The following is a 57,671-nucleotide window of genomic DNA, read 5'->3' as shown; positions in this document are numbered from 1 at the left end:
CTTCTTCTCGTGAGATTTAATGGATTGTTTGAGATCGTGAATGTTAATGAGCTGGATGTGAAATTGATTGTCGTAGTGTTCTACTTCCTGGAGTTGTTCTTTAGTAAGGGAGTTTTTACATGTTTCCTGGAGCGCCTTTTTGAAATCATTTAATTCGAGGCGATGATTTCTTAATATTTGCCGCCATTCGGCGCTTTCGGCGGACAACTGTGAGATGTCTGTCTGGACCATGGGATGAAGGGTTTATTGTTAAAAAATAGGTTTTTTCGCTTCACTATCCCCGGTGTAGGATGGTACATTAAATTTAAACCTCTTTAGGCTTAAAAAAATAAGATTTTTATCATCTTAAATGCTTACATTAATCAGACTTGAGGTCCCTATATTTGCTATCTTGTGATTTCCCCTAATACGATACAACAGATCCTTTCACGGATCGATATAATTGATGTAGTTGGGAACTTTGTCAAATTGAAGAGGCGAGGTTCAAATTATTTAGGTAACTGTCCTTTTCATCATGAAAAGACCCCATCCTTTACAGTATCCCCTTCAAAAGAGATATTTAAATGTTTTGGGTGCGGTAAAAGCGGTAACACCATTTCCTTTATAATGGAACATGAAAAGCTTTCTTATGTGGAAGCTTTAAAATGGCTTGCCAACCGGTATAATGTTGAGGTGGAAGAAACGGAGACTTCCCCTGAAAAAAAGCTCGCACAGCAAACTTCAGAAAGCCTTTTTATCATCAACCAGTTTGCACAACAATTTTATTCTCATCAGTTGTTCGAAACTGATGAGGGTAGAAATATCGGTCTTGAATATTTAAAGGAAAGAGGGTTTAATGAAGATACTATAAGGAAGTTTGGGATTGGGTATGCACCAGAGAAAAGAGATGTTTTTGTAAAAGAGGCATTGCACCAGCAATATAATCCTGAGCTTTTACAAAAAGCAGGGCTTGCAGTGGAGAGACAGGGGCAACTGGTAGATAATTACCGTGACCGAATTGTATTTCCAATTCACAATAATAGTGGTAAGGTTATAGGCTTTGGTGCCAGGCTTATCAAAAACAATGAAAAGGCACCTAAGTATATAAATACCCCTGAGAACGAATTATACGTAAAGAGTAAAATATTGTATGGTACTTATTTTGCCAGGCATGCTATTGATAAAGCTGATGAATGTTTACTCGTAGAAGGTTATACAGATGTAACTTCCCTGCACCAGGCAGGTATTGAAAATGTTGTTGCAAGTGGAGGTACTTCTCTTACACAGGACCAGTTAAGACTGATCAAAAAATATACAAGGAACCTTACAATCATTTATGATGGGGATGCAGCGGGTGTTAAAGCAGCCATGCGCGGGCTGGACATGGCCCTGGAGGAAAGTTTAAATGTAAAATTGGTGTTGATTCCGGATAAAGAAGATCCGGACAGTTATGTGAAAAAAGTTGGAGCTACTGCTTTCAGAAATTTTATACTTCACAATAAAAAAGATTTTATCCTTTTTCAAATAGAAGTTTCTCTAAAAGATGCTGGAACAGATGCTAATAAGAAAGCAGCTGTGGTAAATCAAATTGCGGAAACGCTTTCCAAAATAGACAAAACAGAAGATTTTACAAGGCAACAGGATTATATAAGGCAATCCTCAGAATTGTTACATGTAGATGAAACAGGATTTACTAACCTGGTAAACAAGTTTATTCGTAACCGTATTTCCATTACAGAGAATAAGATTCCTTTTGATGAGGCAAGGTCTATAGAAGAGAATGCAAGGCAGGCCGCTGAGAATAATTATAGTGATCAGACCTTTAACCTTCTGTTTAAAGATGATCTCCAGGAAAGAGAAATCGCCAGGATACTTTTAGAACATGGGTATAAGAAATGGGATGATTCACAGTTAATAGCACAGCATGTATTAACGGAGATACCAGAAGAAGATCTCATCGATAATGAAGTTATTGTGAAGTTTATACATACCTATAAGGATGTATTGGCAGACCAAATAAAGCCAGATAAGAATTATTTCTTATATCATCCGGACCCTGTTATAAGTACCCTGGCTGTTTCGTTAGCTTATTTTCCCTATGAGGAAAGCCCACACTGGAAGAGAGAATTAAGTCAATCAACGGGGTATCAAAAAAGTCTTTTTGAACAGGATTATAAAGATTTCATTAATTCCCTTCGTCCTGAGAATGAAGAAGACCTTATGAGCTTTTTAAATATGCAAAAGGATACTACAAATGAAGAAGTGGAAAGTGCGATCAATTATTTGAAACTGCGTAAGGTGAAAAGACTTCTGCTGGAAAATCAGCAGGACCTTGAAAAAGCCAGTTCCGGAGAGCAGCAAACTTTGTTCTTAACACACGTTCATTTGAAACAAATGGAGATAGAGCTTTCGCGCAAGTTAGGATCAGTTGTTATAAAATGATTGTAAATCCCTGCCTTGGTTACAAACAGCTTATTCTTATCCATTGAGGAATACCCCTAAATAGGAAATGGTAAATCTATTCAACACTTTTCCATTATTTTAATACATACACCCTTTAAAATAGCTGGCATTGATTTTTTATTATTTAGTAAGGATTTGGTATTTCTAAAATGAATGAAATGAAAGCTTTATATGCACTGGAGGGAGGTATTGCAGGAGCAACCGCAATGACCTTGATCCATGAAACTGTAAAAAATAAAGTCCCTAATGCACCCAGAATGGATCTGTTGGGAATGAATGCACTTGCCAAAGGTTTAAAAGTGATTGGTGCAAGGACCCCTAACGAAAGAAGCCTGTATGCATGGACATTGGCGGGTGATATCATCAGTAATAGTTTGTTTTATAGCTTCGCCGGAATAGGGCAAAAAGAAAATGCCCTGACCAGGGGAGCCGCTTTAGGGTTAGCTGCTGGTCTTGGGGCAGTATTATTACCTAAACCAATGGGTTTAAATGACCGCCCCAGTAATAAATCCCTTGAAACAAAGATCATGACTGTTGGATTATATGTAGTGGGTGGTTTAGTTGCAGCAGGGGTGATGAATTTGTTAGCCAGGAAAAAGCATAAAAAGAATGAAGATTGGGAGCGCCGTCTTGTAACATCTTCAATGGCTTAACTTTTCAGGTAAAAGACCCTTATTGCTTATTTGGCATCCAATTCAATTGAAGACTGATAAAAAAGCTTCTTCGGGGTGCAGCATTATAGTATCTGCCACCAGCTACATTAATATCATTTCCAAGACTATATTCCTGGTCCAGTAAATTTTCTATCCCACCCGAAATAGAATATTTATACCAGCGATTTAGTTTGCCGTGGTAACCCAGGTTTAAGCTCAATAGGTAGTATTCTTTACCGAATTCACTATTGGCATCATTCAATGCGATCTTATCGCTATAATAACCTGCGATATTTCCAAAAATTCCTTTATTGAAATTCACATCAAGTCCAGCTGAAATACTATGTGGAGGAACTCCTGGTAATAACTTACCCGAAAAATCAGTATTTACCTGCTTAAAGCTTTTATACTTGAAATTGTGATAGGTATGACTTACCCACAGTAAACTATTATTGATAAATGATAGGTTGGATAATAAAGGATAACTTAAGTAAGTTTCAATTCCTTTCTGATCTGTCTTTCCTGCATTTACATAATAATCCCCTCCATAAGCATCTTTTCGCTGCACAATAGTATTCTCAAGGGAAAAATAAAATGCATTTATATCAATATATAACCCAGAAGTAGTATTTGCCTTAAACCCTAACTCGTAATTGGTTCCTTGTTCTGCCTGTAAGGTGAGGTTTAATGCACTACCTGAGGGGCTTAGCTCAGCTGTGGTTGGAGGCGAAAACCCTTTTGACATCGAAGTATAGATCATTATATCCTTCAATTTTCTTGAAATGGAAAGTCTGGGCATTAGACTGTAATTAAGATATCTTTTTAAAACTCCTGCTGTAATGGGTTGAAATCTTTGCAGTTCAAGTGAAGACTTGTTTAAGCTGGCTCCGGCTGAAAAAATCCAATTGGCAGAATTTAAAGATGCCTGGGAGAAAAAGAACCAGGATCTGTTAGAGAGATCGTCATGCGTTTGCAAAGAATCTGCACTCCCTTCTTTGTTTTTATATACATCAATAGTTGCTAGTTCCTGTTGCCACTCAGTTCCGGTATTCCACTTTAATGTGGAGTTTTTAAATGGATGTTCATATTGAAAACTGGAACGTACCCCAGCATGTGGTTCTGCATTCTTTCCGTAATTACGGAAAGTTGGATTTTTTAATTCTGTAAACATTCCATAGGCTGTTGTTTTATTTTGCCATTCGCTGGCGAATTTTTGGGAAAAGGAGAGTCCTGCTATAAATTCCTTTTGCCTTATTGAGGCATGACTTTGAATTGCTCCTGGAAAGCTACCAGTACCAGGTCTTGCTGCGGAGGGGTCTTTAGTATATTCGGCAAGGTTTAATCCTCCTGGAGTTTCGTAAAATAAATTACTAAGTAAGAAAGTGGTTTTTAAAAGTTGATTCTGGTTGGGCTTGTAAATGCCATTCCAGCTGATAATTTCCTTATGTAGGCTTGAATGTACCCGGTAGCCAGTGGATTTCTGAACCTGTAGATTTACTACGTTTTCCCATTTCCCATTAGAAGTTCTAAGATTTGTATGAAAGAGAGATGATCCATAGCTACCTAAAGTAAGGCCTAAGGCAATTCCTGGCTGTGTTGAGTCACTTGTTTCGCGAATCAATAATACTCCGCCTGTTCCAGCTCCATAGATACTACTTCCCGGACCTTTTATTATTTCAAGGTTATTAAAGTTATAATATCCTAATTGGTTCAGATAGGTTTGTCCTCCCGGGTCTGTAATAGGGATATCATTATAGTACACTTTTACATTTCGAACACCGAAGGGAGAACGTAGGGAACTTCCCCTGATATTAAACCTGTAACTTCCAGGAGATCTTTCCTCCATGTGTACTCCAGGAGTAGAATTTACTGCCATAACTATGGAATAGGGACTATATCTTTTCAAAGCCCTTTCTCCAATATAGTTGATCGCAACCGGAACGTTTTTTAACCGGTTGTTGTGTTCAAATGCATGGATTATTACTTCTGGAAGGGTATTTTCTTTAGTGGTATCATATTGTTGTGACTGAGCTACCAATGAGTTTATAAATAGAAAAGAAAACAGGATAATGGAAATCTTCATAAGCAATGAAAGTAAGGTTTAGTGGCATAATTACTGCTCCATAAAGATTCATCAATATTTGGAAATAAAAAATTTGTATTGCAAGGACAAGGGGAAAGCCTATTAATTAAACATCCATGGGAATAGGGGCAAGCGATTAAATAAACCAACGTTTTTCAAGAGTTGAAGTAGGTGATGAACCAAATTCCGGAAAAGAAACGGAATTAAAAAGTATGCATTGGATACTTTGCAGGAAAAAGTTTTCAAACCATAATACCCTTAAGCACTAAGGTGAAATTGATTTCAATAACCTAATTTCATAGAGCTGTTCTTTAATACAGAACGGTTTTATTTTTATAAAAATATTATTCTTGAAGTTTGTTGGCATCGCAGATACTCATTCCCGTCATAGAGGTATTATTCTGCCTAAAGGCGATGTGCTCATTCATGGGGGTGATATAAGTTACCGGGGCGAAAAGCTGGAAGTTGAGGATTTTCTTTCCTGGTTTGCCAAACAGGATTTCGAGTTTAAGATCTTTATTGCAGGCAATCATGATTTTCTTTTTGAGAAAATAAAAACAAAGGAATTGGAACGATTGCTTCCAGATGGAGTCATTTATTTAAATGACAGTGGAATAGATATCAGGGGTATTCATATATGGGGTTCGCCTATTACTCCAAAATTTTTCAACTGGGCATTCAACAGGACAAGGGGAGAAGCTATTAAAAAACATTGGAAACTGATCCCGGCTGACACTGATATTTTAATTACTCACGGTCCGCCATATGGAATTTTAGACCAGGTGGCGAATGAAAGCCATGTTGGTTGTGTGGACTTGTTGCAGACCGTAAAAGTTATCAAGCCTAAGGTGCATTTTTTTGGTCATATCCATGAATCATTCGGCATCAGAAATACAGTAGATACAAAATTCATTAATGCCTGCCAGATGAATGAAATATATCAACTTGTAAATAAACCTGTTGTTTTCGAATTATAAACCCAAAACTTCCCGTAGCCTGGGATACCCGGTTTTACTAACAGGAACTCTTTGACCAGATCTCAGGATAGCCAGGTGGTTATCTTTTTCGTATGGGTCGATCCGGGTAATCTCCTGAACATTGATAATATAGGAACGATGGATACGCACAAACACTGTGGGAGGTAAAGTATTTTCAAAATGGCCCATTGTTTTATTTTTCAGGAAAGCCCCCTCACGTGTATGTATCTTTACATAATCATCAGAAGCTTCGAAGTAAAGGATATCTCTGAAGGGAATAATTTTGATTTTTCCAGCAGTTTTTACTACTACGCGGTCTGTCTGTGAAGGACTGCTATTTGCTGAATTAAGAAGCTGCGTTGTTGCCTCCTTTTGTTTCTGCATATTTGTTTGATCAAGAAATTTATTAAGCGCCTTTTTAAATCTCTCTCTACTAAACGGTTTCAATAAATAATCAATAGCATGTGTTTCAAATGCTTTAATGGCATATTCATCAAAAGCGGTAGTAAAAATAACTGCAGGTGCAGGGTCTACTAATTCAAGCATTTCAAATCCATTTATTTTTGGCATTTGTATATCAAGAAACACCAGATCGGGTTGCAACTGCATAATCGCTTTTACCCCTTCAAATCCATCATTGCATTCCGCAATCAGTTCAACTTGTGGATATTCACTCAAATACTCTTTGATTATAGACCTGGCCAAAGGTTCATCATCTATAATTATTACCCTGATCATGTTGCGGAATTTTTATAGTAGTGTTAAACATGTTATTGTCAATACTTGTTTGTAAGAGGTCCTGTCTTGCAAATAAAAGAAAAAGTCGTCTCTGAATGGAATGAAGACCAAATCCTGTTCCTTTAAAATTACTGGTTTGAGGATCAAAGGGATTGCTGATGATTATACAAAGAGTATCATCTTCCAGAAAGGCATTTACTGTAATGGTAACTGAATCGGTAGTGTCGTACAAACCAAATTTTATGGCGTTTTCTACAATTGGCTGCAAAAGCATAGCAGGTAGATAACTGAGTTTTTGGGTGTTGTTCTCAATGATAGTGAAAAGCCGGTTGCCAAATCTCAACTTTTCTATTTCCAGGTATAATTGTAAATGATCAAATTCTTCTTCCAAACTTGCCCACTGTTGTTCGTCTTTTTTCAATGTTCCCCTAAGGAAATCTGATAATTGTTGTATCATAGTACGAGCCTGCTGTGGATCTGTACCAATAAGTGCATTGATGGAATTCAAGCTATTGAAGAGGAAATGAGGCTGTAACTGCTGCCTGAGTTTAAATAATTCTGCTTCTTTTGAAAGTTTTTGAGCTTCAGACTTTCTATTTTCTGCTTCCTGCTGATCCTGTGTGGTGTACCACAGCACGCTGATCAAAGACATACATCCAATGATTAAAAAACCAATTGCTGCTCTTATAAATATAGAATCTGACAAAAATGAAATATATCCTGGGATATTACCGAGTAAAAAGGACAGGATATATTTGGACAGGAACAACCATAAAATTGATAAGGTTAAGACAATGGCGAGTATATATCCATATTTATTTTTTTCCGGAATATAGAATTGAAGCATTATGGTCACCAATAAGGAAGATGCCGCCAGGAGCATATTGAAAAGAATGCTATCGGAGACTGAAATTTGCCAGCTAAATCCGAAACTTGTTATTATCATAGCATGGCACAAGGCCCATATGCACCATAAAGTTCCAAAAAGGATGCGGAAACGGATTGTTTTGGTGAGCGCAGTCACTTAAAAAGAATTCAGAATTTGATGTGATTGTCCATTTTTAATTGAGTCGGCTTTCATATTTACTAAGTTGGTGTAAGCCAGTGCATCTTCCACTTCATTAATCCTTGAATAGATCTCGGCACCGTCAATTATCTTGTTAAGATAGAACAACTCTGAAATGTTAATGAATTTCCAGTGCACCAATTCACTCTTTTGATTATCGAAACTTACTTCTTCACTCACACCTGTGGCATATGCCTTTTCATATGCCTCTGTTTCATCCTGTGCAGTTATTAGCCGTAGTTGCTCATCAAACTGTGGTGTATGGTTTCCCTCGCCAATTACAACCTGGTAAACTAATTTAACTATGTACCATTTCATTTTGTAAATAATTTGATGAAATGAATCAAAAGCTTCTTATCTCAATACCTCCAAACATACAGGTGCCGTCGAGTATCAGGACTTTATTTGCATCCATATTAACCCCAACTACCTGGCGCTTATCGTCTACACCTCCAAAGATGGCAGTTACATCGCTTTGCACATCCCACGAAGAAGGAACAATGAGTTTTGTCCCACCGAAAATATTGGTTGTGTCAATTACCACGCGGCCATTAAAATCTGCCTGGGATAAATTGATCTCGGAGCCACCCATAAAGGTGACAATATCCCCACCCTTAAAGTTCTTACTCAGAATATTTTTTTTTACCCCTCCAAAAATTGCAGTAATGTCTATAAAATCTCTCCGATCTGTTGCCATTGACTCATTACTAACAGATGGGGTGTTTTCTTCAATGACATGTGAACTTCTCCATGCATCCCTGTGTTCATATTTCCATTTACGCCAATGACTTCTCTTAGGTCTTAAGATAAATATCAACCCAACAGCTATTATTATGAAAGGGGCAATGAAACGGTCAAGATTAAGTGATGGATTTATATCATCAGCCAGGGAGAATATACCAAACAACAACAGAATGATCCAAAAGCCGCCTTTAAAGTTATGACGCAGACCTGAGAACAGTCCAATGGCGATAAGTATCATTGGCCAGCTAAAAAACCACGAAGGAAATACAATTATATTTAATGCATTTATTAACAGCAGTCCTCCAATTATCACCAGCATCAATCCCGCTAATATCCTGTTCTCGCTTCTTCTTTTACCCCATTTTCTTTCTATCTCAGATTTAAATTCTTCGTTCATTTTCTAATTTTTAAACAAAATAAATGGTTGTAAAAGCTGTAGGCAAGCGCTAACAGGTAGCTTGATGGTTAATTGCCGGTAAAATCAGTAAATCTGCCGGTAGAATTCCCCAGGGTAATAAATTACCGGAGTAAACCAACTCCACTATTTTTGCTATTAACACTAAGCCAATGTTTGAGTTATTATTTCAAAAATTTGATGAAAAAGTAAATTTGACTGAAGAAGAAAAAGAATTAAGTAAAACCTTCTTTGCCCCTAAAAAGCTTCGTAAGAAACAATATCTATTACAGGAAGGTGATCCCTGCAGGTCTATCGCCTTTGTGGAAAAAGGGATGCTTAGGCTTTATGCCATTGATGAAAAGGGTGCAGAACATGTGGTTCAATTTGCCTTTGAAGGCTGGTGGATAGCTGACCAATATAGTTTTTTAACCGGCGAACCTTCAATATATACCATTGACGCCCTTGAGGATTGTGAATTGCTGTTATTAACCAAACAGGCAGAAGATCAGCTAATGGAAAAAATACCCAAAATGGAAAAGTATTTCAGGATCTTATTGCAAAATAACCTTATAGCAACGCAGCGCAGGCTTATGAGTTCATTGAGTCATTCCGCAGAAGAAAAATACCTGGAACTTGTCACATCTTGTCCTACCATTCCTCAGAGAGTACCCCAGCATATGATGGCCAGCTACCTTGGGATTACACCGGAAACCCTGAGCAGAATAAGAAAGCAAATGTCTCTAAAAAGGTAATAGTTTAATTAAGCCTTATTAAATCTTGCAGAAGACGATTTCTTTACCATCCACCAATTTAAAACTTTACTACTAAAGCGCTTGATTTACATCAATGTCTTTTCTTAGCTTATCTCAATGGTATTGAAAATACCATGTAATAGCTTTGTGCAACAGATCAAATTGATACAGTACCAGGATGAACGTTAAGAGGCTAAAAGGTAGAGCTATTTAAGAATAGCGATATAGTTGTAAGCTTAGTATTTATAATGAATCAGGCTGGTTGTCTCAAGGGTAAGATTTTTGTAATGATAAATAAACTTATGTCCTTACATTAATGTTCAAACTTTAATTTATTTTTATATAACCGTTAAAATAATAGCTATGGCAATTTCATGGAAGATAGATCCAGCACACTCAGAGATTCAATTCAAAGTAAAGCACCTGATGATAACTACTGTTACAGGCTATTTTAGAAATTTTGATTTGGAAGTTGAAACCCAGACAGAAGATTTTTCATCTGCATCCCGTATTGAATTTACTGCAGAAATTGATTCAATAGATACAAATAATGCTCAAAGAGATGCTCACCTTAAATCAGCTGACTTTTTTGATAGCGAGAATAATAAGCAGATCAAATTTGTTGGGAAGGAATTCAATGCCGATGGTGATAAGGCAAATTTAAAAGGTGACCTTACTATAAGAGGTACAACGAAACCTATTACTCTAAATGTGGAATATGGAGGAATTGTGGTTGACCCTTATGGACAGACCAAAGCTGGCTTTACTGTAAACGGGAAAATAAGCAGAAAAGAATATGGGTTAACATGGAGTGCTGTAACTGAAGCGGGGCAGGTAGTAGTAAGTGATGAAATAAGGTTATTGGCTGAGATCCAATTGATTAAACAAGCCTAAGCCTAATATTCTTACCGGATAAAACGTAATATGGAAACATGTTGCGTTTTTTTATGTCTTAAAGTAAAAGAAAAGGGCCTTGTTAAAACAAAGCCCGTCCATTAATTATCACCAAAAAGAACTACTTATGAGATAAGTGTCTTGTCAAAAATGGTTAAAAAGAATTAAGAATGATTAAGATAGAGATTAGAACTATATTAGAATTTATCGTTTCATTATATTGAGTTTTCTTTCACTTTATTTATAAGTATAATTCTTTCTAATTCTTAGTGTTATGAGTGTCAGATAAAAAATGCCCCGCTCAATCGCGGGGCTGAAAACCAACCAGTACACATAAAAAACACAATACTTAACTTACTTACTTCCCTCAGTTGAATTATTTTTTTCCAGTATAGCTATATATCGTTTAGCATCTGCATTATCAGGATCTACTTCAAGAACTTTTTCAAAATAATCTACAGCCTCATTATAATCTTTTTGCGTATTTGCTTCATATGCTGCCAGGTATGCATAAGCTTCTACCATCCATTTTTTGTAGTTTGAGTTGGTAGTATCGGATTGCAAAACTTCAATTAGTTTTTTGTAAACTGGTATTGCCAATCCTTCTTTCATGTCTTTATCTAAAGATGCATTGCTTCTGGCTTGCCAGTAGTAACCAAAGCTTTGTTCAGGATATTTTGCGACATACATTCCGAAAACTGAATCAGCCATTTGAAAATCCTGAGCTAAATAATTAGCTAAACCCCAGTTGAAGAGATCGACATTTGTAGCCTTATCATTACCTGTGTAATATTTTTCCATCCATTTTGCTTCTGAAGCATAATCTTTATTTCCTTTAGCTATACCTGCCAGTTTTTTATAATAATTGAAAAGTGCTGTAGAATCTTTCATTAGACCAGCTGCTTTTTGTATAAAAACTATTGCTGAGTCCTTTTTATCGGTTGTATTAGCGTATAATCCAGCCATTAATTCAAAATCCTTTGCTATAAGGTTACTATCTTCTTCCTTTTCAAAGTATTGCTTCATATAATCTAAAGCTTTGCTGGAATCCTTAGTTTCTACATAACTATAGGCTAATAATTTATAGATACGTGGCTCCAGATCAGTACCATGTTTTGCAATTAAATCATTTGCTTTTTGAATAGCTTTATCATATTCTTTATTTAGGTAAAGCAGGTCCGTAAGGTCATATTGAGTTCTGATTGAAGGATCGGATTTTGTTAAATACTGATTATATAGTTGAAAGGCTTTAGGGACGTCATGATAAAAATTATAAACGTAAAGCTGGTATAATGCAGGTGCATACTCGGGGTCTGCAGCCAGCGCTTTATTAAAGTATTCCAGGTATAATTCTGGATTCTTTTGTGTGAGAAATATTTCGCCTATCTTATAATCTGCGGCTGCATAATTTTCATCTTCATCTAATGCTTCCTTATAGGCTTTATATGCCTCAGTGCCATTATTTAATTTACGATAAGCATCACCTAGCAGAACTTTCCACGCGGGGTTATGCTTATCTCTTTTAATAGCCTTTGTTAATAGTGAAATGGCATAATTGGCATCCCCGGTTTTATATTCAATATAGGATTGTGCTATAGAACCCAAAACTGTTTCATCCTTTTCTTTCGTTTCTTTTAGCGCTGCATTAAATAGCTGAGAAGCTTCAGTTTTTTTATCCTGGAATAACAAAGCAGAACCTAAGGCTACCTGGTATAAGGGTTCTTCCCGAATGGTGGATGGAGCTTTTAATAGGGTATCATAAGCCTTAATGGGCATTGCTTCAGCCAGGTATGACATGGTTAAACCAAGCCAGGCTTCCGGCTTTTCAGGTTGTTGATTTAGTATAGAATGATATTCATTTTCTGCACTATTATATCTTTCATGATAATACAGATGATGCGCAGTTTCCAGGGATTGAGCTTTTAATGCAATACTTCCCAGAATAAATGGGCTAAATAATAAAATTATTTTCTTCATGTGCTGAATTTTATGTGTTTAATAATTGGTACGGTTTAATGCAAGCACCTGGACTTTTGATCCTGGTTCCAGAATATCTGATATATGCCGGTTCATCCATCCCCCCCTGGTTTCAGAAGTTGTATCAAGCAATAATACATCTGCATTTATTTTTTCTGCAAAGAGCATCAATGCCTTTGCCTTATTGCTTCCATGGAGAACAGAATATTCTACCTGGCAATGAATGGAATCCTTTAACCATTGATAGACCTTCAAAAGCGCACTGGCAGAAAAATCTGCAGGTATATTATTTTCATCCGAAAAAGTGACCAGATAGACCTTTAAACTTGTTTTCCTGGACAATGCAGTGATAGCATCCATTTTATACCTTGGCACCTCGGTGGTGATCGGTACAACTAATGTCCTTATCTTATTATGTAATGAACCTGGCTTTACAGTTAAAACAGCACTACCTGTAACCTCACACAATTCATTAGGAAGTACTGTATTTAAAAATGGTAACCAAAAATGATTGGATTTCTTTCCAATAACTACCAGGTCTGCTTTCAATTGCATAGTTTTTTTTTCTATACACATCTGAATTGAGGAATGATGCTCTAAACTAATGTCAACTTTTAAAGTAGGAATTGAATCTTCCATACATTTTTTCCAGTCTGAGAGCATTTGTTCTGCTGGCAATGTATACCCATCCTGGTAATTTCTTTTTACAACAGTTATAATATTTGATTTCATTTGGTGGTTTACATGCAAAAGATGAATGGTACCTGTTTGCCTATCCACTACTTCCAGCGCTTTTTTGATAGCCACTTCTGTATTTATTGAAAAATCTACCGGGACTAATATGGTTTTAAATGACTGACACATAATAAACTGTTAACTTGAGTAAATCTAAGCCTGTCGTATTAATGCTGAATTAATCATGCATTAAAATGCTATTAGAAGCTGAAATTCTGTAACTGTTATTCGTAAATTGCCGTTAACACATGGATGAAAGAAAAATACTGATAGTAGAAGATGAGCAAAAAATTGCTGACACATTAAAGCTCGGCCTGAGTGAGAATGGCTATTATGTGGAAGTTGCATACGATGGACAGATCGGCTTGAAACTGTTTGAACAACATGAGTTCAATCTGATTATTCTAGACATTAACCTTCCCGGATTGAACGGTTACCAACTATGTAAGATTATACGTTCACGTAGCCCCCATATTCCTATAATTATGCTAACTGCTTTAAGTGCTCTGCAGGACAAAATAGAAGGATATGATGCAGGAGCGGATGATTATATTGTTAAGCCTTTTGAGTTCAAGGAATTAATAATGAAGATCCGCGTATTGTTGAAGCGAACAATGGACCAACATATCCCGGTAGGAAATGTTTTACATGCATCGGATCTTGAAATGAACCTTGATAGTAAAGAGGTTAAAAGAAATGGAGAGTTGATCAACTTAACAGCTAAGGAATTTCAGTTGCTCGAATATTTAATACGCAATAAAAACCGTGTAGTTTCAAGGGCCGATATTGCAATAAATGTATGGGATATTGACTTTGATACAAATACAAATGTTATAGATGTGTATATTAATTACGTAAGAAATAAGATAGATAAACGTTTTGAAAAGAAATTAATACAGACACAGGTGGGGATGGGTTATATTTTAAAAGAAAATGGCTGACAATGCCTGTACGATCCCGGATCACTTTGTTATTTTCTTTGCTTGCCTTTTTTATTTTGAGCATTGTTTGTGCCAGTGTGTATTATTTTTCTTACGAACTCAGGATAGAAACTATAATATCCCGCCTTTCCAATAGGGCAGTAACTACTGCAAGACTTCTAAGTCAAAAGGAAATATTTGATGAACAATTGGTAAAAAGAATTGATTCCTCTACCACGCTATCTTTAAAAAATAAAGTAGTTAAGGTTTTTGACACTAATAATAAATTGATCTATAATTATATAGATCAAACCGGGGACCAGATTCCTGTAAATGAAAATATTCTGGCCAGGGCCAGGAAAAGTGGTAGTTATTATTTTGTAGAAGGGAACAAAGAAATAGTAGCTTATTATTATAATCATGTGCCTTCCCAATTTGTAGTGGTAACAGCAGCGGAGGATGCAGATGGAAAAGAAAATCTAAAAGGATTGTTGCGCATTCTCCTTTTAAGCTTTCTCGTGGGAAATATTATTATTCTTGTAACCGGATATATTTTTTCGGGCAGGTTATTACGTCCCATTAAACGGATTAATAAGGATATTGCTGATATTTCTGCACAAAATCTTACAAGAAGATTGCCCCAGGGTGCAGCAAATGATGAATGGCAACAATTGACTCAGACAATAAATGATTTGCTTAACCGTCTTCAGGATAGTTTTGATTTGCAACGAAGATTTATATCAAATGCTTCACATGAACTTTCCACTCCATTGACATCTATTTCAAGCCAGTTGGAGGTGGCATTGCAAAGAGATAGATCCCCTGAAGATTATCACCAGGTAATGGAATCAACTTACCAGGATGTACAGCATATGGTAAAATTGACACAAACGTTACTGGAATTTGCAAAAGCATCAGGCAATTCAGGTGGACTTGAGATCAGCCTTGTGCGTATTGATGAGATCATACTTGATATGCCTGCCGAAATTAGTAAACTAGACCTGAAATATACTATCCTGCTTCAATTTAAAGATCTGCCTGAAGATGAAGAGAAATTATTTGTTTTTGGCAATGAGGCATTATTGCGTACTGCTATAAGGAACATTGTTTTGAATGCTTGCAAATATTCCAATGATAATAGGGCGTCCATTTACCTCATGACCCAGGAAGACAATTTGGTGATATCCATACAAAACAATGGTAAAGGAATACCTAAAGAAGAATTGTCAAGCATATTTGATCCTTTCTATAGAGTAGAGGAAAATAAAACCACAAGGGGTTTTGGATTAGGGCTCTCTCTTGCTCATCGTATTATAAAATTACACAAAGGAAATATAAAAGTTCAATCAGTAGAGAACATGGAAACAATATTTACTATTGTACTTCCGGCAGCGCATTCTCTTAATTCTTTTAATTCCTGATAAGTTGCTTATTATGATATGGCTGGCAATACGGGCAGGTGGCTAAATCCCTGCAATAACGATACAACCATCTGCGGCTTCAGCACATTATATTGGGCATAAGAAGCGTTAGGGCCAACCTTAATGGTAAAGCAATTTTTCTTGTTGACAAGCATCTTGAACATATCTTCATCAGTTTTGTCATCTCCAACTGCAAAAATGAAATCATAATGATCTTTGGAAAGTACTTTTTTAATTGCGGTACCCTTATCAATTCCTCTGTTCCTCACTTCAATAATTTTGTCTCCCTGCATAACCTGTAGGTGGCGATTATGTATATGTTCATTTAGTTCACATATTAATTCTGAGGCTCTTAATTTCCCCTGTTCGGAATGAGCATTTCGGTAATGCCATACAATGGAAAATTCTTTTTCTTCAATAAATGTATGCGGGCAACGTCGAACAAACCTGTCCATAATGGTAAGTATGCGCTCTTTCCATTCACTATGGGTTTGAACTTCCGTTAACCAAAAGTCGTTTTTCCATTTGCACCTTGCTCCATGTTCTGCTATCAGGTTTAATGGGAGTGATCCAAAATGTTTGTCGAGCCAGGTGCTGCTCCGTCCACTGATGATAAACAAGTCATTTTGTGGCTGGGTGGCCAGGCGGGTAAGCAGGTCAATTAATTCGGCACCAGGTACTGCATTCTCCGGTGAACTATTAAAGGATACAAGGGTGCCATCATAATCCAAAAACAGTAATCTTTTGTGAGCACTTCTGTAGCAATCCATCAGGTTACGCTTTGAGTATTCGTCCAGAAATATTTCCTGGAATGTTTGTTGGCGCTGTTTGATATTGTTTAATCCCAGCATAAAATCACTTGCCCATGTTTGTACATCATAATTTTCTAATCTTTTTTGCATGGATGTGATCCTTTCATATTGTTCGGCTTCTTCCATTTCCAGTCCTGCCTTTATCTGTTCGGCCATTTCCATTGTATCATTTGGATTGATCATTAAAGCTTCAGAGAGTTCCCTTGCGGCTCCTGCCATTTCGCTTATGATCAATACACCTTTTTTATCTTTACGGCTCGCAATAAATTCTTTTGAAACAAGGTTCATTCCATCCCGCAAAGGAGTGATCAATGCCAGGTGACAACTTGTATACAAAGCCATCATTTCATGAAATTCCAAAGTGTTGTATTGATAGATCACTGGTTGCCAGTGAATATTTCCGATATGACTGTTTATTCGGCTAATCATTTCATCGATCAGTTTTTTCCTTTCCACGTATTTTGGAATGGTATCTCGGGAAGGAACAACTACGATAATAAATACTACCTTATTATGATATTGCGGGTTTTCTTTTAAAAAGTATTCGTATGCACGCAACCTGTTTTGCACCCCTTTGGTATAATCCAGGCGATCTACAGAAAAAATGATCTTTCTTTCCTTTTCCTGGTCTAATAAAACATTACGTAATGCAATTACTTTTTCATCATTATATGAATTATTAAAGAGCGCATAATCAATACTTATTGGGAATACATCAACTTTTATTAACCGGTCATTATTCCGGATAACATTGCGGTCATTATCTATGCCCAGTACCATTTGAATGCTTTGGAGGAAGTGTGAAGCGTAGTCAATGGTATGGAAACCTATAAGGTCTGCTCCCAGCATGCCTTTTAATATACCTTCCTGCCATTTGCGTGGCAATAGCCGGAAGATTTCGAAAGAAGGGAAAGGTATGTGTAAAAATATACCAATGGTTATTTCTGGTACCAGTTCCCTCATCATTTGAGCAAGAGGCAATAAATGATAATCATGGATCCATATGGTATCTCCCGCCGAGCAATTCCGGTAAAGTATTTCTGCAAACTGTTGGTTAACTTTTATATAATGTGAGTATTCATCCATGCTATACTCTGCATAGCTTGGAAAATAGTGAAACAAGGGCCAGATAACTGAATTGGAAAACCCATTATAATATTTTTCATAGTCAGCATCTGCAATATGTACGGGTATATAGGTAAAGGTCGCCTGGTGGATTTTATGTGATACTTCCTTCCAGGTTGCTGAGTTACATCCTGGAACTCCAACCCAAAAAAAATCAGAAAACTCATTTCCTGCATGCTGCAGGTAACTGTTAACAGCTGTAACCAATCCACCAGAAGATTGAGCTATTTCTGCTTCTTCTTTATGGGTAGTTATGGTAACGGGCAGCCTGTTGGCAACAATATACAGTCGTTTGGACCTGGTAACTTTCATTTTTTCCTCCCGTATTTTAAGTATGGAAGATATTCACTTGACTATAGGACAGTATTAAAAAGAAATTAATTTATAATTAGATTTCGAAGAATATTTATTAAAACCCTGGTGCCTCTTAACTTGCATCCATGAAGTTGAAATGGCTGGTCAGGCTGCGTAGCGGAGGAAAATACCTTTTTGATCTATTTGCAACAGATCGCATTAAAAGAAATATTTTACAGGCCCTTCCATTTTGGGCTGCATCGCTCATCACCGGGTTAGTCGCTGTTGGTTATACCAAACTATTTGGTTATTCTGAAAACTTATTACACAGCATCCTGCACTGGAAGCAATGGATGATATTCATTATAACCCCCTTTTGTTTTTTCCTTGCCTGGTATGTAGTTCAAATCTTTGCTCCAAATGCAAAGGGTAGTGGTATACCCCAGGTGATGGCAGCAATAGAACTGTCTTCTCCAAGACATAATGATAAGATAAAGCACCTTTTAAGCTTTCCTATATTATTTACCAAGATTGGTTCCAGTCTTCTCATGGTATTGGGTGGGGGAGCAATCGGTAGAGAGGGCCCTACAATCCAGGTAGCAGGCTCAGTTTTTCGCATCATTCAGAATTGGATACCAGTTTCATGGCCAAGGTTGTCTAAGCAAAGCTTCCTGCTTACGGGTGCGGCTGCGGGTCTGGCCGCCGCCTTCAATACCCCATTGGGGGGAGTGGTCTTTGCAATGGAGGAATTAGCTAAAGTCCATGTCCGTTTTTTCCGCACCGCTCTATTTTCTGCTGTGATTATATCCGGACTTACTGCCCAGGGTTTCTTAGGACCCTATTTATATCTTGGATATCCAGATGTAAAAAACCTCCAGTTATGGATATTAATTGGTGTGGCGGCAACAGCCATTCTAGCAGGTATGGCCGGAAGTTTAATGTGTAAATTAACTTTAAGAATGATGCGATGGAAAGCTAACTTCAATAAGGCGCAATCACTTGCATTCGTAATTCTGGCAGGTCTCTTTATTGCTTCCATTGCTTATTTTTTAAATGAACAGGTGCTAGGTTCCGGAAAAAACCTGATGAACGAGGTCCTGTTTACTCCGGATAAAAATGCTTCATGGCATACGGTACTATTAAGGATCCTGGGTCCTATAATTTGTTTCAATACAGGGGCCGCGGGTGGTATATTTGCACCTTCGCTTGCTGCCGGCGCATCAATTGGAGCTTTTCTTTCCCATGTTTTTCATTATTTCGATGCCAATGCCAATATCCTTATTCTATGTGGTATGGTAGGTTTTTTAACCGGTGTTACCCGAACGCCCTTTACTTCTGCAATATTGGTACTTGAAATGACAGACAGGCATAGTGTCATATTTCACCTGATGTTAGCTGCACTTATTTCCCATATAGCTGCCCTTATTATTGATAAGCATTCCTTTTATGATCAACTGAAAAAAGGATATATAGAAGAGGAAATGAAAGCAGAACAAAGCCAAAAATCTGTTGAAATGGAATAGCTTTCCGGGAGCTTGCTGGTCTCCGGCCATCTTTATTTGATAAATTTTATTTTTACTTTAAGTCGTTGTGTCTATTTAGGTTAAGTGCCATAGCATTTTTTTAACGTTTAACCAAAGAATTGAATACGGTAAAACATTACCTTAGCCCGCTATGACTGTAGAACAAATTGAAACGTTTTTGGCTAAAGAAACCATTCCACAAGGGAAAATTATTCGTTTTGAGTTGAAGAAAAGAAACCCTGTCAGAGGATTGATCGTTCAGGGACGTGATTATAATGATTTGAAAGCCAAGAATTTCTGGCGTATCGTTACCCAAACCAACCTGGCAGCTTATCAAAAAACGCAGGATATCAACCTGGCAAAGATCTTTGCAGGATCTGACTTTGCAAAGCTTTCCCTGGTAACCAATAAGCCTGAAGATTCCTAAGACTTTAATGCTCTTTCATTTACATCTTGCAATGGTGTTCTACCACCATTACAAGATTTTTTTTGCTATGTCCTCAAGGATCCTGACTGCATGCTCACGTGAATTTTCAATAAAGAGGCGGTGTGTATTCATGCCGCCACATATTACCCCAGCCAGGTAGATATTCTTTTGATTGGTTTCATGAGTGTCCTCCTTGTAAGTAGGTTTACAACTCTCATCATTGCATAATTCAATACCAATTTTTCTTAAAAAAGGCAGATCAGGTTGGTAACCTGTAAGAGCTAATACCCAATCATTTTCCAACTTTATTATCCCTTCCGGCGTTTCAATTTCCACTTCTTTTTCTCTAATGGCAAGAATCCTGGAATTGTAATAGGCTTTTATGGATCCCTCTTTTATACGGTTCTCAATATCCGGCCTTACCCAGTATTTAACCCTCTGACCAACCTCAGGCCCCCTAATCACCATGGTGACCTCAGCACCTTTGCGCCAGGTTTCTAAAGCTGCATCCACAGCTGAATTCTGAGCACCTACTACTATGACCTTTTGAAACGCATAATAATGAGGGTCCTTATAGTAATGTTTTACTTTAGGAAGGTTTTCACCCGGCACATTCAGAAGATAGGGTATGTCATAAAAACCGGTTGAAATAATGATATAGCTAGCATTATATTTGGTTTTGTTTGTCTCCAATTCATAATAAAGCTCTTCATTACCCGTGGGTATTTTATTAATATTTATAACCTCTTCAAATAGATGTATGTTGATATGGTTGTCCGATGCTACCCTTCTGTAATATTCTAAAGCCTCGTTCCTTGTAGGCTTAGGATTATTAGAAACAAAGGGCACACCACCAATTTCCAGTCTTTCCGATGTAGAGAAAAAAGTCATATTCACCGGGTAATTGTATAAAGAATTGACCAGTGTACCCTTTTCAACTATCAAATAATCAATATTCCGTTTTTTAGCTTCCAGTGCACAAGCGATACCAATTGGGCCTCCACCTATGATGATCAATGTATAGGACTGGTTATTATTCAATGAGTAGATTTTGATAATGATTTAATTATTTACATGTCGGACTTTGCTTCCTTTCCTGACCTGGATTGGCGATCCCTCAGCCAGGAAAACAGATGCCGGTGGATGAGTCATTGCTTCTGCAAACTCCTTACCATACAATAACTCTGTATTGCATTTTATACTATAAGATATGACTGGGTAGACCCTCCACTTTGGATGCTGTACTTCGTATATACCTGTGCATTGGTCATTGATTTGTGTATATCCCCAGTAGTGCTCGGTAATGAATTCTTCTGCAGAACCTTTAGTTATATCAATAGCATCTTTTTGCGATACTACTCTTATATGGTTCCATCCCTCGTTCGTTTTCCATTCGTATCCCACATCAAAAGAATCAGGCGTAAGGTTCCAATTATGCTTCATTGGAAGGGTAACATAATTCTCTCCATAAATAGAATTTGCTATAAAGCTGATCATCCTTTTGGGAACAATTTCCTTTAAAAAAACAACACCTCTTTTCCAGGTATGTTCTTCTTTATACCGTACATAAAAACGAAGGTTTACTTCTTCAAAAGTATTATGAAAGGGGAAGGAAACACCCATGACCCTTGTGTTATGAAAAAGAAAACCTACAAGGCTTACATAATAGCTGCCATCATAATCTTCAAGTTCTGTTTTGCAGGGAAGATGTTTTTTTAAAATGTTAGGATCAATAATGTAATTAGCCATTATCAAATTTCTCCACTCTGCTGATAAAAAATTACTGGCCATTCTCAAAGATAAACCCCAACTTATTGAATTATCACTACGGCCAGCTCTTTTAAACATGCATTATCTTTGCCGCGCTTAAACATGCTATATGAATAAAGAAGTTTATATCGTCTCCGCAGTACGTACGCCCATTGGAAGCTTTGGTGGGGTTCTAAAAGATTTGCCTGCCCCGCGGCTTGGCGCTGTTGCCATTAAAGCCGCAATTGAAAAAGCAGGCATTAAGCCAGAACAGGTAAACGAGGTATTAATGGGATGTGTGATCCAGGCCAACCTTGGTCAAGCACCAGCCCGCCAGGCTGCCCGTTATGCCGGTCTTCCTGATAATGTGGTTTGCACAACCGTCAATAAAGTTTGCGCAAGTGGAATGAAAGCTATTGCACAAGGCGCACAAAGCATTCTCCTGGGCGATGCGGATATTGTTGTTGCAGGTGGAATGGAAAATATGAGTTCCGTTCCTTTCTATGTAGAAAATTTAAGATGGGGTAATAAATATGGAAACACCAGCATGATAGATGGTCTGGCCAAGGACGGCCTGACAGACTGTTATAGTAACACTGCCATGGGAAATGCAGCAGACCTTTGCGCTTCAGAAAATGAGATCAGCAGGGAAGAACAGGATGCCTTTGCAACAGAAAGTTATAAAAGAAGCCAGGCTGCATGGGATAATGGTAAATTCAGTGAAGAAGTAGTTCCGGTTGAAATTCCTTCTCGTAAAGGCGACCCGGTTGTTGTAACTAAAGATGAAGAGCCCTGGAATGTGAAATTTGATAAAATAGCTACTCTTAAACCAGCCTTTGGTAAAGAAGGAACAGTGACTGCTGCTAACGCATCTACCATGAATGATGGGGCCGCCGCTGTAGTGTTAATGAGCAGTGAAAAGGCAAAAGAGTTAGGTATTAAACCATTGGCTGTTATCAGGGGTTATGCCGATGCAGAACAGGAGCCAGTATGGTTCACCACAACGCCAAGCATCGCAGTCCCCGCTGCAGTTAAGAAAGCAGGACTCAGTATGAAGGATATTGATTATGTTGAGCTCAATGAAGCTTTCAGTGTGGTTGGTATTGTCAATACCCGTAAAATGAATCTTGACCCAGCTCGTGTGAATGTAAATGGTGGCGCAGTATCCATCGGTCACCCTTTAGGTTGCAGCGGAGCCCGGATCATTGTAACACTTATCAATGTGTTGAAACAAAATAAAGGAAAGTATGGTGCAGCAGGTATTTGCAACGGTGGAGGCGGGGCCTCTGCTATGGTTTTAGAAAATGTTGCAAGCTAAAATATAAAGAAACAAAATAGCAGCCGTCTCACAATTCAATGAGACGGCTTTTTTATGTTCCATCAACTGAGGTTGTTTTGGATATTACAACTTAGAATGCTGTACTCTCTTCTCTTTCCTTATTCCGCTATACCAGGTGTATACCTTGATGCTGCTAACAATATAGTAACTCTAGTATCCCAGTAATTCATCCGTTCTCTCCCCATTGTATATTCGTTCTCAAACGTGGATAGAACGGGTATACTATGGGACACCAGCGGCTAAACTTCGGTTTTATATAGCTGTAAATAGGAGGTAGATCAGGTGTGGCTTATCCTTAGATATCTGAGAACATAAGTTTTATTTCTGTATAAAGTATATGCAAAGGGAAAATGAAGTTATTGTTTGTCATATGGAAATTTATAATTGAATACCCTTTAATTAAGATTGTTTATACTTAATTCTTAAGATCACCATGGTAACATTGACTAAAACTGAAAAGCAATTAGTGGCTATAATGGGCAGGTCCTCTCTTTTTATGCCATAAACGATCCATAGAATTAAACCGGCCAGCAATACCAGTAACATAAGCAGTGAAACATCTTCGGCTTTCTTTTCCTTAAATGTTTTGATTACCTGTGGAAGTAAGGAGCATGCGGTCAGAATGCCTGCTGCTAAACCAATGATCTGTGTGGAATCCATATTGTTACATTGCAAATTGTTCGCCAGCTTAAAAAGAGAAATAATTATGTTTACTTTTTATCTCAATAAGTTAAAATGAGGCTTATAAGCATACTAATGTCAGGAATAATTCTATGCTCCTGTTCAAGGAGTTGGACAAAAGTTGATGAACAACAGTTTACAGGAGGATGTTTGAAAGGCGCTTTTAATGATATGGATAGTTTGAAAGCAAGGAGTTATTGTGATTGTATGTTGCAGCAGGTCAAAAAACGTTATCCAGACCCTTCCGACCTGAAATATATAAAAGCCGATACTGCTATGTATTCTATTGGAAAGCGATGCAGGGAATAATGGGAGAGATGCAAGCTTAAAACAGAACCAATGTTGTTGATGTTAAACTCACCTTAGGTACTCAAAATACTATGTTTCATTCATTTTAGGTTTTGTCCATTCACTCTGCTAATTTTGCCCCGCTTTTAATTAATTTATTCTACAATGAGACAAATTCCTTTTCGTGAAGCCCTTCGTGAAGCTATGAGTGAAGAAATGCGCAGGGATGACAGGGTGTTTTTAATGGGTGAAGAAGTAGCAGAATACAATGGAGCCTATAAGGTAAGCCAGGGTATGCTTGCAGAATTCGGTCCTAGGCGCGTATTGGATACTCCAATAGCAGAACTGGGTTTTACAGCTGTAGGAGTAGGTGCTGCTCAAAATGGTCTTCGTCCCATAGTTGAATTCATGACCTGGAACTTTGCAGTACTAGCTCTTGATCAGATCCTTAATACAGCCTCTAAAATGCTGGCAATGAGCGGAGGGCAAATTACCTGCCCAATAGTATTCAGAGGACCTAATGGCTCTGCAGGCCAGTTGGGTGCCCAACACTCCACTGCTTTTGAATCACTATATGCCAACATACCGGGTTTGAAAGTGGTTTCGGTAAGTAATGGTTATGATGGAAAAGGTTTATTAAAACAAGCCATACGTTATGAAGAAGATCCAGTAATATTTATGGAAAGCGAAGTGATGTATGGTGAGAAAAGTGAGATACCTGAAGAAGAATATTATATTCCATTAGGTAAAGCCGATGTGAAAAAGCAAGGCAATGATGTAACTATTGTTTCTTTCAATAAAATGATGAAGGTAGCCCTGGGTGCGGCTGCTGAATTGGAAAAAGAAGGTATCAGCGCTGAAGTTATTGACCTTCGTACCATTCGTCCCCTTGACTGGATGACCATATTGGAAAGCGTAAAGAAAACCAACAGGTTGGTTATTGTTGAAGAACAATGGCCATTTGCTTCTATTTCTTCCGAAATTACCTACCGTATACAAAAAGAAGGGTTTGACTATCTGGATGCACCCATTCGCAGGATCACTGCCGCTGACGCACCTTTACACTATGCACCTAACCTGGTTGCAGCTGCTTTACCGGATGTGCCCCGCACTGTGAAACTGGTAAAGGAAGTGATGTATTTAAAAAAATAAGAACCCAACAGGCAAATTTCTATACCGAACTGTTGCAGAGTTTAAGCTCGTTTTAGGCATAAACTCTGTAACTAATTCATTTTCATGTGCTTTATTTAAAAATAAATATTTTAAAATAAGTTTTGAAATATCATTTTTACCCCACATCTTTGTCTCGGTTTTTCATAGGATATTGGATTTTACACGAGGCTGGATTTCTATCCGGCCTTTTTCTTTTCCTCTTGTCACTCTCCCCATTATTGTCCTGATTTCATTTACTTTGCCAACTTAATAAAATCTATGGCCACGATTCTCATTATTGATGATGAAAAAGCAATCCGGAAGACGCTTACAGAAATACTTTCATTTGAGGGTTATAAGATTGAAGAAGCTGCTGATGGTGAAGAAGGGTTGAAGAAGTTCAAAGAAAAGGCATTTGATGCAGTGCTATGTGATATTAAAATGCCAAAGATTGATGGAATTGACTTTTTGCAGAAGGCAGTTGAGATCAATGCAGATGTTCCCATTATTATGATCTCTGGTCATGGCAATATTGAAACAGCAGTAGAGGCCGTAAAAAAGGGTGCTTATGATTTTATTCAAAAGCCACCGGATCTTAACAGGTTGCTTATTACCATCCGTAATGCCATGGAGCGCAATACACTGGTCAATGAAACGAAAACCCTTAAGCGCAAAGCTTTCAAGGTCCAGGAAATGATCGGTGAATCTGAACCCATCAAAAAAATCAAGGATACTATTGAAAAGGTCGCTCCAACAGAAGCAAGGGTTTTGATCACAGGTGAGAATGGTGTAGGAAAGGAGTTAGTTGCCCGTTGGCTGCATGAAAAAAGCAACAGGGCTGGCAATGCCCTGGTTGAAGTGAACTGTGCTGCCATACCAAGCGAGCTGATTGAGAGCGAATTGTTTGGTCATGAGAAAGGTTCATTTACTTCAGCTATCAAGCAAAGAATAGGAAAATTTGAACAAGCTAATGGAGGAACATTATTCCTGGATGAAATAGGTGATATGAGCCTGAGTGCCCAGGCAAAGGTGCTTAGGGCTTTACAGGAAGGAAAGATCACAAGGGTGGGTGCTGATAAAGATATTACAGTAGATGTGCGTGTTGTGGCTGCAACAAATAAGGACCTGTTGAAAGAAGTGGAGGCTAAGCATTTTCGTTTGGATCTTTACCATCGTTTAAGTGTAATTGTCATACATGTTCCTTCACTCAACGAACGAAGGGATGATATTCCATTACTTATTGAGACATTCCTTGACGATATCTGCGATGATTACGGGGTTTCAAGGAAAATGATGTCTGATGAAGCTATGAAATTGCTTCAGGAATATAATTGGACAGGCAATATCCGGGAATTGCGTAATGTAGTTGAAAGGCTTGTTATTCTTTCTGGAAAAAGTATAACAAAGGAGGATGTAAGAAATTATGTTCTTCCAAAATAATATGAACTAATTCCATTCAATAATTAAGTATAACAGGTACGATTTTTTGGATATCATTTGGCCTTTTTGATGAAATCATAGATTTGTTCTTCTGTTTTTAATAAGGTAAGGTTTACAAAAGATCTTTGAACCTTTTGGATGGCCTCACCGGAAGCAACTATCTTTTTATCACTAAATGTTGTACATACCGATTCCAAATAATCATTAATGTCAAGACCGGTGAAGTTAGTTAGCGTATGAATATATACATAATGTATTCCTATTCGGTTTACGACCTCAGCCGCATCAATTATTTGAATGTTTGGACCAAGATAAATAGTGGCACACCCTGACTTTTTGAGAAGGTAGTTTATAAATAATAAAGGAAGTTCATGAAATTCTTCCTTAGGACTCATTAATACAATAGAAGGTAATGTGTTACTTATTTCTAGTTTTTCTGTTTCTACAATGATTTTATTCTGTATGATATAACTTGTAAAATGCTCCTGTGCCGGGATTACATTATTTGTACACCATAATAAACCAATTTTTACAAGAAAAGGATAACAAAGATCAACTACACATTTTTCAAACCCGATCTTTTCGGTTACCTGGTTCAACACCTCAACAAATCTTTTTTCATTAAAGTCTATAGCAGCTTCAATCAATTGATTGATAAATACCTGGTAATTCATTTGTCCAACTGTAGCCTGGTTCACCAGGTGTGATATCTGGTCTGGCGAAAAGGTGGCAATCTTTGAAACTTTCATACCACTATGGTATAAAAAAGATATACGTAGCAAATACTTTAAATCCTCATTGTCATAAATCCTGTGCTGGCTTTCTTTCCGTTTTGGTGTAAATAGATCATAACGTTGCTCCCATATACGTAAAGTATGAGCTTTAATTCCGGTTAAATTTTCTATATCTCTAATGGTAAATTCCTGCATATGAATAAAAACTGAATTGCCAATCACACACTTTAGCAAAAACTTTGCTTACATTGTCAGCCGCAACATTTTTTAAATAATACATTTGTTTGGCTTAAAAGTAAGAGAATGCCTGCTTATCATCTTTTTATTGTTTATTTAATTTCTGTACTTCTAGTATTTCTACCCTCATTCGGAGCTGCTGGTATGTTTCGAAAGGCAGGTGTAGCCTCCTGGAAGGCATATATTCCCTTTTATAATACCTGGGTCATGCAGGATCTGGCCCGGAGGCCAAAACATTGGGTATTCTGGCAATTCATTCCAGTAGTGGGGTGGTTTATTACACCAGGCATATACATTGAGTTTGTAAAACTGTTTGGCAGGTTTGGATTTTGGGAGCATGCACTTGCAGCATTATTTGCTCCATTTTATTTTCCTTACCTGGGTTATAATGACAAAGTTCATTATATAGGTCCGGAAGGTGCTAAGAGATATGTTAAGCCAGGATGGAGGGAATGGGTGGATGCAGCTATTTTTGCTATTGTAGCGGCTACACTTATCCGGACTTTTATCTTTGAGGCATATACTATTCCTTCGGGATCTATGGAAAAGACATTGTTGATCAATGATTTTCTATTTGTAAGTAAATTCAGCTATGGTCCAAGAATACCAAACACACCTTTATCTATTCCATTTGTTCACAACTATATCCCGGGAACCAGCCGTAAATCATACAGTGAATTAATTGAGCTTCCCTACATACGCTGGTGGCCTTCACCTGTACAAAGAGGTGACGTGGTAGTGTTTAATTTCCCTGCTGGAGATACAGTTATCAACTTGCCGGATTTTCAATCTGCAAGGCCTTATTATGATGTAATACGCAGCCAGGAGTTCAATGGTAATCCAGCTGCAGGTAGAAACTTTATTTTATCAAACCAGGATCAATACCCGATAGCAGTACATCCTCCTGATAAAACAGACAATTACATCAAAAGATGCGTTGGCGTGTCAGGTGATTTAATAGAAGTAAAGAATAATGTTGTATATACCAACGGAAAAGAAGAACCTAATCCACCCATGTCTATGATCAATTATACAGTGATCACCAATGGACAAACCCTTGATGCGGAGACTATGAAGGAGCAATATAATGCGGACATAGAAAAAGGTGAGTTCATGCAAGGGGATCAGCCAAATGTTTATTATATGACCCTGACAGAAAAAGCAAAGAACGATCTTATAAAAAGTGGAGTAGCCAGGCAGGTTGTGCCTACAGTAAACTTTCAGGCAGGAGGGGGCGCTGTTTTTCCTTATGATATCAGGCACAACTGGACCAGAGACAATTACGGGCCGATATGGATTCCTAAAAAAGGCGCTAATCTTCAGCTAACTAATGATAATTATAGTTTGTACGAACGTGCCATACGGGTTTATGAGCATAATGATTTTGAAATGAAGGACGGTAAGTTTTTACTCAATGGAAAGGAAGTTACTTCTTATACATTTAAAATGAATTATTACTGGATGATGGGAGATAACCGTCAGGGTTCACAGGATTCAAGGTATTGGGGATTTGTTCCTGAGGACCGTGTTGTGGGCAAGGCCTGGCTGATCTGGTTTAGCTGGGACGGAGGTCCTCGCTGGAGCAGGTTGTTCAAGACAGTAAAATAAACTACCTTTAATTGCCTTTCAGGAAAACTGAAGGGCATTTTTGTCTCTAATTGAATAGTATGAAGGAAAAAAAATTTGAGTTTAATTACACGGTTTACGAGAGCATTGAAGAATTACCCGATGAACAACAATGGTTATTGAATGAAGCAAGAGAGGTGACGGAGCAGGCTTATGCACCTTATTCAAAATTCCAGGTAGGAGCTGTTGCAAAGATGGCCAATGGGGAGATCATTGCAGGAAGTAACCAGGAAAATGCTTCTTTCCCAGTCGGGCTTTGTGCAGAAAGGGTTTTACTGGCATCTATTTCATCTGTCTTTCCCAAGATACCGATTGAAACCATTGCCATCAGCTATAAGAGTGAACATCAAAAGAGCGATCATCCAATTTCTCCCTGCGGCATTTGTCGGCAGTCATTGCAGGAATTCGAAAGCAGGGTAGATCATCCTGTTCAACTCATTTTAGGTGGTATGACTGGCCCTGTTTATGTAATTGATAGTGCCAGCAGGCTATTGCCGTTGGCGTTTACCAGCGAAGAACTTAGATAGAACAGTTAGGCAACCCGGGGAATGCTATTATGAATAATTCATAATAGCATTTTCATTTAAAATAATTGCTGAACACCGGAATAAAATTTTGCTTCATGATCAAGCAACCATTTTTTTCTCCATAAACCACCAGCATAACCCGTAAGTGACCTGTCGCTACCAATTACACGGTGGCAGGGTATGATGATCGCTATATTGTTCCTTCCATTGGCAGCAGCTACAGCCCTTATTGCTTTGATATCACCATATTGTTTAGCCAATTCATTATAGCTGATTGTTTTCCCATATGGTATGTTATAAAGTAGATTCCAAACCTTTTTCTGAAATTCAGTACCATTCTGATTCATTGGAATAGTAAAGGTTCTGAGTTTTCCTTCAAAAAAAGCTTTCAATTGCAAAGTGGTTTCTTGCAGGATAGGGTGAAGATTAATAGGTGAGTTTTCATCAACCTTTATGAAAGAAACGGAAAGCAAATGTTCGGATGAACATTCAAGCTTAATGCAGCCCAATGGTGAATTAAAAAAGGAAGTAAACAATTCCATTAGCCGATCTTTAAGCCATTAGAGACTTTACAATGTGGCTGAAGCAGAACCACTTCATTATTTTCGTTATAAATGCCGAGGACAAGGCATTCGCTTGTAAAATTTGCTATTTGTTTAGGTGGAAAGTTTAATACAGCAATTACTTGTTGGCCTTTAAGTTCATCTATAGTATAAAGTTGGGTTATTTGTGCAGAAGACTGCCTGGTTCCCAATGGACCGAAATCAATGGTCAATTGGTAAGCCGGTTTTTTTGCTTTTGGAAAAGACTCGGCATGGATGATGGTTCCAGTTCTTATGTCTATTTTTTCAAAATCCTCCCAGGTAATTGAATTCATAGATTATTCATCGAGTAATTTGACAATAACTTGCATTTCTTCTTTCTTGTAATATTCTTTTTCATTGTCAAAGCATTTCGAGGCTTCCTCAAGTAAATGTTGAATAACCATTTTGTTGTTTAAAGGCTTGAAATAGGAATCAACAAGCGGCACGGAAATCCTTTTAAAATAATTTTCAATGTCCTTATGGGTAAAAACCATTCCACTTGTGGGATCTATGAAGAACTCTACTTTGTCCAGTTGATTACTGGATAACTCATTGTTGTAGCCTTGTTTGAAATAAGCCAATACAAACTGACGTGGAACACCAATAGCTTTAACAGGTATATCTAACAGGTCGCAAAGGATTAAGTATAGGATGCCATTACTTAACTGGTTACCTTTTTTTGATTCAAGTATTTTGTTAAGCAGGAATTCGTTGATATCAGAATAAGCTATTTCAGTTCCTTTTAAGCTATGATAGCTGTAGAGAATGCCTGTTATAATTCGAACTTGCTCCAGGGGAGTAAGGTAATTGTTCAATTCCAGCCAAATATTCCGTCTTATCTTTTCCACTTCAAGCAGCACAGGGCTGGTAATTAATTCTGGAAATTGAAACTTTGCGACGAGCAGTGAACCTACTAACAGGTCATGATGGCCCGCAAGGTTCCACTGCCTGAAATCCTCAACGAGATCGGTATAATGCAAGCGATGGATAATCAATTCGATCCTTTCCTGGATTTGTTGATCTGGAGTAAGTTCCCAGAGGTTTTCCAGATTCGGAATTATTGTTCTGCCAAAACCAACAATCCTATTTGATACTGCACCAAAAACTTCCTCGTCCGGGTCATCGATCAGGTTCAATAAAGCTGATATTTCTTTTGTTGGTTCCATTCTTCACTATATCGTAATTATATACTGTTTATTTTTTGGGACTTTTTTTGGTGGCTGTTTTTTTACCTGGCGATTTTTTAGGAGCTGCTTTTTTACTCGCTGTTTTCTTAGCAGCTGCTTTTTTAGTAAACGCACCTGGCACCTGGAGTTCTATCATTTTCTTTACGTCTTCTAAAGAAATAGTAGACAACTCTTCTGCTGATAATTTTTCACCATTAGTAGCCTTACCCAGTTTCAGCATTTTTTTACCAAACCTTATAAAAGGACCCCAGCGACCGTTTTCAATTGAAATTTTTTCAGAGGGCCATTGTTGAATAAATCGATTTGCTTCTTTCTCTACCTTTTTTTGGATTAATTCATCAAGGTCTTTTTGTGATAATGAATCAAAATTGTATGCCCTTGGAACATTTATGAAAAGATTATTCCATTTTATAAAAGGACCGAACCGCCCTTTACCCTTCGTAACCGGCAGGCCTTCAAATTGTCCTATAGGAGCGTCTGCCACCTGCTTATCGCCTATGAGTTCTTTAGCTTTTTCCAGGTCCACATCTAAAGGTTCCAGGCCTTTTGGAAGTGAAATAAACTGTTCTCCATATTTAATATAAGGACCAAATCTTCCTGTGTTAACTGACACTTCCTGACCTTCATATTCGCCAAGTGTCAAAGGCAATCGGAAAAGGTCCATGGCATCTTCAAGTGAGATCGTTTCAATGCTCTGACCCTGTTTCAACTTTGCGAAACGAGGTTTCTCTTCGCTTTCACTTACGCCTATCTGCACCATTGGTCCATAACGTCCCATTCTGGCAACTACTGGTTTACCAGTGCCAGGTTCAATTCCCAACTCTCTTTCACCTCTGATGCGTTCCGCCGTTTCTATTGTATTTTCTACATCCTTTTTGAATGGATTGTAAAAGTCATTGATCATTTTACTCCACACAACCTTCCCTTGTGCCACATGATCAAATTCTTCTTCGATTCGTGCAGTAAAACTATAATCCATGATATCATCAAAGTACTGCTTTAAAAAGTCTGTAACAACTAAACCAAGATCTGTTGGAAACAGCTTTGCTTTTTCTGCCCCTGTGTTTTCTGTTTCCGTTTTTTTGGTAATAGTGTCATTATTTAAAGTAAAAACACTGTATGATCTTTGTATTCCTTCCTTGTCTCTCTTTTCAACATATCCTCTTTTCTGAATAGTAGAAATGGTAGGAGCATATGTAGAAGGTCGGCCAATGCCCAGTTCTTCAAGTTTCTTAACCAGGGAAGCTTCCGTGTAACGAGGCAAAGCCCTGGTAAAGCGTTCAATGGCCTTCATTTCTTTAAAGCTTAATTCCTGTCCCACTTTTAAGGGTGGTAACATGCCTTCCTGGCCGGCTTCATCGCCATCAAGATCTTCGTCATCAAGATCTTCCCGGTAAACTTTTATAAAACCATCAAATTTTAATACTTCACCCTGTGCGGTTAATTCGGCTTTATTGGTAGATATGCCGATCTTAGCTATTGTTTTTTCCAATTCTGCATCAGCCATCTGGCTTGCCATGGTCCTTTTCCATATCAATTCATATAAGCGCCTGGTTTCGGCATCGCTTACAGAAGTATTTGACATATAAGTAGGCCTAATGGCTTCGTGTGCTTCCTGGGCAGATTCATTTTTATTCTTATACCGGCGGGCTTTATGATATTTAGAACCATAAGATGATGTAATTGTCTTCTCAATATCCTCCATGGCCGTTTCACTCAGGTTAACTGAGTCAGTACGCATATAAGTTATCTGGCCGCTCTCATAAAGCTTTTGGGCAAGTAACATAGTACGGCTAACCCCATAACCTAATTTCCGGCTGGCCTCCTGCTGTAAGGTAGATGTGGTAAATGGAGCTGCTGGTGAGCGACGGGTTGGTTTTACCTGGATGTCATTCACTTTATAGTTCGCCTTAAGGCAAGATTTCAGGAATTGTTCGGCATCTGCTGCTTTTGAAAACCTGGTGCCTTCTGCTTTAAATGATACTTGTTTACCTGTAATATCCAGCGCAGTGAAGGTTGCTTCCACCTTAAAGCTGCTTTGAGGCGTAAAAGCATTTATTTCTCTCTCCCTCTCAGCTATTAATCTTACTGCTACACTTTGAACCCTGCCTGCACTAAGATTATTTTTCATGCTGATCTTGCGCCAAAGCACGGGGCTTAGTTCAAAACCTACTATTCTATCCAGTACCCTTCTTGCTTGTTGGGCATTCACCAAATTCATATCCACGGTTCTTGGATTTCCAACTGCCTTTTGAATGGCTGGTTTCGTTATCTCATGGAAAACGATGCGTTTTGTAGTTGCGGGATTAAGGCCCAATACTTCGCATAAATGCCAGCTAATTGCTTCCCCTTCACGGTCCTCATCCGTTGCCAGCCACACTTCGCCACTTTTCTTCGCAAGTTGTTTCAGATCGTTAACCACTTTTCTTTTCTCTTCAGGAACTATATACCTGGGGCGAAAGTTGTTTTTCACATCTATACCCATATCATCTTTTTCAAGGTCACGGATGTGACCATAGCAACTCTTGACCTCGAAGTTGCTACCCAAAATCTTTTCAATCGTCTTAGCTTTTGCAGGAGACTCAACTATCAACAAATTCTTCGCCATATGAGCGTATTTCTGTTCAATTTTAATCCCAAAGTTTGGGGGTTGCGAACATGCAAGTATAATGCAAAGAACATTAATTATAGAAAAACCGCCTTTAAAGGGTTAAAAGCGGTGCCGGTTATTTCAATTGTAGAGCTATATTTTTGCTAATTAAACCCGCCCAGATTTTATATTCCTTGGCCGACAGGTGAAGTCCATCATTAGCCATAAGAGAATCATCTTCGCCTGCTTTTCTGGATTCATTGGTAATATCTATAAATCCTGTTTTGTATTGTACAGACAATGCTTTTCCAATATTATTGAACACATCTATTTCCTTTGCGATCTTTTCTTTGTTCATTTCTTTTGAAAAAGGCATAATACTATAATCTGGAATGGAAATCATTAATACATGAGCTGGCTTTCCATTAGAAAAAGCAATAGACTTTTTTAATAATTCTTCCAATTCCATTTTATATAACATCACATCACGTCCCCTATACTGATTATTTACGCCAATTAATAAAGTGACATAATCATAACGGGGTAATAACTGACATTTTTTAATACCTTCCTCCAACTCGTCTGTCGTCCAGCCGGTTTTGGCAATTATTTCTGGGGCGCAAAAATTGAAGCCTAATTGGCGTAATTGGTAAACTGTTTGATAAGGATAACTTTCATGAAGAGGTAATCCCTCTGCAATTGTATAAGAATCTCCTAAAGCCAGGTAAGTATAGTTTGAATGCATTCAGCTTTCCTTTAATGATTAATCCGGGAGCTTAAAAAATTTTTATAAGAACTCTAATATAGCCTTCACTGAATTATTATCCCTGTAAATTCTTCTATGTCCCAAACCCTCGGAAATGATAAATTGGAAATTCGGATAGTTTTTATCCATTAAAGGTTTAACATCAGACATTGGAGTCATTTCATCATGCTTATCCTGCAAAAACAATACCTGCGATTTGATATGCTGAGAAGCTCTTAATATGGAATACCATTCAGGACCATTTCCACCAAGACCTGTGAGATAATTATCAAATTCTTTTCTTACACCTTCATCCAGATTTAATAATTTAAAAAAATGATCTGCTGCTGTTTTTGTTTCCATGGCAGGAGCAATGAGAACAACCTTTATATTTTCATTATGAGGAAGGTTTTCAAGAAATAAGCTAACGGCCAGTCCGCCGAAAGAATGTGACAGGAATGCATCTATAGGGCCATAGTCAGCATAAATTTTCTGTATCATGTTTTTATACATCAGTACATTGACCTCTTTACCTGTACTTTTTCCATGTGCAGGTGCGTCAAAAGCTAAAACTTCATATCCCTTTTTAATTAGAGGGGTAACATACCTATCAAAATTGACGACACTGGATTCAAATCCATGAAGGATCAATATTTTTTTTGAAGCGGGATGATTCCATCGGTATCCCCTTATTATATCATTTTCCAGTCTAAATTCAAGTTTTTCAGACTTTTCAAATGAAGCAGGAAGGGGTTTGGTATTTTTATGCTGGGGTGTACAAAAAAGATGAAAGGCTGCCTTAGCTGCCTTTCTCCTTGAAACTGCGGAAAGAAGAGCAAATTTTGTTCTGACATACTTAATAAGGTAACGTTTCTGTAATGCCATTATAAGGAAAAGGTTTAAACTTCGAAGATCGAAATTAAAAGACAAATGCACATAATGAACCAGGGATTTGGTAATTTGATCAAACTGATGAGAAGTTTTTCCTTTGCAATAACTTCGGAAATTAAGTTTTGAATTGAAAATGAATATTGTAATTATCGGCACAGGGAATACAGCTTCTGTATTGGGTCGTAAATTAAAAGCTGCAGGACACTGCATAGTCCAGGTTTACGGCCGAAATTCAAAAGATGCCAGTGAGTTGGCATACGAACTGGCAACTGAATCTACTAACTATTGGAATGTAGTCAATAAGGAGGCTGACATTTATTTACTTGCTGTTTCGGATATAGCTATTGGTGAAATTGTCAGGGAGCTTCACTTTCCCGGAAAGATCATAGTACATACTGCTGCTTCGGTTTCAAAATTTATTCTTGACAAATCTTCTGAGCATTATGGGGTATTTTACCCTCTTCAAAGCCTTAGAAAGGAGATCCAGGCATTGCCGGATATACCTATGATCATTGATGCAAGCGATCCAACTACTCTTGGTCAATTGAAAATGTTAGCCATGACCATCAGTGATAGTGTGACTATAGCTGATGATGAACAACGAAAGAAAATTCATCTTGCAGCCGTGTTTTGCAACAATTTTGTCAATCATTTATATACGCTGGCAGAGAACTATTGTAATAAGGAAGGAATTGAATTCAAACTTCTAATGCCATTGATAAAAGAAACGGCTGGAAGGGTGGAGTTTGTCAGCCCGGGAATTTCACAAACAGGTCCTGCAGTCAGGAATGACCATGCTACAATGGAAGAACACCTGAAGATGCTTGATGCTTACCCGGAAATGAAAAAATTGTATGTTTTATTAAGTCAAAGCATTTATTTTGAAAAGGTGTCTTAGTCAGGTGTTGTCTGGTTAAAACTATCAGTACCTGTAACTCCCATATTCTATTCAGAGGTTTATAAGTATTATTTATATCTTTCATTTTTCTATTATGCCAAACACTTCAGATAAAGGCAATGTACCTGGCAATCTTACTGCTTCCGATGATAATGTACTGTCTCATTTTCATAACATTAATACATTTGTTTTTGATGTTGACGGAGTACTTACAGATGGTAGTGTACTTCTGTTGGAGAATGGATTACAAGCCAGACAAATGAATATAAAGGATGGCCTTGGCCTTCAGATGGCGATAAAAAATGGTTATAAAGTAGTGATAATTTCTGGTGCAGCATCTACGCCAGTGATTAACAGGTTTCGATACCTGGGAATTGATGAGATCCATTTAGGAGTTTCTGACAAATTATATTTCCTGGAATTATTTATTGAACAAAACGGTTTGCAATGGGATAAGATTCTGTATATGGGGGACGACCTCCCTGATGTTGAGGTATTGCAAAAGGTCGGTCTTTCCTGTTGCCCTGCCGATGCCGCAGTGGAGGTGAAGCAGGTAAGTAAATATATCTCACCTATAAATGGAGGTTACGGTTGCGTAAGGGATGTTATAGAGAAGGTTTTAAAATTAAATAACCATTGGAAGTATTACCCAAATATTTCCTCAAGATAATCTGGATGATAGCTGCTTTTTTAAAATTGATACGCTGGCCTAACCTTGTCTTTATTATATTGACACAGTTGCTTTTTTATTATTGTGTTTACATTCCTTTATTTGGCTTGAATGAATACGTAAAGCTGGTTTGGCTCATCATAGCTTCAATTTTTATTGCTGCTGCTGGATATATCATCAATGACTATTTCGACCTCAATATAGACCAGGTTAACAAGCCTGAAAGAAATGTTTTTGTAAGGTCTGTTAACAGGCGCTGGGCCATAATCTGGCATTTTATTTTTAGCCTGATAGGAATTGGAGCAACCCTTGCCGCCGTGGGATTACATAAATGGTACCTGGTGCTGGCTAATATAATCGTGGTTTTACTACTTTGGTTTTATTCAACTTCTTTTAAACGACAGGTATTAATCGGTAACCTTGTTATTTCCCTTTTGACTGCATGGACAGTACTCATTGTATTTTTTGCTTTCACTAATCCCCAACATGCTTTCGTTGCCGATCCGGCATCAGTAAAGTTTTTCCGGATCGCATTTCTTTATGGAGGTTTTGCCTTTGTAATTTCATTGGTAAGGGAGGCAATAAAAGATATGGAGGACATCGATGGAGATGCCAGGTATGGGTGCAAAACGCTTCCTATAGTTTTTGGGTTAAAAACCACTAAAATATATACTCTTGTATGGATGGTAGTTCTAACGGCAGCATTGCTTATACTACAATTGTATATTTTGCAATTCGGATGGTGGATAGCTGTATTGTATAGTATATTACTTGTGGTTTTACCTTTATTCTTTACCACTTCCAAACTTATTAAAGCCTCCAGCTTACCCGATTTCAGTTATTTAAGCAGGCTTACTAAATTGATCATGTTTACCGGTATTCTTTCAATGATCTTTTTCCGTATTTATTTTTAATCATGGCTAATATTGTCCTGGCATCTCAATCACCAAGAAGAAAACAATTACTGGAGTGGGCGGAGGTTGATTTTGAAATTATAGTTGAGCCCACTGATGAAACTTATCCCGACAACCTGGATCCCGGCAATGTTGCCATTTATATTGCAACTCAAAAAGCTGCGGCTGTTAAATACAAGGCGCCAGACAAAATAATTATTGCAGCAGATACAATTGTGGTATTAAATAATGAGATCATAGGGAAACCTAAAGACAGGCAAGACGCTGTAAAGATCTTAAGTAAACTTAGTGGTAGTCATCACCAGGTGATCACCGGGGTTACAATATGGAATAAATCAACTGAAGTTTCCTTTTCAGACCTTACAGATGTCGAATTTCATTATTTAACACAATCGCAAATTGAGTTTTACGTGGATAAGTACAAGCCTTATGATAAAGCCGGGGCCTATGCAATCCAGGAATGGATCGGTGTCGTGGGGATAAAGACCATTAGAGGAGATTTTTATAACGTTATGGGTTTACCTGTAAGCAGGGTAGTCCAAGCCCTTGAAAAAATGAAATAAGCAGGTAAGTTATATTGTTATTCTTTTAAATATTATTTAAGTTAGCAATGCTTAAATCTTTTAAATGGATAAATATATCCAGGCTCCCCTTGCCTATAAAAGTATTGAACGGTTGAATGAAAAATTGCTGCAATATCTCTGGCAATTCCAATATTACAATAAGGCAGATCTTACGTCTGCCCACGGAGAACCCATTGAAATAGTATACCCTGGCAGCCTCAATAACAACCAGGGTCCTGATTTTTTAGAAGCACAGGTAAGAATCGGTGGAACTTTAATGGTTGGCTCTGTGGAGATTCATTTACGTACGTCGCAATGGATCGAACATGGCCACCAGGACGATGCCAACTACAATAATGTGATTCTTCATGTTGTTTTTGAAAATGACAAGGAGGAAGACCTGAAGTTTCCATTACCTATTCTTGAATTGCAATCAAGGATTCCCCATTTAATGATCGAACGTTATGCCACACTGATGGATACAAAAGCGTTCATTGCCTGTTATAACAAGATTGGCGCTATCAAAGATATTACCTGGGCTTCCTGGAAGGAACGATTACTGGCAGAAAGACTAACAAGAAAATCAGCCATCGTATTTGATTTTTTATTAGGGAATACAGATCATTGGGAAGAGATCTTTTGGTGGATGTTAGCCCGGAATTTTGGGTTAAAAGTGAATATGGAAGCATTCGAAGCCATGGCCCGTTCCATACCATTAAGGATACTGGCACGCCATAAGAGCCAGATACACCAGGTTGAAGCACTTTTGATGGGACAGGCAGGTTTATTAAATGAAAGTTTTACCGAAGATTATCCCCTGCTATTGCAAAGGGAATATAAGTTTCTGCAAAAGAAGTATGCTTTGAAACCAATACAGGTGCCGGTATATTTTCATAGGATGCGACCTGGCAATTTCCCAACTGTGCGCCTGGCCCAGCTAGCCATGTTGATACATAACTCAGTTCATTTGTTTTCTACAATTCTTGAAAAGAAAAATGTAAAAGATATAAATGGTTTGTTCGAGATTACCGCAAATGATTATTGGCATTACCATTACAGGTTTGACGAACCATCAACCTATAAAAGAAAAGTTATCGGGAAAACAATGGTTGATAACATTGTAATTAACACAATTGTGCCTGTGGTCTTTGCATATGGGCTTCACCACAGGGAAGAACAATATAAGCTAAAAGCATTAGACTGGTTGGAGCATACACCAGCAGAAGAAAACAATATCACTAAAGGATTTACTGCCCTGGGGCTCCCCAATCAAACAGCTTATGAATCGCAGGCATACATTGAATTAAAAACTCAATACTGCGATCCAAGGCATTGTTTAAAATGTTCTATAGGGAATGCCATCCTTAAAAGCTGATTACATTACCCCGCGACATTTTTTGTAACGGCCACTAGCAGCCTCTGAGGGAGTTACAGAACGGGCACAAGACACTAATAAAATAGCAATAAGACAAAAGATGATTAACTGGAATTTCATAGGAGTAATTTGAACAAAGCTAACAGAGGGTTTTGTGAAATCTAAATAAAACCCTCTGTTTTTCTACCTGGTAAAAATACTTTTTAAGAAATCAATTTCTTTCCCATGTTGATAGTTCCATTATGAACGAATCTTAACTCCACGACCCCCAATTAATATTCACTTCAAGGTCTGGGTGAATGCTTTTTTGCACCGGGCAATTTATGCCTGTGTTCTTTAGTATCATTTTAGTTTTATCATCTACTTCTTTCAAATTTTCCGGGAAATGAAATAACAGGTTAATAGCAGCAACTCTTCTGGGGTCAGGCTTCATTACCTTTTCCACTTCCACTGTAACTTTATCCAGGTCAAAGCCCATTGATCTTGCTTTGATACCCATAACTGTTATCATACAAGTACCCAAAGAGGTTGCCATAAGATCTGTTGGTGAGAAGCGTTCACCTTTTCCCTGGTTATCCACCGGGGCATCTGTTTCAAAATTAGAACCTGAACGCAAGTGAGTACATGTAGTTCTTAATTCGCCTGTATAAACAACAGTTGACGTCATACTTTTTTGCCTAAATTTACGTTGTACAACTTAACATATTTTATCTCAGTGAAAAAAGTACTTCTATTTATAGTTCTATTGACAAGTGGTGTTACAGTTTTGGCACAGGACTCAACTAGCCGGGAAAATAATGATCAATCCACTAAAGATGAAAAACGCCAACGTACAAATACTTTAATGAAGCAGGAGGAGGAAGGGAACCTTAACTATGTAAAGCAGAATGGATTTGGAATCCAGCTTCGCACAAATGGTTATGGAATTTTCTTTGAAGTTGGTCGAAGGAAAACTCCACGTGTTACCAGTACTTATAGTATAGAACTTACTGAAATTAAACACCCAAAAGAGGAAAAAACAGGGGGTAATTTTTTTTCCAACCCTTTTATTTATGGTAAGATCAACAATTTTTACCAGCTTAACCTGGGACTTGGTAAACAATACATTTTTGGACAAAAGGGCAATAAAAATGGGGTAGCTGTTATAGGTTTGGCACAGGGTGGACTTTCCCTTGGTTTATTGAAACCTTATTATATTACTACTAACACCAGTGGCTCTGATGAAACCATAAAATACAGTCCAGAGGATAGCCTGGTATTTCTCACTTACAACAATCAAAATTCTGGCGCAGGTTTTACTAAGGGGTGGGGAGAGTTGAAATTAAAGCCCGGGGCATATATAAAGACTGCTTTGCGATTTGATTTCGGGCGCTTCAATGAGTCGGTTAGTGCAATAGAAATAGGTATGAGCCTGAATGCTTATGCTGACAAGATATCTATTATGGCACCTGTGACACTTGATGGTAAAGCGGCGGGTGCCCAGCGTTTCTTCTACCAGGGTCATATAGCCTTTGTTTTCGGACGCAGGAAGTAACTATAAAGGCCTTCAGAGATATTTAAGATTATTTTCCACAAATTATTAGGAAATTTGCCCTTTTATGGGCCAGGCCCTTGTGTTAACTCTGAATTGATTTGAAATGATCGAACTTCCCATAGCTCCTCAATCCGACCTTCCAAAAAGAACTAAACCCGATTGGCTTCGCGTAAAGCTTCCTATTGGAGAAAGTTATAAAAACGTTCGTAATCTTGTAGATACCCATAAACTTCATACAATTTGCGAAAGCGGTAACTGTCCTAATATGGGAGAGTGTTGGGGCGCAGGAACAGCGACATTTATGATCCTTGGCAATATCTGCACCCGCAGCTGTGGCTTTTGTGCGGTAGCCACTGGCAGACCATCATCGGTAGACTGGGATGAGCCACAGCGAGTAGCTGAAGCTATAAATTTAATGAAGATTAAGCATGCCGTAATTACTTCTGTAGACAGGGATGAATTAAAGGATGGCGGCTCCATAATATGGTACAATACCATTCATGCAGTAAAAACATTAAATCCCGAAACGACTCTTGAGACTTTAATTCCTGACTTTAAAGGAGAAAAAGAAAATATTCAACGGATCATTGATGCTGGTCCGGAGGTTGTATCTCATAACATTGAAACGGTTGAACGATTGAGCCGGCAGGTACGTATCCAGGCTAAATACTGGAGAAGCATGGAAGTAATAAGAATTCTCAAAGAAGGAGGCATGCGAACTAAAAGCGGTATTATGCTTGGACTGGGAGAGAAAAAAGAAGAAGTGTTTCAAACTTTACAAGACCTGGCAAATGCGGGTTGTGATGTTGTTACCATAGGACAATATTTACAACCTACTAAAAAACACTTACCAGTTAACCGATTCGTACATCCAGATGAATTTGCTGAATATAGGGAAGTTGGGTACCAAATGGGATTGGATTATGTTGAAAGTGGACCTTTGGTCAGATCATCCTACCATAGTGAAAAACATGTTATTCCAGGATTTGGTAAAAATGCCTGGGCAGGAGAGAAGGCTAAAATACAGTCATAAAATTATAGACTTACAGGTTAAAATAAAAAATCCCCCTGGCGGCAATGTCAGGGGGATTTTTATAGTAAGATTATTCATTTAAACTTTTCATTCCCTCATTTCCCAAACAAGGGCACTGGCTCCAAGTATTGCTGCATCAGCTTCCTGCAATTCGCTAAAAACAAGTTTTACTTTATTCTGGAATATGGGAAGAAGGTTTTTCTCCATATGCTCCCTTGTAGGATTCATAATAAGGTCACCTGCTTTTATAACTCCACCAAACAGTACTATAGCTTCAGGAGAAGAGAACATAATAAAGTTGGCCAATGATTCACCCAGTATTTGACCAGTAAACCGGTATACCTCCAAAGCTGTCTCATCTCCCTTTAAAGCACAATCACAAACAAGTTTAGAATCTATTTCTTCAGGTCTGTATTTGGCCAGCAGGCTATTACTATTTTTTTCTAATAATTCGCGAGCTGTAATAGCTATTCCAGTTGCAGAACAATAAGCTTCCAGCGAACCATCAAGTTTGGTAGACCAATGCTTCCTGCCTCCATGGCGGATAATAGTATGGCCTAATTCCCCGGCAAAACCATCATGTCCATATATTAATTGACCATTAGCTACAATTCCGCTACCTACGCCGGTTCCAAGCGTGATCATGATAAAATCACGCATGCCCCGTGCAGCACCATAGTTCATTTCTCCAACGGCAGCTGCATTAGCATCATTGGTTAAAGAGCAGGGTAAGCCAAATTTAGCTGTAACTAATTTTGTCAAAGGAATGACCCCTTTCCAGTGTAAATTGGGTGCATAATCGATAGTCCCTGTATAGAAATTTCCATTTGGAGCTCCTATTCCAATACCTTTCATCTTCCCTTCATCTGCATGAACTTTCAGAATAGGAGATAAGGTTTCATAAAGGGCGTTTATATAATCATCAATTTCAGGAAAAGCATCAGTTCGCAGTTCACCTTTTTCTACGATATCACCTCTATGATTTACAATTCCATATTTTGTATTGGTTCCACCAATATCTATACCTATAGCAAACTCATTTGATAAATCAATCATCCTTTTTATAGTTTTTTATCGGTTACATCTAAAGCACCTTCCGGAGAGGTTTCTAATGGTTGCAGGTCTTCATTGGCTGTGCCTTCATAGTCTATACCCTGGCGTTTTAATATGCCCCGCACTATGAATGCAAAGAATGCAAGGTAAGCAAAACAAATTACAGGAATCCAGTACGACTGGTGAATACCATAACCAATAACATCTGTTTTTGTTTGAATATAATCTGCCAGTTTTCCCTGGATAGGTGGAATGATACCTCCTCCAAGAATCATCATGATTAGAAAGGCTGATCCCTGGGTCTGGTATTTTCCCAAACCTAAAATTGATAGGTTGAATATGGAAGGCCACATAATGGAGCAAAACAAGCCCCCACTAAGAAATGCATAAATAGCGAGGTTGCCTTTAGTTAATAAACCAATGATCATAGCTAGAAGTCCAAGACTTGCAAAAATGAGCAATGTACGGGCAGGCTTGTCCTTACTAACGTAAAATGCTGCCATTTGAATTAATACACATACTATATAGTAAAGCAAAGGCTTTACATCATATTGAGAAATGGCAATTACTCCGATGACTATTCCAAAAGCAATCAATGGAACCAACAACATCATTAATTGCCTGGTGGAACGTTTTAGGTCAAAAGCAGATATAGCACCTGTCCACCGGCCAATCATAAGGCTTCCCCAATACATAGATACGAATGGAGCTACCTGGGAGGAAGAATAGCTTCCAAAGTCAGGTTGTTTTAATAACTCACCCATGTTACTTACAATAGAAACCTCTACGCCTACATATACAAATATGCCTAGCATTCCCAACACCAACTGGGGATACTTCATAGCACCCCAACCCTCAGGATTCTTTGTAGCTCTCCAATTTGAGATCAACAGTCCAAAAACTACTACCGCTAAGGCTCCAAAAAGCCACTTCATTCTGTAGGTTTCCAATCCATGCTTTTCAGCATCACTTAAGGTAGCAGGATCCGTCTGATAACTGTGGAATACCGGAACGAACATTATGATCAGCAAACCAGTCATGATCAGCAGTGAGTACAAGGCTTTATTTGCCTTCTCGGTTTTTTCTGTGGAAATCCCTGAAGGAACTTTTTTGGAGAAAAAGAATAATGCAGCCGCTGCTATGAACAAAGCGCCAACACCTGCATAAAGTATGATCACTTTACTAAGACTTAATGATTGGATCTTTTCATCAGTTAATGCTGCAGTTGTACCAAACAGGGCAAATGCAACAACCAATGGTCCTATCATTGTACCAAAGGAGTTTACACCACCTCCCAGGTTTACACGGCTGGTACCTGTAGAAGGATCCCCCAGGGCAATGGCAAATGGTTGGGCCGCTGTTTGTTGTAGTGAGAAACCCAGTGCTACCACAAATAGTCCAAAAAGCATACCTGCAAATGCATTTGCATTTACGGCAATGATCATAGCCACTGCGCCCAATGCGGAAAATAATAACCCATATACAATACTTTTTTTAAATCCCCATTTAGCCACCAGGTCATTACCTCCAAAAGCGCCATAGGCAAACAAAACCAATGCACCTATATAGTAAGCTGTATAAAAGGCAAAGTCTACTAACTGGCTTTGAAATTGATCAAGCTGGAAGTAGTGCTTACAGAAAGGAATAAAGACGCTATTCCCTGCGGCGATAAAACCCCAGAAAAAGAAAACGGTCACGAGTGTGCTTAAAGCACCATAATTAGTGGGAATGCCTTGTCCTTGTGACACTTTTGAAACATTCCTGTTCGGTCCCATCGATGTAGCCATACTGATTTTGGTTTTTAGAAGGCTTGAAAATAATAAGTTTAACTGATAGAAAAATTGAGTTGGGTGAATATCTTGAAAAAGATTTTATATACCTTCAATCAGGATGTATTAGAAATATGGAAATAATTCATGTATCAGCAGAATGTTATCCTGTTGCAAAGGCAGGCGGATTAGGGGATGTAGTTGGGGCTTTACCAAAATATCAATCCAAAGCAGGGCACCTTGCTAAAGTAGTAATGCCCATGTATCGCACAAAATTCCTCGTAAATAATGAATGGGACCTGGTACATGAAGGTAGACAGCAGATAGGGACACATCAATTCAATTATGCCATTATTAAGGAGAAGACCAATAAACTCGGCTTTGATCTCTATCTCGTTGATATTTACGGTCTTCTTGACCGGGAAAAAATATATGGGTATGATGATGATACTGACAGATTTATAGCGTTCCAGGTATCTGTAGCTGACTGGATCAGTAAATGGGAGCATAAACCTGATATAGTTCATTGTCATGACTATCATACAGGGTTCATCCCCTTCTTTTTTAAATATGTTTACCAGTTTAAAAATCTTGAATCAGTTCCCACAGTGTTTACAATCCATAATGGTGAATACCAGGGACAGTTTGGCTGGGAAAGGTCTAACCTGCTTCCTGGCTATGATACCTATAAATGGGGATTTCTTGACTGGGATAATAAAATCAATCCTTTCGCCTCCGCTGTTAAATGTGCCTGGAAGGTTACTACAGTCAGTCCTAGTTATTTGGAGGAGTTGAAGTATGCAGCCAATGGTGTGGAAATGCTGATGCAATATGAGCAGGGTAAATGTGTTGGTATATTAAATGGTATAGATACCGATGTATGGGATCCCTCAACAGATGAATTTCTTGTCCGGAATTTTAACGATCAGGAAGTAAAAGAAGGAAAGAAAAAAAATAAGAGGGAACTGGCCATACGTTTTGGCCTCGATGCAGATAAACCACTTATTGCCTTTATAGGCAGGTTAGTAGGGGAGAAAGCTGCTGATATTTTACCTGATGCAATTCGCAATTCAATTTATCAGCATCATGGTGCAGTTAATTTTCTAATACTTGGTTCTGGAGATCCTGTAGTGGAAGCAAGGCTTGAAGAAACGAAAAATCAATTGGGTGGATTCGTAGGTACATATATTGGATACAATGAAGCCCTAAGTCATTTGATTTATGCTGGTGCAGATTTTTTATTAATGCCAAGCAGGGTAGAACCTTGTGGATTAAACCAAATGTACGCTTTGCGGTATGGTACAGTACCAATGGTTCGAAGTACTGGTGGTTTAAAAGATACTGTTCGTGATTTTGGGGATTGGCAGGGATTTGGAATTCGTTTCAACAATGCTGATGTGAATGATGTAACCTATTCAGTAGGAAGAGCAATAGATCTATATTATAATAAAAAGGACCTTTATAACTGGATGCGAAGTTTTATGATGAACATTGATCATTCCTGGGATGCCTCTGCAGGAGATTATTTAAGGTTGTATCAATCTTTGTAATTTACCTGGTACTCCATTTGTAAAGTACTAACAGTTTATAATTAAATTTATACTATGGAATGAAGCTATTCCTATGACTATCCCCAACAATTTTTATGATTTAAGTAGTTCGTAATTATACATATAAAAAGAAGATCTATGAGCAAGCAAATGTTATCTGTTATTTTGGGAGGAGGTGCCGGAACCCGTTTATTTCCATTAACAGCAAGCCGGTCAAAGCCAGCTGTGCCTATAGCCGGTAAATACAGGTTAGTTGACATTCCTATTTCAAATTGTTTGAATTCTGGCATTACACGAATGTTTGTATTGACAATGTATAATTCCGCTTCACTGAACAGGCATATAAAGAATACGTACCACTTCAGTGCATTTAGCTCTGCTTTTGTAGACATTCTTGCTGCTGAACAAACCCCTGATAACCCAACCTGGTTCCAGGGTACAGCAGACGCTGTAAGGCAAGGCTTGCGGCACATAGCACCATTTGATAGTGAATATATTTTAATCCTTTCAGGTGACCAGTTATACCAGATCGACTTCCAGGAAATGCTTTTTAACCATAAGGAAAAAGGGGCCGATATAACTATTGCCACTATTCCTGTAACTGAAAAGGAAGCTTCTGAATTTGGAATTCTGAAAACAGAAGAAGGCATGATTACTGCCTTTACTGAAAAACCTAAATCGGGCCTGGAAAACTGGGTCAGCGATACAGGTGATGAAATGCGTGCAAAGGGAAAAGTATACCTCGCCTCAATGGGTATATACATCTTCAACCGTCACTTGTTATTTGACCTGCTTCAAAATGAAAATAAAGACGCTGCAGATTTTGGCAAGGAGATCATTCCACAATCAATTAATAAGTATAAAGTAGCCAGCTATCAGTATGAAGGATATTGGGAAGATATAGGAAACATTCCTGCTTTTTTCCATGCCAATATTGGATTAACCAAGGATATACCTGAATTCAATTTGTTTGATAATAACAAGACCATATATACCCGCGCCCGTATGCTACCGCCAGCCAAGGTTAGCGGCACCAGGCTTGATCATAGTATTATAGCTGATGGATGTATAATTAATGCTGCCCACATAGAGAATTCTGTCATTGGTATCAGATCTCGCATTGGCAACGACTCAAACCTCACAGATGTTTATATTATGGGTAGTGACTATTATGAAACTTTGGAAGATATAGCCCTGGACCTGCAACATGGCATACCACAGTTAGGCATTGGCTCAAGATGCCAGATCCAAAATGCTATCATAGACAAGAACTGTCGTATAGGTGATGATGTCCGGATCATTGGGGGCGCTCACATAGAAGATGGGGATTCCCCTTTGTATACAGTGAAAGATGGAATTGTAGTTTTGAAGAAAGGAGCTGTGCTTCCCAATGGATATACAATAGGAGTTTAATAATACTATTAAAATCTCAAAAAGGAAATGTGTAATTAAAACACATTATTACACATTTCCTTACTAACTTTCGCAATCAAATCTATTGATTGCTTATGGCTATTCAGTCTTCTACGGCCTTACAGGAAGGTAAATATCCAAAACCAAAGCTTTCCATATTCCAGATCTTCACAATGAGCTTTGGCTTTCTTGGTATTCAGTTTGGTTTCGCACTTCAAAATGGTAACACTAGCAGAATACTCCGTTCATTTGGTGCGGATGTTGACCAGTTACCTATGTTCTGGATCGTTGCTCCTTTGGTTGGTATGATCGTTCAGCCTTTAATCGGGCATTATAGTGATCGTACCTGGAACAGGCTTGGACGCAGAAAACCTTATTTTTTAACTGGAGCCATACTTTCTTCACTTGCCCTTGTGTTTCTTCCAAATTCTGCATCCCTATCGGCTATCATTCCTGCATTATGGATAGGTGCTGGAATGGTGATGGTAATGGACGCATCTTTTAACGTTGCCATGGAACCATTCAGGGCCCTGGTTGCAGATAACCTTCCCGATAGTCAGCGGACAATGGGCTTTAGCATTCAAACCTTTCTTATCGGGTTGGGAGCCGTTGTAGGTTCGGCTTTGCCTGAGATCCTGGCTAATAGTGGTGTGAGCATGGAAGCTGGGCCGGACGGGGTAGCAAATAATATAAAATATGCTTTCTATATAGGTGCGGTCGTTTTTATAATAGCTATACTCATCACTGTTTTTTTTAGCAAGGAATATGCCCCTAGGGAATATGAAAGATATCATGGTAAACCAGCGGTATCTAAAAAACATGGAATAAGTGAAATCTTCTCAGATTTTGGCAATATGCCAAAGACAATGAAACAACTGGGTTTGGTTCAATTCTTTAGCTGGTTTGCTCTTTTTAGCATGTGGGTTTTCACCACAGATGCAGTGGCAACACATGTTTATGGACTAACGGGAGATTATTCCAAGTCCATACAATACAATGAGGCGGGCAATAAAGTAGGATCTGCTTTTGCTGTGTACAACTTTATAGCGATGATCTATGCCTTATTTCTCCCGGTGGTAGCCAGGTATATTGGCCGTAAGCTTACACATTCTGTATCACTTATAGCAGGAGGAATTGGGCTCATTTCTATATACTTTATAAAAGATCCGGCTATGCTTAAATTTTCTATGGTCGGTGTAGGACTTGCATGGGCAAGTATTCTTGCCATGCCCTACGTGATACTATCCAGTTCTATTCCTGCCGGGAAGCTTGGAATCTATATGGGCATCTTTAATTTCTTTATTACACTTCCCCAGATCATCAATGGATTATTTGGAGGATGGATAGTAAAGCACCTGTATGGCAACCAGCCAATTTATGCAATTGTACTGGCAGGAATCTTTATGATCTGCGCAGCAATTAGTGTTATATATGTGTATGATCCTGCCTCTAAAAGAATTAAAGAAGAAATCGCATTGCCAAATGAAACGCTTGAAAATATTTAGTACCATAGTTGTTCTACTGTTTAGCTCATTTCAACTCAGCGCTCAAAACATTGAAGTGTACCCCGCCAATTGGTGGATAGGTATGAAAGAGCCCAAATTGCAATTAATGCTTCATGGTGATAATATCGCCTCGGATAATTATTCGCTCAATTATCCGGGAGTAAGACTTGTAAAGGTGAATAAGGTAGAAAATAAAAATTACGTTTTCCTGGATCTCCTGATATCACCTTCATCAAAACCTGGAAAGGTCAGTATAAAAAGGAGCAAAGGAGAACCAATACTTTTTGATTTACAAGCGCGCCGACATGGAAAGGGCACCGCTTTTGCGCAGGGCGTTCGATCCCAGGACCTTGTTTATCTTATTATGCCTGATCGTTTTGCAAATGGGGATTACAGCAATGATAGGGCACCAGGCATGCGGGATCAATCATTGAATCGCGATTCTATGTACCATCGTCACGGTGGAGATATCAAAGGTGTGATACAACACCTTGATTACCTGAAAGACCTAGGGGTGACCACTGTATGGATGACACCTGTCATGGAAAATGATATGCCCAACCGGACAGAACATGGCTATGCCATTACAAATTATTATAAGATAGACACAAGGCATGGGGGTAATGAGGCATATAAGTTACTCAGTGATGAATTGCATAAGAGAGGGATGAAACTAATACAGGATGCTGTTTATAATCATTGTGGACTGCAAAACTTTTTCATCCGTGATATGCCTATGAAAGATTGGGTACACCAATGGCCAACTTATACAGGCACCAATTATAAAGATCAGCCTTTAATGGATCCCCATGCTTCGAAATCTGATGAAACCCGGATGTCTGATGGTTGGTTCACACCTCAAATGCCAGATCTCAACCAGGGGAATCCCTATGTGGCTAATTACCTTATACAGAATGCCATTTGGAGCGTAGAAGAATTTGGGGTAGACGGGTGGAGGATAGATACCTACATCTATAATGACCTTGACTTTATGAATCGATGTAATAAGGCTTTGACAGATGAATATCCTAAGATGACAATGTTTGGTGAAACCTGGGTGCATGGAGTTTTAAACCAGGCTTATTTTACCCAGAACAATCTCACCAATGTGCGCTTCAAAAGTAATTTGCTATCAGTTACAGACTTTCAAACCAATATGTATGGTATCAATCCGGCACTTACACAGAACTTTGGCTGGACAGAAGGGGTCAACAAACTCTATCAAACGCTTGCCAATGATTTTGTGTACAAGGATCCAATGATGAATGTGGTGTTCCTTGATAACCATGATATGTCTCGTTTTCTTTCACAGGTAGGTGAAGATGTGGATAAGCTGAAAGTAGGTATTGGTTGGTTGCTAACAACCCGGGGCATTCCTGAGTTGTATTATGGCACTGAAATCTTATTAAAAGGAATTTCCAACCCGGATGGACTTGTCCGTGGCGATTTTACAGGTGGATGGAAAGAAGATCCCAGTAATAAATTCACTGCTGAAGGCAGAACGGATAAAGAAAACGACGTGTTTAACTGGACAAGAACTATTGCTAATTTCAGGAAAAAATCATCTGCAATCAAAACTGGTAAATTGATGCAATATGTACCTGAAGACTGGGTATATACCTACTTCCGTTATGACGATAAGCAAACCGTAATGGTGGTGATGAATACGGCCAATGAAGAAAAAGCCATTGACCCTAAACGCTTTTCTGAAAGGATCAATGGTTTTACAAAAGCAAGGAATATAATCAATACAAAGCAGGAAGATCTCAATGAAAAATGGAAACTTCCAGCCAAATCGATATGGATAATGGAACTGGTCAAATAACAAAATTCCAGACCATATTTTTACCGTAATCGCCCCAGTTCTTAAGCACTTTATCTATTGAGCTTATCATTGTTTTACGGTCTACTTTTTTGCCTTTGGTAGCTGGTGTAACTCCATTAAGATTTAGCCCGTTTACTTCCACCCTTGTAGCAAACCAGGTGGTATGAATGCGGGGCATTCCCAGGCCTAATATCATCCCGGGTAATCCATTAGCACTTTCAGGGCCGCCATTGATCAGGATCTCGTCTGTATAAAAAGCAAATATGGCTATGGAATCATCAATGAGTCCAATTGCTTTGCGACAATCATATCCCGCGATATTCCGTGTATCGCTGGTAAGCTTCCATTTGATCTTTTGCAGACTATCCTGCACCAGGAAGGTTTCTTCAAAAATGGGCTTCTGAGTTATGGTTGTTCCCGCTTTGTAGTCATTATAAACCACATTTTTATCAGCAATACCCTGGTACCATGTTCTGGAATCCACCTTAACTTCTTTTCCAGGTTTATAAATGGATCGGGAGGTGTCACCAATAAAATCAAAATAGGTAGTTGACAATTGCGGAAGGCGATCTTTTATGCGCTCATACCATTCCGGTTCCAGCTCCTTATACAATTGTCTCACGTAGACTACTTTCTCAAACTCTATTTTTACCGCAGGATGAAAGGTTTGTGACCAACTGGAAATGGTTGTAACCAATATGGTCAAGAAAAATAATAGTTTTTTCATGATCTTATTTTTGACCTGGCATTTTATTAAAGGACCATTCGAACTTGAGCATATAGTAATTGCTGATGCGCTGGAAACGTTCTTCGCTGATCATGCTGCTATTAATGCTCCGATCAAATCCCTGATTCTTATTCAGTAAATCATTGGCAGCAAATATGATCTTACCTGATTTATCCTTAAAAAACTTTCTTGAAAGGTTGGCATTCCATATAATAATATTCCTGTTTCCCCCAAAAGCAGCTAATTGCTGGTACAATTGAACCTTGCAATCAGTATTTAATTCAAGTTTTCCTGGTAACATTAAATAACCTTCTGTTTCCCCTCCGTAAGCAAAATAGTTGTTTTTAAAGTTGGGATTTAATGAAGATTTAGAAGCATTATATTCCAATGAGGGATTGATATTAAGGCTATACTTTTCAGGGTATTCATAACGTATACCATATGCTATTTCATAATGGTAATAATCGGTCTGATTTTTTTGTCCATTTATAAAGTTGATATTTCTGCCACCACTACCATTTAACCTGACAGTATGATTAAATTTCTTTTCTCCTTCTCCTTTATTCCATTCACTCCACATATACCAATTGTTATTTCCATTAACGTTGACTGGTTTGAATATACGTTTACCAGAAGGATCAATTGTATTATCCTGGGTTATGGCATTGTCAGTGAAGTTTATTCCCAGATTTAGCCATATACCCCTTGCGCTTAAAACTTTATAGCTGTTATAAAAAATTGACAGGTTGTGGTTAAATCCAACTTTGAGATCTGGATTTCCAACTAATACATTCAGTTGGTCGTTGTTATCACGAATAGGTTGCAGTTGATCTATTGTGGGCTGACGAGTAGTACCCCGATAATTGATCCCAATACCAGATTGCTGCTTGGGTCTGAAATTGAAAGATGCCTGGGGAGTAAGATTGGTAAAATTGTAATTTGTAAAACTGCTATGGTCAAGATTATTTAATCTTAATTTAGTAGCTGATAAACCTGATCCAAAAGCCAGCCTTATTTTTTTATAGACATACTTAGTGATCAGCGTACCGCTATTCGAACTTGCCCTAAGGTCAAAATTATTGCTAAAGGCCTGGTTTAATATTTCATATTTATCATTAAAATCTTTGTCAAAAGTGTTTTTATGTGAGGTAGAATTATTCTGATTATAGCTGTATTCCCCCACCAAACTCCATTTGTCATTCAAGGGCTCACTGTAAGTGACCTTGGCGCCCAGGGTAGTGGAACTTCCACTATTGATCTTTTGCTGATCTTGCAATTTCGACGAATCCAGGTTGCCAGAAGTGTAAAAGTCTGCCTGAGAATAAATAAAATTCTTTTGATCATCATTGGTAATTCCGTACCTGATTGTTGATAATAGCTGCCTGTCCTTTTTATGAAACAATTGTTTGTATTGAAGCTGGTTATCGCTTTGTAAACGTTTTGAATCATAGGAAGTATTACCCAAGTTGATCGTTTCTTTATTATCAGTTTTGTTGGTGATGTCAGTATTGGTATTATTAAAAGAAGTTGTGGCTTTTCTTGTACCTGCAGTTACCAGCTTCAATGAGGCCAGCGAATCCAGTTTCCATTCATACTTAAAGTTGATGGCATGTTGTTGATTTAATCCATTTGACCTGGTAAGGGTGCTTGTATTGATCAATCTTCCCGGAATAATGCTTTGTATGTATTTAGAAGCTATATTGCTGGTACCAAGCCTGTTAAAACGATAGGAGCCGTTTACAGCTTGTTTATCATTATTCCACCTGTCAATGTATAAAGCTCCTGCAGTATAGGCATCGGGTAAACCTTTTAAACTCCAGTCACTAAAATCATCCGATGTCCCAAAGCTGAAATAATAGCCGCTTAGTTCATCGTATTCAAAATCATTTTCAAAACCGAGTTTTCTTTGATCCTGCCAGTTGAGGCTTCCTGTATTGGTTTTGCTTTTAGTGCCATAAAGTGAAAATTTCTTTTTACCAATGAATTTGTTATACAACAACCGTGCATCAAGCAGTTTGTCAAAGTCAGAACCAATCTCAGCCTTTCCAAATGCCCCGGTTTTTTTATCTTCCTTGAGTTTGATATTTACTGTTTTCCCTTCTGTTCCGGTGGATATGCCCGTAAGATTTTGCTGCTCTGATTTATTATCAAATACCTGTACCTTATCAACAGCCTTTGCACCAATGTTTTTAGTAGCCATGGTTGGATCATCACCAAAAAACTCTTCTCCATCCACCAGTACTTTCTGCACTCGCTGTCCCTGGGCAGTAATTTCGCCTTTGCTATTCACCTGGAATCCCGGAAGTTTTTTTAATAATTCTTCAACAGTAGCACCTTCTTTCACATGAAAACTATCTGCAACAAATTCGGTAGTGTCGCCCTTTATCCTAATAGCTCCTGCACTTCTTATCACAACGGCGTCAAGTAATTGGGATTTCAGTGTGAGCGGTATGGAGCCGATTGAATTGGTTTCTCCTGCCTTTACAACCACTTCATCCACGTAGTCGGCAAACCTGGGGAAGCTAACTAGTATCACATATCTACCTGTATCTACCTTTGGGATCTGGAAATTGCCCTCTTTATCAGTCCTTATGAACTTATACAGGCTTGAATCTTTCTTTTGTAATAAGCTGACAACGGCATTGGCTAATGTTTTCTTTCCTAATGTATCCGCAACCGTTCCGGTTACAGACGATTGTTGAGCTATAGCCAGTTGGGTGAGTAGGAGTAAGAATATTCCTATGAAGAATTTTCTCATGATGCAGGTTTGCTTGGTTTATAGCTAACAATAATAATATGAAAAACCTTATTGACTTGTTAACTTTACTTAAACGGTAATTATCAACTTATGTCAGATCCTATAAATGCGCCAGGTGGTTCTAATCAACATGGAGAAATGGAAAATAGTTCCGGATTTATTGAAAGGTTTGCACCAACCAGTCAAGAAAAATATGAAGACAGGAATTTTGTTGATACCACCTTGCCTGTATGGAATTATTCTATTTTGTATGATGATGATATTTCAAACTATCAAAATGGAACTCATTATAATCTCTATAAAAAATTTGGCTCCAAGCGATTGGTGGTATTAGGAAAGGAAGGATATTATTTCTGTGTGTGGGCTCCCAATGCAACAAAGGTTACTGTAGTTGGCAATTTTAATGACTGGGATAAACATTCGCATGTATTACATCCGAGGTGGGACAAAAGTGGCATATGGGAAGGTTTTATTCCCGGCATTCCTAAAGGCGAACTATATAAATATAATATTCGGGGTTACGAGGGAAAGGAAACAGAAAAAGGAGATCCATTTGCCAATTTTTGGGAAAAAAGACCATTGACTTCTTCCATCACCTGGGAATTTGACTACAAGTGGAATGATGAACAGTGGATGAAAGAAAGAAAGAAACACAACTCTCTTGAGGCTCCATGGAGTGTTTACGAAGTACACCTCGCCAGCTGGATGCGTCCCGACAGGTACAATGAAGAATCCTATAACACATATAGCCAGCTTGCCGATCTGATGGTGCCCTATGTAAAAGAAATGGGCTTTACCCATGTAGAATTGATGCCCGTAATGGAACATCCTTTTGATGGAAGCTGGGGATATCAATGTACAGGGTTCTTTGCGCCCACTTCACGATTTGGTGCACCGGAAGATTTTATGTACCTCATTGACAGGTTTCACCAGGAAGGCATTGGCGTTATCCTTGACTGGGTACCTTCCCATTTCCCATACGATGCCCATGGTTTATTCATGTTCGATGGAACTCATACTTACGAATATGCAGATATGCGTAAGGGGTTTCACCCCGACTGGAACAGCTATATCTTCAATTATAAAAGGGGTGAGGTAAAATCATTTCTCATCAGCAGTGCCCGTTTCTGGTTCGATCTGTTTCATATTGATGGTATCAGGGTAGATGCTGTTTCTTCCATGTTAAAGCTCGATTATTCACGTAACGAAGGTGAGTGGGAGCCAAATGAATATGGCGGCAACGGAAATCTTGAGGCTATCGCATTTATCAAGGACCTCAATGAAACCCTGTTCAGGGATTTTCACGATATACAGACCATCGCGGAAGAAGCTACTGATTGGCCGGGGATATCAAAACCAACCTTTGGGGGAGGACTTGGTTTTGGCATGAAATGGATGATGGGCTGGATGCATGATACGCTTGATTATTTCAAGCTTGACCCACTTTATCGCAAAGACCACCAGAACAAACTCACGTTCAGCATGATGTATTATTATGATGAAAATTTCATGCTTCCCATTAGCCATGATGAAGTAGTTCATGGAAAATCACCCATGATCTATAAAATGCCGGGCGATGAATGGCAAAAGTTTGCCAACCTGCGCACCATGTATACTTATATGTGGACTCACCCCGGTGCCCGGTTGCTGTTCATGGGGAGCGAATTCGGCCAGACTTCTGAGTGGAATTATAAATCCGAACTCGATTGGTATCTCCTTGCTCATCCTTTTCATAAAAAATTGCAGGATTGTGTTAAGGACCTTAACCACCTACTTACTTCAGAAGAAGCCTTATATGTCAACCAGTTTAATACACAGGGTTTTGAATGGGTAGACCTGAATCACCGGGATGAAAGCGTAGTGGTGTATAGAAGAAAAGGCAAACAAGATGGAGATGATTTGTTAGTGATCCTTAACCTTACCCCGATGGTCAGGATGGATTGGGTAATTGATGTTCGCCATATTTACAATGCAGAGATATTTAATTCTGATGCAGAAAAATATGGTGGATCAGGAAATATTTATAACCCTGATATCAGAACAGAAACCCTGGATAGGGAAGAAGACAGGTATAGGTTGACCATCAACCTCCCTCCACTGGCCGGAATTATCCTAAAATAGCCGGGTTACCTGATGGTATAAAAGACATATGCATGGTTATGGTAGACGGTATAAGGTTTTTTATGTAAAAAATATTTAAAACCTGTATTTCGCTGGCAATTACGGGACTTATTTTTTATTTTCGAAACCGAAGAACCACAAAAACAATATCCTATGCTGAAAGTGATCCTTGCGGGTGCTGCTATGGGCATATCATTCTCACTCTTTGCCCAG

The 57,671-nt window shown here is 38.3% G+C and carries 52 protein-coding genes (2 of these 52 cut by a window edge); 28 read left to right on the top strand and 24 right to left on the bottom strand.

Going from position 1 to position 57,671, the window contains the following annotated elements; translation table 11 throughout:
- Nucleotides 1-231 carry the 5' portion of a hypothetical protein gene (locus BUA53_RS07025; protein ID WP_072834638.1) on the bottom strand. It extends 144 nt beyond the left edge of the window, so 231 of the gene's 375 nt are visible here — the first part of the coding sequence; the start codon lies at nt 229-231; its stop codon lies beyond the left edge, outside the window.
- 162 nt (nt 232-393) lie between these two features.
- Here BUA53_RS07025 and dnaG point away from each other — a divergent pair, with 162 nt between their 5' ends.
- Nucleotides 394-2,421 carry a DNA primase gene (gene dnaG / locus BUA53_RS07020; protein WP_072834637.1) on the top strand — a complete coding sequence of 676 codons (2,028 nt, stop codon included), beginning with the start codon at nt 394-396 and terminating at the stop codon, nt 2,419-2,421.
- Nucleotides 2,422-2,600: 179 nt separating this feature from the next.
- Nucleotides 2,601-3,095: a hypothetical protein gene (locus tag BUA53_RS07015; RefSeq protein WP_217652947.1), complete on the top strand. Its 495-nt coding sequence runs from the start codon at nt 2,601-2,603 to the stop codon at nt 3,093-3,095.
- A gap of 19 nt (nt 3,096-3,114) precedes the next feature.
- Here BUA53_RS07015 and BUA53_RS07010 read toward each other — a convergent pair whose 3' ends face one another.
- Nucleotides 3,115-5,178: a TonB-dependent receptor gene (locus BUA53_RS07010; RefSeq protein WP_072834635.1), complete on the bottom strand. Its 2,064-nt coding sequence runs from the start codon at nt 5,176-5,178 to the stop codon at nt 3,115-3,117.
- 350 nt (nt 5,179-5,528) lie between these two features.
- On the opposite strand from BUA53_RS07010, the gene BUA53_RS07005 reads away from it, so the two are divergent.
- Nucleotides 5,529-6,155, top strand: a complete 627-nt coding sequence (locus BUA53_RS07005; RefSeq protein ID WP_072834634.1) for a metallophosphatase domain-containing protein — start codon at nt 5,529-5,531, stop codon at nt 6,153-6,155.
- Here BUA53_RS07005 and BUA53_RS07000 read toward each other — a convergent pair.
- From BUA53_RS07000 to BUA53_RS06985, 4 genes are all read right to left on the bottom strand, one after another.
- Nucleotides 6,150-6,893, bottom strand: coding sequence for a LytR/AlgR family response regulator transcription factor (locus BUA53_RS07000; protein WP_072834633.1), 744 nt, complete (start codon nt 6,891-6,893; stop codon nt 6,150-6,152). The two genes, BUA53_RS07005 and BUA53_RS07000, sit on opposite strands and share 6 nt — an antisense overlap.
- Nucleotides 6,868-7,545: a sensor histidine kinase gene (locus BUA53_RS06995; RefSeq protein WP_245793041.1), complete on the bottom strand. Its 678-nt coding sequence runs from the start codon at nt 7,543-7,545 to the stop codon at nt 6,868-6,870. The genes BUA53_RS07000 and BUA53_RS06995 overlap by 26 nt, the downstream gene beginning before the upstream one ends.
- A 372-nt stretch (nt 7,546-7,917) precedes the next feature.
- Nucleotides 7,918-8,277 (bottom strand): DUF4288 domain-containing protein, encoded by a 360-nt coding sequence (locus BUA53_RS06990; protein ID WP_072834632.1) that lies wholly within the window; start codon nt 8,275-8,277, stop codon nt 7,918-7,920.
- A gap of 25 nt (nt 8,278-8,302) precedes the next feature.
- On the bottom strand, nt 8,303-9,100 hold the full coding sequence (locus BUA53_RS06985; RefSeq protein WP_084079871.1) for a LiaF transmembrane domain-containing protein: 798 nt from the start codon (nt 9,098-9,100) through the stop codon (nt 8,303-8,305).
- 170 nt (nt 9,101-9,270) lie between these two features.
- On the opposite strand from BUA53_RS06985, the gene BUA53_RS06980 reads away from it, so the two are divergent.
- Nucleotides 9,271-9,852: a Crp/Fnr family transcriptional regulator gene (locus tag BUA53_RS06980; protein ID WP_072834631.1), complete on the top strand. Its 582-nt coding sequence runs from the start codon at nt 9,271-9,273 to the stop codon at nt 9,850-9,852.
- A gap of 363 nt (nt 9,853-10,215) precedes the next feature.
- The gene (locus BUA53_RS06975; RefSeq protein ID WP_072834630.1) at nt 10,216-10,746 is read left to right on the top strand and encodes a YceI family protein; all 531 of its coding nucleotides are present in this window, start codon (nt 10,216-10,218) and stop codon (nt 10,744-10,746) included.
- A gap of 354 nt (nt 10,747-11,100) precedes the next feature.
- Here the strand turns inward: BUA53_RS06975 and BUA53_RS06970 are convergent, their stop codons facing one another.
- Nucleotides 11,101-12,723, bottom strand: a complete 1,623-nt coding sequence (locus tag BUA53_RS06970) for a tetratricopeptide repeat protein (protein WP_072834629.1) — start codon at nt 12,721-12,723, stop codon at nt 11,101-11,103.
- Nucleotides 12,724-12,741: 18 nt separating this feature from the next.
- Nucleotides 12,742-13,587 carry a universal stress protein gene (locus tag BUA53_RS06965; RefSeq protein WP_072834628.1) on the bottom strand — a complete coding sequence of 282 codons (846 nt, stop codon included), beginning with the start codon at nt 13,585-13,587 and terminating at the stop codon, nt 12,742-12,744.
- Nucleotides 13,588-13,706: 119 nt separating this feature from the next.
- Between BUA53_RS06965 and BUA53_RS06960 the strand changes: the two genes are divergently transcribed.
- Nucleotides 13,707-14,399 (top strand): response regulator transcription factor, encoded by a 693-nt coding sequence (locus BUA53_RS06960; protein ID WP_072834627.1) that lies wholly within the window; start codon nt 13,707-13,709, stop codon nt 14,397-14,399.
- 2 nt (nt 14,400-14,401) lie between these two features.
- Entirely contained in the window at nt 14,402-15,799 is a 1,398-nt protein-coding gene (locus tag BUA53_RS06955; protein WP_072834626.1) for a HAMP domain-containing sensor histidine kinase, read from the top strand.
- Between the two features lie 11 nt (nt 15,800-15,810).
- On the opposite strand, the gene BUA53_RS06950 is transcribed toward BUA53_RS06955, so the two are convergent.
- Nucleotides 15,811-18,048 carry a bifunctional alpha,alpha-trehalose-phosphate synthase (UDP-forming)/trehalose-phosphatase gene (locus BUA53_RS06950; protein WP_072834625.1) on the bottom strand — a complete coding sequence of 746 codons (2,238 nt, stop codon included), beginning with the start codon at nt 18,046-18,048 and terminating at the stop codon, nt 15,811-15,813.
- A gap of 128 nt (nt 18,049-18,176) precedes the next feature.
- Here BUA53_RS06950 and BUA53_RS06945 point away from each other — a divergent pair, with 128 nt between their 5' ends.
- Entirely contained in the window at nt 18,177-19,553 is a 1,377-nt protein-coding gene (locus BUA53_RS06945; protein WP_072834624.1) for a chloride channel protein, read from the top strand.
- Nucleotides 19,554-19,704: 151 nt separating this feature from the next.
- Nucleotides 19,705-19,980, top strand: a complete 276-nt coding sequence (locus BUA53_RS06940) for a hypothetical protein (protein ID WP_072834623.1) — start codon at nt 19,705-19,707, stop codon at nt 19,978-19,980.
- A 48-nt stretch (nt 19,981-20,028) separates the two neighbouring features.
- Here the strand turns inward: BUA53_RS06940 and BUA53_RS06935 are convergent, their stop codons facing one another.
- Both BUA53_RS06935 and BUA53_RS06930 read right to left on the bottom strand, forming a co-directional pair.
- On the bottom strand, nt 20,029-21,021 hold the full coding sequence (locus BUA53_RS06935; RefSeq protein WP_072834622.1) for a YpdA family putative bacillithiol disulfide reductase: 993 nt from the start codon (nt 21,019-21,021) through the stop codon (nt 20,029-20,031).
- A 21-nt stretch (nt 21,022-21,042) separates the two neighbouring features.
- Nucleotides 21,043-21,828 (bottom strand): YqjF family protein, encoded by a 786-nt coding sequence (locus BUA53_RS06930; RefSeq protein ID WP_245793039.1) that lies wholly within the window; start codon nt 21,826-21,828, stop codon nt 21,043-21,045.
- Between the two features lie 31 nt (nt 21,829-21,859).
- Here BUA53_RS06930 and BUA53_RS06925 point away from each other — a divergent pair, with 31 nt between their 5' ends.
- The gene (locus BUA53_RS06925; RefSeq protein WP_072834621.1) at nt 21,860-23,047 is read left to right on the top strand and encodes a thiolase family protein; all 1,188 of its coding nucleotides are present in this window, start codon (nt 21,860-21,862) and stop codon (nt 23,045-23,047) included.
- A gap of 420 nt (nt 23,048-23,467) precedes the next feature.
- Here the strand turns inward: BUA53_RS06925 and BUA53_RS06920 are convergent, their stop codons facing one another.
- The gene (locus tag BUA53_RS06920; RefSeq protein ID WP_072834620.1) at nt 23,468-23,728 is read right to left on the bottom strand and encodes a SemiSWEET family sugar transporter; all 261 of its coding nucleotides are present in this window, start codon (nt 23,726-23,728) and stop codon (nt 23,468-23,470) included.
- Nucleotides 23,729-23,824: 96 nt separating this feature from the next.
- On the opposite strand from BUA53_RS06920, the gene BUA53_RS06915 reads away from it, so the two are divergent.
- The 3 genes from BUA53_RS06915 to BUA53_RS06905 all read left to right on the top strand — a co-directional run bounded on the left by BUA53_RS06915 (nt 23,825) and on the right by BUA53_RS06905 (nt 26,629).
- The gene (locus tag BUA53_RS06915; RefSeq protein ID WP_072834619.1) at nt 23,825-24,058 is read left to right on the top strand and encodes a hypothetical protein; all 234 of its coding nucleotides are present in this window, start codon (nt 23,825-23,827) and stop codon (nt 24,056-24,058) included.
- A 144-nt stretch (nt 24,059-24,202) separates the two neighbouring features.
- The gene (locus BUA53_RS06910) at nt 24,203-25,189 is read left to right on the top strand and encodes a pyruvate dehydrogenase complex E1 component subunit beta (protein WP_072834618.1); all 987 of its coding nucleotides are present in this window, start codon (nt 24,203-24,205) and stop codon (nt 25,187-25,189) included.
- 279 nt (nt 25,190-25,468) lie between these two features.
- Entirely contained in the window at nt 25,469-26,629 is a 1,161-nt protein-coding gene (locus BUA53_RS06905) for a sigma-54-dependent transcriptional regulator (RefSeq protein WP_072834617.1), read from the top strand.
- Nucleotides 26,630-26,682: 53 nt separating this feature from the next.
- Here the strand turns inward: BUA53_RS06905 and BUA53_RS06900 are convergent, their stop codons facing one another.
- Complete coding sequence (locus BUA53_RS06900) at nt 26,683-27,585, bottom strand: MerR family transcriptional regulator (protein WP_139256357.1); 903 nt, start codon at nt 27,583-27,585, stop codon at nt 26,683-26,685.
- A gap of 159 nt (nt 27,586-27,744) precedes the next feature.
- Between BUA53_RS06900 and BUA53_RS06895 the strand changes: the two genes are divergently transcribed.
- Both BUA53_RS06895 and BUA53_RS06890 read left to right on the top strand, forming a co-directional pair.
- Nucleotides 27,745-29,208 (top strand): S26 family signal peptidase, encoded by a 1,464-nt coding sequence (locus BUA53_RS06895; RefSeq protein WP_245793037.1) that lies wholly within the window; start codon nt 27,745-27,747, stop codon nt 29,206-29,208.
- Nucleotides 29,209-29,267: 59 nt separating this feature from the next.
- The gene (locus tag BUA53_RS06890) at nt 29,268-29,753 is read left to right on the top strand and encodes a cytidine deaminase (RefSeq protein WP_072834614.1); all 486 of its coding nucleotides are present in this window, start codon (nt 29,268-29,270) and stop codon (nt 29,751-29,753) included.
- A 56-nt stretch (nt 29,754-29,809) separates the two neighbouring features.
- Here BUA53_RS06890 and BUA53_RS06885 read toward each other — a convergent pair whose 3' ends face one another.
- The 6 genes from BUA53_RS06885 to BUA53_RS06860 form a co-directional block, all read right to left on the bottom strand.
- Complete coding sequence (locus tag BUA53_RS06885) at nt 29,810-30,295, bottom strand: methylated-DNA--[protein]-cysteine S-methyltransferase (protein ID WP_072834613.1); 486 nt, start codon at nt 30,293-30,295, stop codon at nt 29,810-29,812.
- Complete coding sequence (locus tag BUA53_RS06880; RefSeq protein ID WP_072834612.1) at nt 30,295-30,630, bottom strand: tRNA-binding protein; 336 nt, start codon at nt 30,628-30,630, stop codon at nt 30,295-30,297. The genes BUA53_RS06885 and BUA53_RS06880 overlap by 1 nt, the downstream gene beginning before the upstream one ends.
- A gap of 3 nt (nt 30,631-30,633) precedes the next feature.
- Nucleotides 30,634-31,503, bottom strand: coding sequence for a transglutaminase family protein (locus tag BUA53_RS06875; RefSeq protein WP_072834611.1), 870 nt, complete (start codon nt 31,501-31,503; stop codon nt 30,634-30,636).
- A 28-nt stretch (nt 31,504-31,531) separates the two neighbouring features.
- Entirely contained in the window at nt 31,532-34,132 is a 2,601-nt protein-coding gene (gene topA / locus BUA53_RS06870; protein ID WP_072834610.1) for a type I DNA topoisomerase, read from the bottom strand.
- Between the two features lie 118 nt (nt 34,133-34,250).
- Nucleotides 34,251-34,859 (bottom strand): SGNH/GDSL hydrolase family protein, encoded by a 609-nt coding sequence (locus BUA53_RS06865; protein ID WP_072834609.1) that lies wholly within the window; start codon nt 34,857-34,859, stop codon nt 34,251-34,253.
- Between the two features lie 42 nt (nt 34,860-34,901).
- Nucleotides 34,902-35,744 carry an alpha/beta hydrolase gene (locus BUA53_RS06860; RefSeq protein ID WP_072834608.1) on the bottom strand — a complete coding sequence of 281 codons (843 nt, stop codon included), beginning with the start codon at nt 35,742-35,744 and terminating at the stop codon, nt 34,902-34,904.
- Nucleotides 35,745-35,883: 139 nt separating this feature from the next.
- On the opposite strand from BUA53_RS06860, the gene BUA53_RS06855 reads away from it, so the two are divergent.
- From BUA53_RS06855 to BUA53_RS06835, 5 genes are all read left to right on the top strand, one after another.
- Nucleotides 35,884-36,648 (top strand): Rossmann-like and DUF2520 domain-containing protein, encoded by a 765-nt coding sequence (locus tag BUA53_RS06855; protein ID WP_072834607.1) that lies wholly within the window; start codon nt 35,884-35,886, stop codon nt 36,646-36,648.
- 94 nt (nt 36,649-36,742) lie between these two features.
- Nucleotides 36,743-37,318 carry a KdsC family phosphatase gene (locus BUA53_RS06850; protein WP_072834606.1) on the top strand — a complete coding sequence of 192 codons (576 nt, stop codon included), beginning with the start codon at nt 36,743-36,745 and terminating at the stop codon, nt 37,316-37,318.
- A complete protein-coding gene (locus BUA53_RS06845) occupies nt 37,285-38,232 on the top strand; it encodes a geranylgeranylglycerol-phosphate geranylgeranyltransferase (RefSeq protein WP_245793035.1) in 948 nt (315 codons plus the stop codon). The genes BUA53_RS06850 and BUA53_RS06845 overlap by 34 nt, the downstream gene beginning before the upstream one ends.
- Before the next feature lie 2 nt (nt 38,233-38,234).
- Nucleotides 38,235-38,795, top strand: coding sequence for a Maf family protein (locus tag BUA53_RS06840; RefSeq protein WP_072834605.1), 561 nt, complete (start codon nt 38,235-38,237; stop codon nt 38,793-38,795).
- A gap of 64 nt (nt 38,796-38,859) precedes the next feature.
- On the top strand, nt 38,860-40,170 hold the full coding sequence (locus BUA53_RS06835) for a DUF2851 family protein (RefSeq protein WP_245793033.1): 1,311 nt from the start codon (nt 38,860-38,862) through the stop codon (nt 40,168-40,170).
- 253 nt (nt 40,171-40,423) lie between these two features.
- Here BUA53_RS06835 and BUA53_RS06830 read toward each other — a convergent pair whose 3' ends face one another.
- Nucleotides 40,424-40,837, bottom strand: coding sequence for an OsmC family protein (locus BUA53_RS06830; RefSeq protein ID WP_072834604.1), 414 nt, complete (start codon nt 40,835-40,837; stop codon nt 40,424-40,426).
- A gap of 48 nt (nt 40,838-40,885) precedes the next feature.
- Between BUA53_RS06830 and BUA53_RS06825 the strand changes: the two genes are divergently transcribed.
- Nucleotides 40,886-41,704, top strand: coding sequence for a hypothetical protein (locus BUA53_RS06825; RefSeq protein WP_139256356.1), 819 nt, complete (start codon nt 40,886-40,888; stop codon nt 41,702-41,704).
- Between the two features lie 103 nt (nt 41,705-41,807).
- Nucleotides 41,808-42,737 carry a lipoyl synthase gene (gene lipA / locus BUA53_RS06820; RefSeq protein WP_072834602.1) on the top strand — a complete coding sequence of 310 codons (930 nt, stop codon included), beginning with the start codon at nt 41,808-41,810 and terminating at the stop codon, nt 42,735-42,737.
- An 87-nt stretch (nt 42,738-42,824) separates the two neighbouring features.
- On the opposite strand, the gene BUA53_RS06815 is transcribed toward lipA, so the two are convergent.
- Together BUA53_RS06815 and BUA53_RS06810 are read right to left on the bottom strand one after the other, a co-directional pair.
- Nucleotides 42,825-43,793, bottom strand: coding sequence for an ROK family protein (locus BUA53_RS06815; RefSeq protein ID WP_072834601.1), 969 nt, complete (start codon nt 43,791-43,793; stop codon nt 42,825-42,827).
- Between the two features lie 5 nt (nt 43,794-43,798).
- Nucleotides 43,799-45,577: an MFS transporter gene (locus BUA53_RS06810; RefSeq protein WP_217652946.1), complete on the bottom strand. Its 1,779-nt coding sequence runs from the start codon at nt 45,575-45,577 to the stop codon at nt 43,799-43,801.
- Between the two features lie 116 nt (nt 45,578-45,693).
- Here BUA53_RS06810 and BUA53_RS06805 point away from each other — a divergent pair, with 116 nt between their 5' ends.
- The 4 genes from BUA53_RS06805 (at nt 45,694) to BUA53_RS06790 (ending at nt 51,852) form a co-directional block, all read left to right on the top strand.
- Nucleotides 45,694-47,109 (top strand): glycogen synthase, encoded by a 1,416-nt coding sequence (locus tag BUA53_RS06805; protein ID WP_072834600.1) that lies wholly within the window; start codon nt 45,694-45,696, stop codon nt 47,107-47,109.
- A gap of 138 nt (nt 47,110-47,247) precedes the next feature.
- Nucleotides 47,248-48,522: a glucose-1-phosphate adenylyltransferase gene (locus BUA53_RS06800; RefSeq protein ID WP_072834599.1), complete on the top strand. Its 1,275-nt coding sequence runs from the start codon at nt 47,248-47,250 to the stop codon at nt 48,520-48,522.
- 95 nt (nt 48,523-48,617) lie between these two features.
- Complete coding sequence (locus tag BUA53_RS06795; protein ID WP_072834598.1) at nt 48,618-50,027, top strand: MFS transporter; 1,410 nt, start codon at nt 48,618-48,620, stop codon at nt 50,025-50,027.
- The gene (locus BUA53_RS06790) at nt 50,005-51,852 is read left to right on the top strand and encodes a glycoside hydrolase family 13 protein (protein WP_072834597.1); all 1,848 of its coding nucleotides are present in this window, start codon (nt 50,005-50,007) and stop codon (nt 51,850-51,852) included. Before BUA53_RS06795 ends, BUA53_RS06790 begins: the two co-directional genes overlap by 23 nt.
- Here the strand turns inward: BUA53_RS06790 and BUA53_RS06785 are convergent.
- Nucleotides 51,845-52,579, bottom strand: coding sequence for a GLPGLI family protein (locus BUA53_RS06785; RefSeq protein WP_072834596.1), 735 nt, complete (start codon nt 52,577-52,579; stop codon nt 51,845-51,847). The two genes, BUA53_RS06790 and BUA53_RS06785, sit on opposite strands and share 8 nt — an antisense overlap.
- A 4-nt stretch (nt 52,580-52,583) precedes the next feature.
- Complete coding sequence (locus BUA53_RS06780) at nt 52,584-55,337, bottom strand: TonB-dependent receptor (protein WP_072834595.1); 2,754 nt, start codon at nt 55,335-55,337, stop codon at nt 52,584-52,586.
- A 90-nt stretch (nt 55,338-55,427) separates the two neighbouring features.
- Here BUA53_RS06780 and glgB point away from each other — a divergent pair, with 90 nt between their 5' ends.
- Together glgB and BUA53_RS06770 are read left to right on the top strand one after the other, a co-directional pair.
- Entirely contained in the window at nt 55,428-57,458 is a 2,031-nt protein-coding gene (glgB, locus tag BUA53_RS06775) for a 1,4-alpha-glucan branching protein GlgB (RefSeq protein ID WP_245793031.1), read from the top strand.
- Between the two features lie 153 nt (nt 57,459-57,611).
- Nucleotides 57,612-57,671: the 5' portion of a tetratricopeptide repeat protein gene (locus tag BUA53_RS06770; protein WP_072834594.1), read on the top strand. It continues 969 nt past the right edge of the window; 60 of the gene's 1,029 nt are visible here — the first part of the coding sequence; it begins with the start codon at nt 57,612-57,614; its stop codon lies off the right edge, out of view.

Origin of the sequence: Flavisolibacter ginsengisoli DSM 18119 (genome assembly GCF_900129295.1) — a bacterium.
In the GTDB taxonomy this organism is placed as follows: domain Bacteria; phylum Bacteroidota; class Bacteroidia; order Chitinophagales; family Chitinophagaceae; genus Flavisolibacter; species Flavisolibacter ginsengisoli.
The sequence above is the reverse complement of the archived record's forward strand: the minus strand, read 5'-3'. Positions and strand labels throughout refer to the sequence as shown.

Bases quoted from the DNA above. Each gene is read 5' to 3' on its own strand.
- BUA53_RS07015 (WP_217652947.1), top strand. From the start codon at position 2,601: ATGAAAGCTTTATATGCACTGGAGGGAGGTATTGCAGGAGCAACCGCA.
- BUA53_RS07010 (WP_072834635.1), bottom strand. From the start codon at position 5,178: ATGAAGATTTCCATTATCCTGTTTTCTTTTCTATTTATAAACTCATTG.
- BUA53_RS07000 (WP_072834633.1), bottom strand. From the start codon at position 6,893: ATGATCAGGGTAATAATTATAGATGATGAACCTTTGGCCAGGTCTATA.
- BUA53_RS06995 (WP_245793041.1), bottom strand. From the start codon at position 7,545: ATGTCTTTGATCAGCGTGCTGTGGTACACCACACAGGATCAGCAGGAA.
- BUA53_RS06990 (WP_072834632.1), bottom strand. From the start codon at position 8,277: ATGAAATGGTACATAGTTAAATTAGTTTACCAGGTTGTAATTGGCGAG.
- BUA53_RS06985 (WP_084079871.1), bottom strand. From the start codon at position 9,100: ATGAACGAAGAATTTAAATCTGAGATAGAAAGAAAATGGGGTAAAAGA.
- BUA53_RS06980 (WP_072834631.1), top strand. From the start codon at position 9,271: ATGTTTGAGTTATTATTTCAAAAATTTGATGAAAAAGTAAATTTGACT.
- BUA53_RS06975 (WP_072834630.1), top strand. From the start codon at position 10,216: ATGGCAATTTCATGGAAGATAGATCCAGCACACTCAGAGATTCAATTC.
- BUA53_RS06970 (WP_072834629.1), bottom strand. From the start codon at position 12,723: ATGAAGAAAATAATTTTATTATTTAGCCCATTTATTCTGGGAAGTATT.
- BUA53_RS06965 (WP_072834628.1), bottom strand. From the start codon at position 13,587: ATGTGTCAGTCATTTAAAACCATATTAGTCCCGGTAGATTTTTCAATA.
- BUA53_RS06960 (WP_072834627.1), top strand. From the start codon at position 13,707: ATGGATGAAAGAAAAATACTGATAGTAGAAGATGAGCAAAAAATTGCT.
- BUA53_RS06955 (WP_072834626.1), top strand. From the start codon at position 14,402: ATGCCTGTACGATCCCGGATCACTTTGTTATTTTCTTTGCTTGCCTTT.
- BUA53_RS06950 (WP_072834625.1), bottom strand. From the start codon at position 18,048: ATGAAAGTTACCAGGTCCAAACGACTGTATATTGTTGCCAACAGGCTG.
- BUA53_RS06945 (WP_072834624.1), top strand. From the start codon at position 18,177: ATGAAGTTGAAATGGCTGGTCAGGCTGCGTAGCGGAGGAAAATACCTT.
- BUA53_RS06940 (WP_072834623.1), top strand. From the start codon at position 19,705: ATGACTGTAGAACAAATTGAAACGTTTTTGGCTAAAGAAACCATTCCA.
- BUA53_RS06930 (WP_245793039.1), bottom strand. From the start codon at position 21,828: ATGTTTAAAAGAGCTGGCCGTAGTGATAATTCAATAAGTTGGGGTTTA.
- BUA53_RS06925 (WP_072834621.1), top strand. From the start codon at position 21,860: ATGAATAAAGAAGTTTATATCGTCTCCGCAGTACGTACGCCCATTGGA.
- BUA53_RS06920 (WP_072834620.1), bottom strand. From the start codon at position 23,728: ATGGATTCCACACAGATCATTGGTTTAGCAGCAGGCATTCTGACCGCA.
- BUA53_RS06915 (WP_072834619.1), top strand. From the start codon at position 23,825: ATGTCAGGAATAATTCTATGCTCCTGTTCAAGGAGTTGGACAAAAGTT.
- BUA53_RS06910 (WP_072834618.1), top strand. From the start codon at position 24,203: ATGAGACAAATTCCTTTTCGTGAAGCCCTTCGTGAAGCTATGAGTGAA.
- BUA53_RS06905 (WP_072834617.1), top strand. From the start codon at position 25,469: ATGGCCACGATTCTCATTATTGATGATGAAAAAGCAATCCGGAAGACG.
- BUA53_RS06895 (WP_245793037.1), top strand. From the start codon at position 27,745: ATGTTTCGAAAGGCAGGTGTAGCCTCCTGGAAGGCATATATTCCCTTT.
- BUA53_RS06890 (WP_072834614.1), top strand. From the start codon at position 29,268: ATGAAGGAAAAAAAATTTGAGTTTAATTACACGGTTTACGAGAGCATT.
- BUA53_RS06885 (WP_072834613.1), bottom strand. From the start codon at position 30,295: ATGGAATTGTTTACTTCCTTTTTTAATTCACCATTGGGCTGCATTAAG.
- BUA53_RS06880 (WP_072834612.1), bottom strand. From the start codon at position 30,630: ATGAATTCAATTACCTGGGAGGATTTTGAAAAAATAGACATAAGAACT.
- BUA53_RS06875 (WP_072834611.1), bottom strand. From the start codon at position 31,503: ATGGAACCAACAAAAGAAATATCAGCTTTATTGAACCTGATCGATGAC.
- topA (WP_072834610.1), bottom strand. From the start codon at position 34,132: ATGGCGAAGAATTTGTTGATAGTTGAGTCTCCTGCAAAAGCTAAGACG.
- BUA53_RS06865 (WP_072834609.1), bottom strand. From the start codon at position 34,859: ATGCATTCAAACTATACTTACCTGGCTTTAGGAGATTCTTATACAATT.
- BUA53_RS06860 (WP_072834608.1), bottom strand. From the start codon at position 35,744: ATGGCATTACAGAAACGTTACCTTATTAAGTATGTCAGAACAAAATTT.
- BUA53_RS06855 (WP_072834607.1), top strand. From the start codon at position 35,884: ATGAATATTGTAATTATCGGCACAGGGAATACAGCTTCTGTATTGGGT.
- BUA53_RS06850 (WP_072834606.1), top strand. From the start codon at position 36,743: ATGCCAAACACTTCAGATAAAGGCAATGTACCTGGCAATCTTACTGCT.
- BUA53_RS06840 (WP_072834605.1), top strand. From the start codon at position 38,235: ATGGCTAATATTGTCCTGGCATCTCAATCACCAAGAAGAAAACAATTA.
- BUA53_RS06835 (WP_245793033.1), top strand. From the start codon at position 38,860: ATGGATAAATATATCCAGGCTCCCCTTGCCTATAAAAGTATTGAACGG.
- BUA53_RS06830 (WP_072834604.1), bottom strand. From the start codon at position 40,837: ATGACGTCAACTGTTGTTTATACAGGCGAATTAAGAACTACATGTACT.
- lipA (WP_072834602.1), top strand. From the start codon at position 41,808: ATGATCGAACTTCCCATAGCTCCTCAATCCGACCTTCCAAAAAGAACT.
- BUA53_RS06815 (WP_072834601.1), bottom strand. From the start codon at position 43,793: ATGATTGATTTATCAAATGAGTTTGCTATAGGTATAGATATTGGTGGA.
- BUA53_RS06810 (WP_217652946.1), bottom strand. From the start codon at position 45,577: ATGGCTACATCGATGGGACCGAACAGGAATGTTTCAAAAGTGTCACAA.
- BUA53_RS06805 (WP_072834600.1), top strand. From the start codon at position 45,694: ATGGAAATAATTCATGTATCAGCAGAATGTTATCCTGTTGCAAAGGCA.
- BUA53_RS06800 (WP_072834599.1), top strand. From the start codon at position 47,248: ATGAGCAAGCAAATGTTATCTGTTATTTTGGGAGGAGGTGCCGGAACC.
- BUA53_RS06795 (WP_072834598.1), top strand. From the start codon at position 48,618: ATGGCTATTCAGTCTTCTACGGCCTTACAGGAAGGTAAATATCCAAAA.
- BUA53_RS06790 (WP_072834597.1), top strand. From the start codon at position 50,005: ATGAAACGCTTGAAAATATTTAGTACCATAGTTGTTCTACTGTTTAGC.
- BUA53_RS06785 (WP_072834596.1), bottom strand. From the start codon at position 52,579: ATGAAAAAACTATTATTTTTCTTGACCATATTGGTTACAACCATTTCC.
- BUA53_RS06780 (WP_072834595.1), bottom strand. From the start codon at position 55,337: ATGAGAAAATTCTTCATAGGAATATTCTTACTCCTACTCACCCAACTG.
- glgB (WP_245793031.1), top strand. From the start codon at position 55,428: ATGTCAGATCCTATAAATGCGCCAGGTGGTTCTAATCAACATGGAGAA.